General features: G+C 43.3%; 69 protein-coding genes, 1 tRNA gene, 1 pseudogene and 1 riboswitch (2 of these 72 only partly in view). Of the genes and pseudogenes, 59 read left to right on the top strand and 12 right to left on the bottom strand.

The window, feature by feature from the left end; translation table 11 throughout:
- The 11 genes and pseudogenes from Q5C82_RS10305 to Q5C82_RS10355 all read left to right on the top strand — a co-directional run.
- Positions 1–356 carry the end of a glycosyltransferase family 4 protein gene (locus Q5C82_RS10305; RefSeq protein ID WP_003226275.1) on the top strand. The gene continues 724 nt to the left of window position 1, outside the view, so 356 of the gene's 1,080 nt are visible here — the last part of the coding sequence; the start codon falls outside the window, past its left edge; its stop codon occupies positions 354–356.
- 83 nt (positions 357–439) lie between these two features.
- Positions 440–589: a 50S ribosomal protein L33 gene (rpmG, locus tag Q5C82_RS10310; protein WP_003153056.1), complete on the top strand. Its 150-nt coding sequence runs from the start codon at positions 440–442 to the stop codon at positions 587–589.
- A gap of 85 nt (positions 590–674) precedes the next feature.
- A complete protein-coding gene (locus Q5C82_RS10315) occupies positions 675–1,238 on the top strand; it encodes a 5-formyltetrahydrofolate cyclo-ligase (RefSeq protein WP_003226277.1) in 564 nt (187 codons plus the stop codon).
- 66 nt (positions 1,239–1,304) lie between these two features.
- On the top strand, positions 1,305–1,478 hold the full coding sequence (locus tag Q5C82_RS10320; RefSeq protein WP_003226278.1) for a hypothetical protein: 174 nt from the start codon (positions 1,305–1,307) through the stop codon (positions 1,476–1,478).
- Positions 1,479–1,566: 88 nt separating this feature from the next.
- Complete coding sequence (yqgP, locus tag Q5C82_RS10325; protein ID WP_003226279.1) at positions 1,567–3,087, top strand: rhomboid protease YqgP; 1,521 nt, start codon at positions 1,567–1,569, stop codon at positions 3,085–3,087.
- A 115-nt stretch (positions 3,088–3,202) separates the two neighbouring features.
- Positions 3,203–3,419, top strand: a pseudogene (locus Q5C82_RS10330) (YqgQ family protein).
- Between the two features lie 10 nt (positions 3,420–3,429).
- Entirely contained in the window at positions 3,430–4,395 is a 966-nt protein-coding gene (gene glcK / locus Q5C82_RS10335) for a glucose kinase GlcK (RefSeq protein ID WP_003226285.1), read from the top strand.
- Between the two features lie 115 nt (positions 4,396–4,510).
- Entirely contained in the window at positions 4,511–6,424 is a 1,914-nt protein-coding gene (locus Q5C82_RS10340; RefSeq protein WP_003226288.1) for an LTA synthase family protein, read from the top strand.
- Positions 6,425–6,506: 82 nt separating this feature from the next.
- Positions 6,507–7,634, top strand: a complete 1,128-nt coding sequence (locus tag Q5C82_RS10345; RefSeq protein WP_079996624.1) for a M14 family metallocarboxypeptidase — start codon at positions 6,507–6,509, stop codon at positions 7,632–7,634.
- Positions 7,635–7,705: 71 nt separating this feature from the next.
- Positions 7,706–8,761: a hypothetical protein gene (locus Q5C82_RS10350; protein ID WP_003226292.1), complete on the top strand. Its 1,056-nt coding sequence runs from the start codon at positions 7,706–7,708 to the stop codon at positions 8,759–8,761.
- Between the two features lie 2 nt (positions 8,762–8,763).
- Entirely contained in the window at positions 8,764–9,078 is a 315-nt protein-coding gene (locus tag Q5C82_RS10355) for an MTH1187 family thiamine-binding protein (protein WP_003226294.1), read from the top strand.
- A gap of 31 nt (positions 9,079–9,109) precedes the next feature.
- On the opposite strand, the gene Q5C82_RS10360 is transcribed toward Q5C82_RS10355, so the two are convergent.
- Complete coding sequence (locus Q5C82_RS10360; RefSeq protein ID WP_003226295.1) at positions 9,110–9,283, bottom strand: DUF2759 domain-containing protein; 174 nt, start codon at positions 9,281–9,283, stop codon at positions 9,110–9,112.
- A gap of 157 nt (positions 9,284–9,440) precedes the next feature.
- Here Q5C82_RS10360 and Q5C82_RS10365 point away from each other — a divergent pair, with 157 nt between their 5' ends.
- Complete coding sequence (locus tag Q5C82_RS10365) at positions 9,441–10,076, top strand: MBL fold metallo-hydrolase (RefSeq protein ID WP_003226297.1); 636 nt, start codon at positions 9,441–9,443, stop codon at positions 10,074–10,076.
- 39 nt (positions 10,077–10,115) lie between these two features.
- Here the strand turns inward: Q5C82_RS10365 and Q5C82_RS10370 are convergent, their stop codons facing one another.
- Positions 10,116–10,361 (bottom strand): DUF2626 domain-containing protein, encoded by a 246-nt coding sequence (locus Q5C82_RS10370; protein ID WP_003226300.1) that lies wholly within the window; start codon positions 10,359–10,361, stop codon positions 10,116–10,118.
- Between the two features lie 232 nt (positions 10,362–10,593).
- On the opposite strand from Q5C82_RS10370, the gene mgsR reads away from it, so the two are divergent.
- Positions 10,594–10,971 carry a transcriptional regulator MgsR gene (gene mgsR / locus Q5C82_RS10375; protein ID WP_003226302.1) on the top strand — a complete coding sequence of 126 codons (378 nt, stop codon included), beginning with the start codon at positions 10,594–10,596 and terminating at the stop codon, positions 10,969–10,971.
- 66 nt (positions 10,972–11,037) lie between these two features.
- Here the strand turns inward: mgsR and Q5C82_RS10380 are convergent.
- A tRNA-Gln gene (locus tag Q5C82_RS10380) sits at positions 11,038–11,108 on the bottom strand.
- An 88-nt stretch (positions 11,109–11,196) separates the two neighbouring features.
- Between Q5C82_RS10380 and Q5C82_RS10385 the strand changes: the two genes are divergently transcribed.
- Complete coding sequence (locus tag Q5C82_RS10385; protein ID WP_003226304.1) at positions 11,197–12,036, top strand: STAS domain-containing protein; 840 nt, start codon at positions 11,197–11,199, stop codon at positions 12,034–12,036.
- A gap of 51 nt (positions 12,037–12,087) precedes the next feature.
- Here the strand turns inward: Q5C82_RS10385 and Q5C82_RS10390 are convergent, their stop codons facing one another.
- Complete coding sequence (locus Q5C82_RS10390; RefSeq protein WP_044428668.1) at positions 12,088–13,416, bottom strand: hemolysin family protein; 1,329 nt, start codon at positions 13,414–13,416, stop codon at positions 12,088–12,090.
- A gap of 143 nt (positions 13,417–13,559) precedes the next feature.
- Between Q5C82_RS10390 and Q5C82_RS10395 the strand changes: the two genes are divergently transcribed.
- The 10 genes from Q5C82_RS10395 to Q5C82_RS10440 all read left to right on the top strand — a co-directional run bounded on the left by Q5C82_RS10395 (position 13,560) and on the right by Q5C82_RS10440 (position 19,390).
- On the top strand, positions 13,560–14,513 hold the full coding sequence (locus Q5C82_RS10395) for a magnesium transporter CorA family protein (protein WP_003226308.1): 954 nt from the start codon (positions 13,560–13,562) through the stop codon (positions 14,511–14,513).
- Positions 14,514–14,575: 62 nt separating this feature from the next.
- Complete coding sequence (locus tag Q5C82_RS10400; RefSeq protein ID WP_032727412.1) at positions 14,576–14,986, top strand: CBS domain-containing protein; 411 nt, start codon at positions 14,576–14,578, stop codon at positions 14,984–14,986.
- A 212-nt stretch (positions 14,987–15,198) separates the two neighbouring features.
- A complete protein-coding gene (gene comGA, locus Q5C82_RS10405) occupies positions 15,199–16,269 on the top strand; it encodes a competence protein ComGA (protein WP_003226312.1) in 1,071 nt (356 codons plus the stop codon).
- Positions 16,256–17,293, top strand: a complete 1,038-nt coding sequence (comGB, locus tag Q5C82_RS10410) for a competence type IV pilus assembly protein ComGB (RefSeq protein WP_003226315.1) — start codon at positions 16,256–16,258, stop codon at positions 17,291–17,293. The genes comGA and comGB overlap by 14 nt, the downstream gene beginning before the upstream one ends.
- Positions 17,294–17,306: 13 nt before the next feature.
- Entirely contained in the window at positions 17,307–17,603 is a 297-nt protein-coding gene (comGC, locus tag Q5C82_RS10415; RefSeq protein ID WP_003226319.1) for a comG operon protein ComGC, read from the top strand.
- The gene (gene comGD / locus Q5C82_RS10420; RefSeq protein WP_003226321.1) at positions 17,593–18,024 is read left to right on the top strand and encodes a competence type IV pilus minor pilin ComGD; all 432 of its coding nucleotides are present in this window, start codon (positions 17,593–17,595) and stop codon (positions 18,022–18,024) included. The genes comGC and comGD overlap by 11 nt, the downstream gene beginning before the upstream one ends.
- Complete coding sequence (gene comGE / locus Q5C82_RS10425; protein ID WP_003226323.1) at positions 18,008–18,355, top strand: competence type IV pilus minor pilin ComGE; 348 nt, start codon at positions 18,008–18,010, stop codon at positions 18,353–18,355. The genes comGD and comGE overlap by 17 nt, the downstream gene beginning before the upstream one ends.
- Before the next feature lie 25 nt (positions 18,356–18,380).
- Positions 18,381–18,764: a competence type IV pilus minor pilin ComGF gene (comGF, locus tag Q5C82_RS10430; RefSeq protein WP_032727308.1), complete on the top strand. Its 384-nt coding sequence runs from the start codon at positions 18,381–18,383 to the stop codon at positions 18,762–18,764.
- Positions 18,765–19,139, top strand: a complete 375-nt coding sequence (comGG, locus tag Q5C82_RS10435; protein ID WP_003226328.1) for a competence type IV pilus minor pilin ComGG — start codon at positions 18,765–18,767, stop codon at positions 19,137–19,139.
- Between the two features lie 71 nt (positions 19,140–19,210).
- Positions 19,211–19,390 carry a YqzE family protein gene (locus Q5C82_RS10440; RefSeq protein WP_003226330.1) on the top strand — a complete coding sequence of 60 codons (180 nt, stop codon included), beginning with the start codon at positions 19,211–19,213 and terminating at the stop codon, positions 19,388–19,390.
- Positions 19,391–19,431: 41 nt separating this feature from the next.
- Here Q5C82_RS10440 and Q5C82_RS10445 read toward each other — a convergent pair whose 3' ends face one another.
- On the bottom strand, positions 19,432–19,758 hold the full coding sequence (locus tag Q5C82_RS10445) for a YqzG/YhdC family protein (RefSeq protein ID WP_079996407.1): 327 nt from the start codon (positions 19,756–19,758) through the stop codon (positions 19,432–19,434).
- Between the two features lie 268 nt (positions 19,759–20,026).
- Between Q5C82_RS10445 and tapA the strand changes: the two genes are divergently transcribed.
- From tapA to tasA, 3 genes are all read left to right on the top strand, one after another.
- The gene (tapA, locus tag Q5C82_RS10450) at positions 20,027–20,788 is read left to right on the top strand and encodes an amyloid fiber anchoring/assembly protein TapA (protein WP_003226335.1); all 762 of its coding nucleotides are present in this window, start codon (positions 20,027–20,029) and stop codon (positions 20,786–20,788) included.
- On the top strand, positions 20,772–21,344 hold the full coding sequence (gene sipW / locus Q5C82_RS10455) for a signal peptidase I SipW (RefSeq protein WP_003226338.1): 573 nt from the start codon (positions 20,772–20,774) through the stop codon (positions 21,342–21,344). Before tapA ends, sipW begins: the two co-directional genes overlap by 17 nt.
- 63 nt (positions 21,345–21,407) lie before the next feature.
- Entirely contained in the window at positions 21,408–22,193 is a 786-nt protein-coding gene (tasA, locus tag Q5C82_RS10460; protein WP_003226340.1) for a biofilm matrix protein TasA, read from the top strand.
- Positions 22,194–22,286: 93 nt separating this feature from the next.
- Here tasA and sinR read toward each other — a convergent pair whose 3' ends face one another.
- From sinR to Q5C82_RS10480, 4 genes are all read right to left on the bottom strand, one after another.
- Positions 22,287–22,622: a transcriptional regulator SinR gene (gene sinR, locus Q5C82_RS10465; RefSeq protein ID WP_003226345.1), complete on the bottom strand. Its 336-nt coding sequence runs from the start codon at positions 22,620–22,622 to the stop codon at positions 22,287–22,289.
- A 33-nt stretch (positions 22,623–22,655) separates the two neighbouring features.
- The gene (sinI, locus tag Q5C82_RS10470; RefSeq protein ID WP_003226347.1) at positions 22,656–22,829 is read right to left on the bottom strand and encodes an anti-repressor SinI; all 174 of its coding nucleotides are present in this window, start codon (positions 22,827–22,829) and stop codon (positions 22,656–22,658) included.
- 185 nt (positions 22,830–23,014) lie between these two features.
- Positions 23,015–23,809: a YqhG family protein gene (locus Q5C82_RS10475; protein WP_003226349.1), complete on the bottom strand. Its 795-nt coding sequence runs from the start codon at positions 23,807–23,809 to the stop codon at positions 23,015–23,017.
- 20 nt (positions 23,810–23,829) lie between these two features.
- Complete coding sequence (locus Q5C82_RS10480) at positions 23,830–25,503, bottom strand: DEAD/DEAH box helicase (RefSeq protein ID WP_003226350.1); 1,674 nt, start codon at positions 25,501–25,503, stop codon at positions 23,830–23,832.
- A 168-nt stretch (positions 25,504–25,671) separates the two neighbouring features.
- A riboswitch (glycine riboswitch) is annotated at positions 25,672–25,773 on the top strand.
- Positions 25,774–25,945: 172 nt separating this feature from the next.
- Between Q5C82_RS10480 and gcvT the strand changes: the two genes are divergently transcribed.
- From gcvT to gcvPB, 3 genes are read left to right on the top strand one after another with little or no spacing between them, the layout of a single operon-like run.
- Positions 25,946–27,034, top strand: a complete 1,089-nt coding sequence (gene gcvT / locus Q5C82_RS10485) for a glycine cleavage system aminomethyltransferase GcvT (RefSeq protein ID WP_003226353.1) — start codon at positions 25,946–25,948, stop codon at positions 27,032–27,034.
- 29 nt (positions 27,035–27,063) lie between these two features.
- The gene (gene gcvPA, locus Q5C82_RS10490) at positions 27,064–28,410 is read left to right on the top strand and encodes an aminomethyl-transferring glycine dehydrogenase subunit GcvPA (protein ID WP_003226355.1); all 1,347 of its coding nucleotides are present in this window, start codon (positions 27,064–27,066) and stop codon (positions 28,408–28,410) included.
- Complete coding sequence (gene gcvPB / locus Q5C82_RS10495) at positions 28,403–29,869, top strand: aminomethyl-transferring glycine dehydrogenase subunit GcvPB (RefSeq protein ID WP_003226357.1); 1,467 nt, start codon at positions 28,403–28,405, stop codon at positions 29,867–29,869. Before gcvPA ends, gcvPB begins: the two co-directional genes overlap by 8 nt.
- A gap of 37 nt (positions 29,870–29,906) precedes the next feature.
- Here gcvPB and Q5C82_RS10500 read toward each other — a convergent pair whose 3' ends face one another.
- Positions 29,907–30,287, bottom strand: a complete 381-nt coding sequence (locus Q5C82_RS10500; RefSeq protein WP_003226359.1) for a rhodanese-like domain-containing protein — start codon at positions 30,285–30,287, stop codon at positions 29,907–29,909.
- 190 nt (positions 30,288–30,477) lie between these two features.
- Between Q5C82_RS10500 and lipM the strand changes: the two genes are divergently transcribed.
- The 3 genes from lipM (at position 30,478) to Q5C82_RS10515 (ending at position 32,842) form a co-directional block, all read left to right on the top strand.
- Entirely contained in the window at positions 30,478–31,314 is an 837-nt protein-coding gene (gene lipM / locus Q5C82_RS10505) for an octanoyltransferase LipM (protein WP_003226361.1), read from the top strand.
- Positions 31,315–31,413: 99 nt separating this feature from the next.
- On the top strand, positions 31,414–31,842 hold the full coding sequence (gene mntR / locus Q5C82_RS10510; RefSeq protein WP_003226362.1) for a transcriptional regulator MntR: 429 nt from the start codon (positions 31,414–31,416) through the stop codon (positions 31,840–31,842).
- 124 nt (positions 31,843–31,966) lie between these two features.
- Positions 31,967–32,842, top strand: a complete 876-nt coding sequence (locus Q5C82_RS10515) for a patatin-like phospholipase family protein (RefSeq protein WP_003226364.1) — start codon at positions 31,967–31,969, stop codon at positions 32,840–32,842.
- On the opposite strand, the gene Q5C82_RS10520 is transcribed toward Q5C82_RS10515, so the two are convergent.
- Positions 32,839–33,234, bottom strand: coding sequence for an SA1362 family protein (locus tag Q5C82_RS10520; protein ID WP_003226367.1), 396 nt, complete (start codon positions 33,232–33,234; stop codon positions 32,839–32,841). The two genes, Q5C82_RS10515 and Q5C82_RS10520, sit on opposite strands and share 4 nt — an antisense overlap.
- Before the next feature lie 39 nt (positions 33,235–33,273).
- On the bottom strand, positions 33,274–34,230 hold the full coding sequence (locus Q5C82_RS10525; protein ID WP_003226369.1) for a DUF1385 domain-containing protein: 957 nt from the start codon (positions 34,228–34,230) through the stop codon (positions 33,274–33,276).
- Positions 34,231–34,455: 225 nt separating this feature from the next.
- Between Q5C82_RS10525 and Q5C82_RS10530 the strand changes: the two genes are divergently transcribed.
- The 26 genes from Q5C82_RS10530 to spoIVB form a co-directional block, all read left to right on the top strand.
- Entirely contained in the window at positions 34,456–34,992 is a 537-nt protein-coding gene (locus tag Q5C82_RS10530; RefSeq protein WP_079996405.1) for a YqhR family membrane protein, read from the top strand.
- Positions 34,993–35,079: 87 nt separating this feature from the next.
- Positions 35,080–35,520, top strand: coding sequence for a type II 3-dehydroquinate dehydratase (gene aroQ / locus Q5C82_RS10535; protein WP_003226373.1), 441 nt, complete (start codon positions 35,080–35,082; stop codon positions 35,518–35,520).
- Positions 35,521–35,522: 2 nt separating this feature from the next.
- Positions 35,523–36,584, top strand: coding sequence for an aminopeptidase PapA (papA, locus tag Q5C82_RS10540; protein WP_003226375.1), 1,062 nt, complete (start codon positions 35,523–35,525; stop codon positions 36,582–36,584).
- Positions 36,585–36,608: 24 nt separating this feature from the next.
- A complete protein-coding gene (gene efp / locus Q5C82_RS10545) occupies positions 36,609–37,166 on the top strand; it encodes an elongation factor P (RefSeq protein ID WP_003226377.1) in 558 nt (185 codons plus the stop codon).
- Positions 37,167–37,315: 149 nt separating this feature from the next.
- Complete coding sequence (locus Q5C82_RS10550; protein ID WP_003226379.1) at positions 37,316–37,597, top strand: YqhV family protein; 282 nt, start codon at positions 37,316–37,318, stop codon at positions 37,595–37,597.
- Between the two features lie 75 nt (positions 37,598–37,672).
- Positions 37,673–38,596 carry a stage III sporulation protein AA gene (spoIIIAA, locus tag Q5C82_RS10555; protein ID WP_003226381.1) on the top strand — a complete coding sequence of 308 codons (924 nt, stop codon included), beginning with the start codon at positions 37,673–37,675 and terminating at the stop codon, positions 38,594–38,596.
- Positions 38,590–39,105 carry a stage III sporulation protein SpoIIIAB gene (gene spoIIIAB / locus Q5C82_RS10560; protein WP_003226383.1) on the top strand — a complete coding sequence of 172 codons (516 nt, stop codon included), beginning with the start codon at positions 38,590–38,592 and terminating at the stop codon, positions 39,103–39,105. Before spoIIIAA ends, spoIIIAB begins: the two co-directional genes overlap by 7 nt.
- 22 nt (positions 39,106–39,127) lie before the next feature.
- Entirely contained in the window at positions 39,128–39,334 is a 207-nt protein-coding gene (gene spoIIIAC, locus Q5C82_RS10565; RefSeq protein WP_003153142.1) for a stage III sporulation protein AC, read from the top strand.
- A gap of 6 nt (positions 39,335–39,340) precedes the next feature.
- Positions 39,341–39,742, top strand: coding sequence for a stage III sporulation protein AD (gene spoIIIAD, locus Q5C82_RS10570; RefSeq protein WP_003230228.1), 402 nt, complete (start codon positions 39,341–39,343; stop codon positions 39,740–39,742).
- A gap of 18 nt (positions 39,743–39,760) precedes the next feature.
- On the top strand, positions 39,761–40,960 hold the full coding sequence (gene spoIIIAE / locus Q5C82_RS10575; protein WP_003226386.1) for a stage III sporulation protein AE: 1,200 nt from the start codon (positions 39,761–39,763) through the stop codon (positions 40,958–40,960).
- A 13-nt stretch (positions 40,961–40,973) separates the two neighbouring features.
- Positions 40,974–41,594: a stage III sporulation protein AF gene (gene spoIIIAF / locus Q5C82_RS10580; protein WP_003226389.1), complete on the top strand. Its 621-nt coding sequence runs from the start codon at positions 40,974–40,976 to the stop codon at positions 41,592–41,594.
- A complete protein-coding gene (gene spoIIIAG / locus Q5C82_RS10585) occupies positions 41,587–42,276 on the top strand; it encodes a stage III sporulation protein AG (RefSeq protein ID WP_003226391.1) in 690 nt (229 codons plus the stop codon). Before spoIIIAF ends, spoIIIAG begins: the two co-directional genes overlap by 8 nt.
- Positions 42,277–42,933 carry a stage III sporulation ratchet engulfment protein SpoIIIAH gene (gene spoIIIAH, locus Q5C82_RS10590; RefSeq protein ID WP_003226393.1) on the top strand — a complete coding sequence of 219 codons (657 nt, stop codon included), beginning with the start codon at positions 42,277–42,279 and terminating at the stop codon, positions 42,931–42,933.
- Positions 42,934–43,089: 156 nt separating this feature from the next.
- Positions 43,090–43,572, top strand: a complete 483-nt coding sequence (gene accB, locus Q5C82_RS10595) for an acetyl-CoA carboxylase biotin carboxyl carrier protein (protein WP_003226394.1) — start codon at positions 43,090–43,092, stop codon at positions 43,570–43,572.
- Between the two features lie 11 nt (positions 43,573–43,583).
- A complete protein-coding gene (gene accC / locus Q5C82_RS10600; RefSeq protein ID WP_003226396.1) occupies positions 43,584–44,936 on the top strand; it encodes an acetyl-CoA carboxylase biotin carboxylase subunit in 1,353 nt (450 codons plus the stop codon).
- Between the two features lie 20 nt (positions 44,937–44,956).
- Complete coding sequence (gene yqhY / locus Q5C82_RS10605) at positions 44,957–45,364, top strand: fatty acid biosynthesis protein YqhY (RefSeq protein ID WP_003226398.1); 408 nt, start codon at positions 44,957–44,959, stop codon at positions 45,362–45,364.
- Between the two features lie 264 nt (positions 45,365–45,628).
- A complete protein-coding gene (gene nusB / locus Q5C82_RS10610; protein ID WP_003226401.1) occupies positions 45,629–46,024 on the top strand; it encodes a transcription antitermination factor NusB in 396 nt (131 codons plus the stop codon).
- Positions 46,025–46,035: 11 nt separating this feature from the next.
- Entirely contained in the window at positions 46,036–46,887 is an 852-nt protein-coding gene (gene folD / locus Q5C82_RS10615; RefSeq protein ID WP_003226403.1) for a bifunctional methylenetetrahydrofolate dehydrogenase/methenyltetrahydrofolate cyclohydrolase FolD, read from the top strand.
- Positions 46,888–47,025: 138 nt separating this feature from the next.
- Entirely contained in the window at positions 47,026–48,372 is a 1,347-nt protein-coding gene (gene xseA, locus Q5C82_RS10620) for an exodeoxyribonuclease VII large subunit (RefSeq protein WP_003226406.1), read from the top strand.
- A complete protein-coding gene (locus Q5C82_RS10625; protein WP_003226409.1) occupies positions 48,369–48,623 on the top strand; it encodes an exodeoxyribonuclease VII small subunit in 255 nt (84 codons plus the stop codon). The genes xseA and Q5C82_RS10625 overlap by 4 nt, the downstream gene beginning before the upstream one ends.
- Positions 48,613–49,503 carry a polyprenyl synthetase family protein gene (locus Q5C82_RS10630; RefSeq protein ID WP_003226410.1) on the top strand — a complete coding sequence of 297 codons (891 nt, stop codon included), beginning with the start codon at positions 48,613–48,615 and terminating at the stop codon, positions 49,501–49,503. The genes Q5C82_RS10625 and Q5C82_RS10630 overlap by 11 nt, the downstream gene beginning before the upstream one ends.
- Before the next feature lie 180 nt (positions 49,504–49,683).
- On the top strand, positions 49,684–51,585 hold the full coding sequence (gene dxs, locus Q5C82_RS10635; RefSeq protein ID WP_003226415.1) for a 1-deoxy-D-xylulose-5-phosphate synthase: 1,902 nt from the start codon (positions 49,684–49,686) through the stop codon (positions 51,583–51,585).
- The gene (locus Q5C82_RS10640; protein ID WP_003226418.1) at positions 51,582–52,427 is read left to right on the top strand and encodes a TlyA family RNA methyltransferase; all 846 of its coding nucleotides are present in this window, start codon (positions 51,582–51,584) and stop codon (positions 52,425–52,427) included. The genes dxs and Q5C82_RS10640 overlap by 4 nt, the downstream gene beginning before the upstream one ends.
- Positions 52,428–52,523: 96 nt before the next feature.
- Complete coding sequence (gene argR, locus Q5C82_RS10645) at positions 52,524–52,973, top strand: arginine repressor ArgR (RefSeq protein ID WP_003226420.1); 450 nt, start codon at positions 52,524–52,526, stop codon at positions 52,971–52,973.
- Between the two features lie 35 nt (positions 52,974–53,008).
- A complete protein-coding gene (gene recN / locus Q5C82_RS10650; RefSeq protein WP_003226422.1) occupies positions 53,009–54,739 on the top strand; it encodes a DNA repair protein RecN in 1,731 nt (576 codons plus the stop codon).
- Between the two features lie 173 nt (positions 54,740–54,912).
- Positions 54,913–55,988 carry the 5' portion of a SpoIVB peptidase gene (gene spoIVB, locus Q5C82_RS10655; RefSeq protein ID WP_003226424.1) on the top strand. The gene runs 205 nt beyond the window's last position, so 1,076 of the gene's 1,281 nt are visible here — the first part of the coding sequence; the start codon lies at positions 54,913–54,915; its stop codon lies beyond the right edge, outside the window.

Consider the following 55,988-nt stretch of genomic DNA (forward strand, 5'->3'; position numbering starts at 1 on the left):
GAAGGGATCTCAGAGCATTTCTGTCTCGCTGTGAAATGGCTGTTTTCCCTAGTTTTTATGAACCGTTTGGGCTTGCCGCGCAGGAAAGCATGGAACAAGGTGTGCTGACTGCAGTTTCTCAGTCGGGCGGCTTTTGTGACTATGCCTTTCATGACAAAACAGCAATCGCCGTTGATTTTACGCACGCACAGGAAGCGGCTGATCTGCTGGACAGGTTTTTAAAAGACCGGGAAAAAGCCCGCCGGATAAAAGAAGCCGGCAAACAACAGGTGATCAAACTCCACGATCCCAGGCTCATTACGGCATCATATTTACAGCTTTATGAGCGTATCATCAATAATTCAGCAATTCATTGAAAAACAGCCTAGCATTCCGTCCATTATAGTGGTATTATATATAAGTCTGAATAAGTAAATGATTTTAGTTTGGAGGGAAAATAATGCGCGTTAATATTACTTTGGCTTGCACTGAATGTGGTGAGCGTAACTATATTTCTAAAAAGAACAAACGCAACAATCCAGACCGCGTTGAATTTAAAAAATATTGCCCACGTGATAAAAAATCTACGTTACACCGTGAAACAAAATAACAGCCTAGCTGTTTGAGGTGTGAGAAAAAAGCCAGAGCTTTGAAAAAGGTTCTGGCTTTTTTTCTATTCCGAGGGGGGATGAGAGATGAAATCACAATTAAGAAAAAAGACGATAGAGGCACTATATGCTGTATCAAGTGAAGAACTTATTCAAAAAACAGCACGTATGTACAAGCATTTGTTTTCACTGCCGGAGTGGCAAAATGCCAGCACCATTGCCATCACCATCTCCAGAGGGCAGGAAATACCGACGCGTCCAGTCATTGAGCAGGCTTGGAAAGAAGGAAAACAAGTTTGTATTCCAAAATGCGACCCTGGTACGAAGAAAATGCAATTCCGCACATACCAGACCGATGATCAGCTCGAAACCGTTTACGCCGGACTTCTTGAGCCGATGATTGAAAAAACAAAAGCAGTGAAACCATCACAAATTGACTTGATAATCGTTCCAGGTGTTTGTTTCGATACTGACGGGTTTAGGATCGGCTTTGGCGGCGGCTATTATGACCGTTTTTTAAGCGATTATAAAGGGAAGACAATCTCTTTGCTTTTGGAGTGCCAGTTGTTTGCGCACGTTCCCCGTCAGCCGCATGACATCCCGGTACATAAGCTGATAACAGAGGATCAGATCATTTCTTGTTTTTCATAACTTTCCTGCTCCTTATTCAAGAATAAATAAAAAAGAATGACAAACCCTATTGGCAGGAGGGATATAATGAAAAAAATTATGATTTATGCCATTTTCGCTGTTTCTGCCGTCATGTTTTATCAAAATCGCTATCGTCTTATGAATACCGTACTCAGCCAGCCGGGCATTAGGCGGTCTTTTATCCATTTCTTTTTAAGAATTCCGTTTATCCGTAATAAGTTTATACAGCAAGCTTTCTAAAATCCCGTGATAAACGGGATTTTTTGCTTTCAGTAGGCGTTCAGAGCGCCAGCTGTTATAATGAGAAAAAACCATTGGAGCGGTAAACATGTATTTGCTGGAGTATACATATTGGAAAATCGCGGCGCACCTAGTGAAAAGTGGGTATGGCGTCATACAAGCCGGTGAGTCAGATGAAATATGGCTGGAAGCACCGGACAAGTCCTCTCATGATCTGGTTCGCCTTTATAAGCATGACCTTGATTTCCGTCAAGAAATAGAAAGAGATATCGAAGAGCAGGCTGAGCGGGTAGAACGAGTCAGAAAGCAACTTGGCAGACGCAAGATGAAGCTGCTGAATGTATTTTTTTCAGCGGAAGCCCCTGTTGATGACTGGGAAGAAATTGCCGAAAAGCCTTTTGAGAACGGAACTGTGTCAGTTGAGCCGGCGATCGTGAGGGGAACGATGCTTTGTGATGATCTTCAAGCTGTTTTTCCATCATTTCCTGCAGAAGAATGCACAGAAGCCCGTAATTCGTTTGAAGACGTGCAAATGGCGAGAGAACGCTTCCTTTCGCTCGTACTGAAACAAGAAGAACAGAGAAAAAATGCAGCGGCGGTGTTTCAAAACGGAAAACCAATCTTTACATATTTATTCATCGCGTTTCAGGTCTTAATGTTTTTCTTGCTTGAAATAAACGGGGGCAGCACAAATACGGAGACGCTGGTCGCTTTTGGAGCAAAGGAAAACAGTCTGATTGCAGCCGGAGAATGGTGGCGGCTTCTGACTCCGATTGTGCTTCATATCGGCATAGCGCATTTAGCGTTTAATACGCTTGCTTTATGGTCGGTTGGTACAGCGGTTGAACGGATGTACGGATCGGGCAGATTTCTGCTGATTTATTTGGCGGCTGGCATTACAGGTTCAATCGCGAGCTTTGTGTTCAGTCCGTACCCTTCAGCGGGCGCTTCAGGAGCCATATTCGGATGCTTAGGCGCATTGCTGTATATAGCTTTGTCAAATCGGAAAATGTTTTTAAGAACTATTGGAACCAATATTATTGTCATCATTATCATCAACCTTGGCTTTGGTTTTGCGGTTTCGAATATAGACAATTCGGGACATATTGGCGGCTTGATTGGCGGCTTTTTCGCTGCTGCCGCACTCGGATTGCCTAAAGCCGGAGCCTGGGGAAAAAGAGTGTTGTCAGTGGTTTTGCTGATTGTTTTGGCGGCCGGGTTTCTATACTATGGATTGCATTCGCCTTCCCGCCAGGAGTCAGCGCTGATTCAGCAGGCAAGCGAGCTGTATCGGGAAGGAAAATATGAAGAAGTAACGGAATTGCTCAACGGAGAAGCGGAGCGAAAAGATGCCTCAGTCGATCTATTGAAAATTCTGGCTGTTTCAGATATTCATATCGGCGAATATGATCAGGCGGCTTCCCTTTTGGAAAGGGCAGTGAAAAAAGACCCTAAAGACCATGCATCGTATTATTATTTGGCCTTGTTGTATGCGGAAAAAAATGAGCTTGGTCAAGCAGAAACGGCTATCAAGTCGGCTGTAAAATTGAAGCCGAAGGAGCAGCGCTACAAAGAGCTGCAGCAGCGAATTGAAAACAATAAAGAATGATAAGGAAGGGAAATGCCAAGGAAGGAGGCTGGCTTTTTTGTCAGCGTTTTCTTCTTGACTGGCCGCTTCCATATGAATACGCTTATGATAGTTAAGATCAAGAATGGTGAGGAAAATGAATACATTTTATGATGTGCAGCAGCTTTTAAAAACGTTTGGCCACATTATTTACTTTGGTGACAGAGAACTTGAAATTGAGTTTATGCTAGATGAATTAAAAGAATTATACATGAATCACATGATCGAGAAGGAGCAGTGGGCCAAAGCGGCAGCGGTTCTTCGAAAAGAATTGGAACAAACAAAAAAACGGAAGAGATTTATGTAAAGGCTAAGGTGATAAAAATGGATGAAATATGGTTTGCGGGCATTGATCTGGGAGGAACGACAATTAAACTCGCTTTTATTAATCAATATGGTGAAATTCAGCATAAGTGGGAAGTTCCAACTGATAAAAGCGGCGACACTATTACCGTTACAATTGCAAAAACAATCGACAGTAAGCTGGATGAGCTGCAAAAACCAAAGCATATCATCAAATACATCGGAATGGGCGCACCAGGCCCTGTAGATATGGCGGCAGGAGTCGTTTATGAAACGGTAAATCTGGGGTGGAAAAACTATGCTTTAAAGAACCATCTCGAGACAGAAACCGGAATCCCGGCTGTTATAGAAAACGACGCGAATATTGCTGCGCTCGGGGAAATGTGGAAGGGAGCGGGTGATGGCGCGAAAGACGTCATTCTCGTAACGCTTGGCACAGGAGTTGGCGGCGGCATCATTGTAAATGGTGAAATTGTACATGGCATAAATGGCGCCGGCGGGGAAATCGGCCATATTTGCAGCATTCCTGAAGGCGGGGCGCCTTGCAACTGCGGCAAAACGGGCTGTATCGAAACGATTGCGTCGGCAACCGGAATTGTAAGAATTGCAAAAGAGAAAATTGCAAATGCTAAGCAGACGACACGTTTAAAAGCAACTGAACAATTGTCAGCGCGGGATGTATTTGAAGCGGCGGGTAAAAATGACGAAATTGCCCTTGAAGTGGTTGATTATGTGGCCAAGCATCTTGGTTTGGTGCTGGGAAATTTGGCAAGCTCGCTTAATCCGTCAAAAATCGTTCTTGGCGGCGGCGTATCGAGAGCCGGAGAACTGCTGAGATCCAAAGTCGAGAAAACATTCCGCAAATGTGCGTTTCCGAGGGCAGCCGAAGCGGCTGATATTTCAATTGCAGCACTTGGAAATGATGCTGGCGTTATCGGCGGCGCTTGGATCGCTAAAAATGAATGGCTGAAACATCAAAATTGTTAAAATTGTGTAAATGAAATTGATTTTTTGTTATGTTCAGGTTAAGATTTAATTTGATGTGTTAATGAGAATGTTAGGAATAGACTGATTTTTTGAGCGTGCTGCATAGGAGGTTGAAATGCGAAAAACGTTTTTTTCGAAGATTTCGTTTATGCTGATTGCCATTTTATTGATGTGGCTGAAAACGTATGCTGTTTACAAAACCAGTTTTCATATTAAAATCGACAATCTAACGCAGGAATTTATTTTGTTTATCAACCCATTGAGCTTTTTGCTGCTCATCTTTGGCTTCAGCCTGTTTTTAAAAGGCAAAAACAGAAATCGCTACATTATCGCGATGAGCTGTCTTGTCACGTTTGTATTGCTGGCTAATATGGTTTTTTACCGTTTTTACAATGATTTCTTAACGATCCCTGTCCTTTTTCAAACGAGCAATATGGGTGATCTCGGAAGCAGCATCGGAACACTTCTTGAGCCGACAGACCTTCTATTGGCTGTAGATATTGCGGTTTTATTATGGCTTCACATCCGGCAAAAAGCTTTTCAATCGGACATTCCTTCCACGAAAAATGAACGGGCGGCATATTTTCTGTTTGTTGCTTCTGTTTATTTCTTCAATTTAGGCCTGTCTGAAGCGGAAAGACCTCAGCTATTGACACGCTCATTTGACAGGGAAATGCTGGTGAAAAACATCAGCCTGTTTAATTTTCATATTTACGACGGTGTTCTTCAGTCAAAACAGTCCGCACAGAGGGCCTTGGCTGACAGCAACAGCCTGACGGAAATTGAAAACTACGTAACCGCTAATGCGAAAGATGCCAACAAAAGCTTATTCGGCGCTGCAAAAGGAAGAAATGTCATTCTCGTCTCCTTAGAGTCGACGCAAAGCTTTGTGATTAATGAAAAACTGAATGGTGAAGAAATTACGCCTTTTCTGAATGATTTTATAAAACAGAGCTACAACTTCAATAATGTTTACCACCAAACTGGCCAGGGGAAAACATCGGATTCAGAATTCATCGTTGATAATTCACTGTATCCGCTTGGACGAGGTGCCGTGTTTTTTACAAATGCGGGCAATCAATACATGGCCGCACCTGAGATTTTGAAAAACAGCGGTTATTATTCAGCGGTGCTTCACGCTAATAATAAAAGCTTTTGGAATCGTGATTTAATGTACGACTCATTTGGATATGATTCGTTTTTTGATATTAACTCATATGACGTAACTGACAAAAATTCTGTCGGCTGGGGACTGAAGGATAAAGAATTTTTTGAGCAGTCTTCAGAGCTGATGAAAAATCTGCCTCAGCCGTTTTACTCGAGGCTGATCACACTGACGAACCACTTCCCGTTTGATCTTGATGAAGAGGATCAATTGATTGATGAATATGATTCAAGCAGCCAGACGCTAAATAAATATTTCCCGACAGTGCGCTATCAGGATGAGGCGCTGAAACGGTTTATCGAAAAGCTGAAAGAAGACGGGTTATACGACAACTCTATTATCGTATTATACGGTGACCATTATGGGATATCAGAAAACCATAATGAAGCAATGGGGCAATTTTTAGGGAAAGAGATTACACCGTTTGAAGAAGTACAGCTCCAAAAAGTCCCGCTTGTCATTCATATTCCCGGTATTACCGATAAAAAGCCGCAAACCATTGAAACAGTAGGCGGGCAGATTGATATCAGGCCGACGCTGATGAATCTTTTAGGAATTGATACGAAAGATCACATTCAATTCGGAAACGATCTGCTTTCAGATGAAAAACTGGACTTTACGGTACTGCGGGACGGGAGCTTTATTACGGATCAGGTTGTTTATACAGATGGTGCTTGTTATGACAAAGAGACCGGAAAGCAGCTAAAAGAGGCAAAACAATGTGAAGCATTTGCTGATAAAGCGAAACAGGAGCTATCACTATCTGATGAAATCATTTATGGGGATTTGTTACGATTTTATGATCAGAAAAGGCTAAATTCGCCAAAACGAAAAGAAGAACAAATGCTTGATCAGGCATCGTAATCACAATGTCTCCCGCATCAAAGTGGCGGGAGGCTTTCTTTTTTTTTATACGCTGTCATATAGTAAAGAAAAAAGGAGGATGATGATGGCGTTTATTACGGTGAAACCTGAGATCAAGCACATTTTGGCCAGAGTGGCGAGAGAGCTGAAGATAGACGAGGAATTGCTTAGAAGTTCAAATCGATCCGCACAGAAACATCAATTGTATTGTCCTGGTTATGTTATAGAAGAGTATAACGATAAAGAGCTTCAAACCATTCAGGACATAAAGAGCTTTTTACAGCCTCGGCAGCTGGGCCTTTCTGATAACTGGGTGGAGCAAGAAAAAATCTATGATGCGTCAGCTGTTGAAAAGGAAATAAAGAAGATCATTGATGTGTTTCCGTTTGTCTCATGCCGTGAAATCGGACGTTCTGTACTCGGCAGGCCAATCTGGGAGCTGAAAACTGGCGGGGAGCATGCCGCAAAAAAGGTCCATATGAACGCCTCTTTTCATGCGAATGAGTGGATCACAACGTCTGTCCTGCTGAAATGGTTTAAGGAATACTGTATATCATTATGCTGCAACTCGCCTTTTTTCGGCTTTTCTCCCATGAAGCTGTTCAGCAGTACATCCTTGTCTCTCGTACCTCTTGTTAATCCGGATGGCGTTGATCTTGTCTTGAACGGATCAGGAGGCATGGGAGCCAGGAAAGATAAGCTTGAAAGACTAAATGATCATCGTCCGAATTTTAATGAATGGAAGGCAAACATAAACGGGGTTGATTTAAATAAACAATTTCCGTCGCTATGGGAAATTGAAAAATACCGCAAACCGACAGCACCCAGCTACCGCGATTTTCCGGGAACCTCTCCGCTTACGGAGCCGGAATCCATCGCGATGTACCGGCTGATAACGGAGAATCCGCCTGACAGACTGCTGGCTCTCCATACTCAGGGTGAAGAAATTTATTGGGGCTATAAAGGCCTTGAGCCTGAAGAATCTGCTGCTGTCATAAAGGATTTTGAGAAATTAAGCGGGAACATTTATAAAGGAATACGGGATATAGACAGCTATGCGGGATTTCGTGATTGGTTTATTCACCATTATTTTAAAGAAGGGTATACGGTGGAACTTGGAAAAGGCCAAAATCCTTTGCCGTTTCAGCAGTTTTCACATATTTATAACGCCACAAACGGCATTTTGTGGAGGGCGTTATTTTTTGCATGAGTAACTGAAATTTTTTCTTTTTTCTGCCGAAGTAAATATGAGACAATAAAGATGATCGGAGGGGAAGGCTGATGAGATCAGTTTGTTTCATTCTGCTGTCGGCATTGCTGTTTAGTTTATCGGCATGCGAACCATCTCATCAGCAGCAAAAACAGGCATCAGCGGCAAAAGATGAGGAAAAAGACATCATACCGCTTTCCGCGGAAAAAACGGACGGAGCGGAAGGATGGCTTAATAACAGCACAATTTTATATACCGCGTCTGATCCGACGAAAACAGAGCTTTTTGCGTACCGCATCTTTACCGGCAAAGCGAAAAAGCTCTATCAAACGGATGGTCAAATCGTTGATGTTCAAATCAATCCGAGGGAGCAGATGATTCTGCTGCAAATCACTCACAGCCAAAAGACAGCAGTGGTTTTGCTTAATGCAAAAGGAGAGACGCTTTACCAAAAAGATTACGAAACGTATGAGCTCGAGGCTGCTTGGAATCAATATGATCCTTATCAAATGATGGTCACGGTATTCACTGAAAACTGGGATTTCCGTACATATCAGGTGGATGCTAAAAAAGACGAGTCTTCCTTAAGTCCGGTTCAGGTTCCGTTTATTCATTGGACATCCAAAAACACATTTGATTATGTAAAAGAAGGAAGAGACGATAAGTCAGGGACTTTGTATACGTTCGATACAGCCTCCAAAGCGGAACAGAAGCTCGAGGATGACGTTCTCTTCTGTGATTCTTTCCATCAAATGAGTTTTACTGTCAAACCAGCTTCCGGGGAAAAAGGGACGTATCAGTTTAAAACGCTGCAAACAAAATCGCCAGTTACTGCGGAATGGCCGCTCCAAATGAAATATACAAGTTTGGCCCCGATGGAGTATGACTATGATGAAGCAAAAGGCCTGTTTTATACGTTTAAAGAAAGCGGCGATGCATATAAGCTCGCAGCTGTCAATGTGACATCGGGAAAGGCAAAAGATCTTTTCTCGCTGCCGGAAATGGAGCCGATTCAAATATCTCCGAACGGGAAATATGCATTATACGGATTTCATTTTGAACAGATTATTTTATTGAAATCACATGAAATGAAGCAACTCATCATTGATCAAAAGGAGATGGAATAACGATGGCTATCGCAGATGTAACCATTATCCCAATTGGTACGGAAACACCTAGTGTAAGTGCTTACGTGGCCGATGTGCAAAAGATTTTAGAAGAGTATAAAGCTGAAGGGAAAATCAAATATCAGCTGACACCGATGAATACGCTGATCGAGGGAGAACTCAGTGACCTTTTCACAGTCATTCAGGCCATCCACGAATCGCCGTTTCAAAAAGGGCTGCACAGAGTGGCAACGAATATCCGCATCGATGACAGGCGTGACAAAAAAACGACGCTTGAAAGCAAAATAGAAAGTGTCAATAAACATTTACAGCAATAAAAATAAACCTGTATCCGATCGGATACAGGTTTTAATGTGCAGTTGGATAGCCGCTGTTTATCACGGTCATCACGGTAAACCAGCCAAAGACAAATAAGGTGGCTCCGGCTAATAAAAATCCAAGTATATTTCTATTTTTAACAGAACGCAAGACTCCCCATAAAGCGAAAAGAGTGACAAGGCCGAAAATCACGACAAGTAACATTACGCAGCCCCCTTTTACATTGAAAAACCTGCAATTCTTTCCATTTTTATTCTACCTGTTTTTTATAAGTTTGTCGATAGCGTTTTCATTGCGATTGATTGAATCTTTTTTCAAAAACCCTCATAATAGGAACATAAAAAAGAAAGAGGTGATATAAGTGAAATGGAGACGAATGCCAGTAGGGCCGATTCAAGCGAACGCATATTTTCTCATCAATGATGATCAATGCCTGATTTTTGATCCGGGCGGCGAAGGAAATAAAATCAATCAATACATAAAAGAAAAAGGGCTGACGCCTTTAGCCATTTTGCTGACACATGCCCATTTTGACCATATAGGGGCACTTGATGAAGTGAGAGAAAAATGGGATATTCCTGTTTACCTGCATCAGAATGAAAAGAATTGGCTTACGGATGCCTCTTTAAATGGCTCCGGCATGCTGCGAGGGATAGAAGTCACAGCTAAGCCTGCAGATCATCTGATTGAAGGAGACGGTGAGTTGAATATCGGACCGTTTCATTTAGAAACATTATTTACGCCGGGACATTCGCCAGGCAGTGTTTCTTACTACGTGAAGGATGCAGACTTGGTGATCTCCGGTGATGTCCTGTTTCAAGGCGGCATAGGGCGTACTGATTTAATAGGCGGCGATCAAGAGACGCTGCTGACGTCCATTCATGAAAAACTGCTAACGCTGCCGGAGCACACGCTGGTGTTAAGCGGCCATGGCCCTGAAACAGACGTGCAGACAGAGCAGGATCAAAATCCGTTTTTAAATGGGTTTTCATTGTAAAAAAAGAGACAAACCGATAAGGTTTGTCTCTTTTTGCATTTAATGGCCTCCGCCGCCGGGCACCATAATAAAAATCGAGTAATATGTAAAGCCGGCGAAGAAAATGGTTAAATAAGCGCCAAAAATATAAATATACATGCGTTCAGTTAAGTTCAAATACGATAGAAATACAAATAAGATCGTCTGTCCAAAAAATAAAAGGGAAGCATCTTTCATATCACCTAAATAAAACATGACTGCAAAAATTCCCGTCCAAAATCCTAACACCCGGAACATGCGATTCATTTTTATCCCCTCCCGAGAGTCCCTCTGACTGTTATTATAATAGATCACACCTATAAATGTAAACATTTTCATTATTGATATACAAAAGGAATTTGTTCCTTTGATTGTGTTTTCTATTATATGAATGATTTTTTAAAAATAATCCGAAAAAAAGTTCTGTAAATGGTTTAAATGAAAAATGATCCGGGTAGTTATTCTACAAAGAGATGGTTAACTGAGGAGGAAAATACGAATGGAACAATTAATTTTTTACTCATATCCAAGCTGCACGTCATGCCGAAAAACAAAACATTGGCTTAAAGCGCATCAAATTGAATTTAACGAACGGCACTTATTCAGAGAAACCCCGACAGTGGAAGAATTAAGGTACATTTTATCATTAACGACAGAAGGAATTGATGAAATTTTAGCGACAAGAAGCCAGACCTTCAAAAATTTAAATCTAAACATCGAAGAGATGACGGTAAATGAGGTGCTGGAACTTTTAATCGAGAAGCCGAAGCTTTTGCGACGTCCGATTCTTGTGGACAACAAAAAGCTGGTGATTGGTTATAATCCGGGAGAACTGTTGAAGTTATCGAAGAAGAAAACAGTTCATCAATCTGCATGATGAAAAACCGAAGATCCGCTGATTTATACGAATCAGCTTATCTTCGGTTTTTCACCTGTTCAGAAACTGGGCTAGCTGGATTCGAACCAACGATCACGGAGTCAAAGTCCATTGCCTTACCGCTTGGCTATAGCCCATTGAATGTAAACATAGTATGTGTAGAGGCAGACGGGTTATACATACGAAGCATATTTTTTTCAAAAAAACAGGAGGTAGCACATTAAAATGATAGCTCTTGATCAGCATGTAACAGAGCACAAAGAAGATATCATGAAACAATGGCTGGAAACTTGCACGTCAAAAGGAAGCTGGCTGCATACCGCTAGAGATCAGCAAAAATTAGAACAAAAGTTAAAAGACCAGAACGAATCATTAGTGACCATCGTGGCGAAATCCCTTAGAAAAGTAGAAGACGTAAAGGATGAGCTCAATCGATGGTCTCTTCAATGCGCGAGAGACCGTGCCGTTCATGAAGTGACTGTAACAGAAAGTGTTGGGCAGTTTAACGCCTTCAGGCACATCATGTTTGAATGGATTCAGAAATTCAGCGAAGCCTCTTCTCAAGAAATCAGCATCCAGGACATTTGTGAGTGGAGCCAGATTTTGAATCAAACCATTGATGAGATCATCGAAGTGTTTACTGAAGAATATTACCAAGTCACTATGATACAATTAAACGCGCAAAAAGAGATGATTAATGAATTGAGTGCGCCGATTATGCCGATATCTGAGGGGATAGGGATTCTTCCGCTTGTCGGTGAAATTGATACGTACAGAGCGAGGACAATTTTGGAGTCGGTGCTACAGCAGTGCTCAGCGTTAAAGCTCTCGTATTTATTTTTAGATATTTCGGGCGTTCCCATCGTCGATACAATGGTGGCCTATCAAATTTTTAAAGTGATTGACAGCACCAAGCTGCTCGGCATTGAGACGATTATTTCAGGAATTCGACCTGAAATTGCCCAAACTGTGGTGAAGCTGGGGCTAGATTTTTCGAATGTGAAAACCGAGCAAAGTCTTGCTAAAGCCCTGGCCAATAAAGGATTTAAGATAAAAGAGTGTTGATGCCATTGCCATGTTCCTTTGGGGAAAAGCAGCTGAACAGCCTCCCTGGGGCTATTCAGCTTTTTTTACTTCTATAAATAAAATATGATGACTGTCGATGTCTTTTACCTTAAAAGAGTAGCCATCATATTCAATGACACTTTCAGGCTTGGCGTCTATGTTTTGTGTGAGAAACCAGCCGCCCAAGGTGTCCACTTCTGCGTCTGACAGATCTGTTCCAAGAAGGTTGTTTACATCGCTGATTAATAATTTTGCATTTAATAAGTAGTGTTCCTTTCCGAGTTCGCGGATATGAGGCACTTCATCGGCATCAAATTCATCACGAATTTCTCCTACAATTTCTTCAATAATATCTTCGGCAGTGACCAAACCGGAAGTCCCGCCATATTCATCAATGAGGATTGCCATATGAGTGCGTTCCTTTTGCATTTTCAGCAGTAATTTATAAACAGGAATTGTCTCAATAACATGGATAACAGGCTGAATGAAAGGTTCAATTTGCTGTTTTTTAAGTGAAAAATCTTTCGACAGCATTGAAAACAGCACTTCTTTCATATTGATTACGCCAATGACATTATCTTTATCCTCTCTGACAACTGGATACCGTGTATATTTTGTTTGCTTCACTGTTTCCTGCAGATTTGGAATGGAGTCCTCATCAAGTGACAAACTGACCATTTCATTTCGCGGCACCATGATTTCCTTTGCCATTCGTTTATCAAAGGTGAAGATATTATTCATGTATTTTAATTCGCTTTTTCTGATTTCACCGCTTTTATAGCTTTCAGCCAAAAGAACCCGCAGCTCTTCCTCCGTATACGCCAGTTCATGTTCTGATGCCGGCTTCAGTCCAAACGCCCCTGTAATCAACCGGGCAGAGTGGTTCAGCAGCCAAATGAATGGAAACATGATCTTATAAAACCAAATAAGCGGTTTGGCGAGCATCAATGTAATGCTTTCTGCTTTTTGAATGGCGAAACTCTTTGGCGCCAGCTCCCCGATGACGACGTTTAAATATGTTACCGTCAAAAAGGCGATGACAAGTGAAAGTAGGTGGGTCAGCGATTCATTTAAGCCTGCTTTATGAAAAAGCGGCCGAAGCAGAGTTTGCACAGTCGGTTCCCCAAGCCAGCCCAGTCCTAAAGCTGCGACTGTGATACCCAGCTGACAGGCTGATAAATATTCATCAAGGTGAGTGATGACATGCTTTGCCGCTTTAGCACCTTTCTTTCCTTTTGCGACAAGCTGATCAATTCTGGATCGCCGCACTTTTACGATTGAAAATTCTACGGCAACAAAAAATCCTGTTAACAAAATAAGAATAGCGACTGCTAGTAAATTGATAAATTCCAAAACAACTGCCTTCTCCAAGGAAGGCATGCACCTCCCTTTTTCGATGTCTTTCTACATTCCATACCACAGGAAATTGCTCACAAAACATGCGTTGGAGCGGCTGACTGGTTTAGTAATGCCTTTCTTGGGCAATTAAAGAATAAAAGAACAAAAGTTTGGAGGAGCTTGACATGAAGGCACATACGGGAAAGGATTGGTTTTGGTACCAAATGGGGCCTCAGGAGAGAGATAAGGCAAGAGATCTGATCCATTTTTCTCACTGGCCTCAATGTGAAAAGTGGTTTGAAAATAACCATCATATTAATTTTTTGCGCGTAGACACGACTGAAATGGAAAATGAAGCGGTATTTGGCTCGATTGTATATGATCAGGGGCTGGATAAGGAAAAAGACCATACCGTTTTTCACTTTTATATAACCAGGCAATATTTTTTCACAATTAACTTTGATTTTTCGATTTTGAAGGGGATTAAGGGAAAACAAGTTATCCGGCAAATGGAAAGAGCGGATAGTACCATGGAGGGATTTTTGATCCTTCTCGGCGAGTTAATGAATGCGTATCTAATCGGTTTAGATGAATTTGAAGTAAAGCTGAGAAAGCTCAGATGGCAAATCAAAGACGATAATAGCAAAAGCATTTTAAACCGTGTCCATCTTCTGCACCATGAGCTGATGGTCTGGAAAAACTTAATCCTAAGCACTAAAAAAATTGAAATGGCATTAAAAGAAACCTTTTTGCCCCAAAATGAAGGTAAAAAGGTTTATCAGCGGATACAACTCAAAATTGACAGGGGGTTTACATACATCAGTGAATTTGAAGGGGAGCTTAATAGTCTGTTGCATTCAGAGGAAGTCATTACCTCTCACAGGGGAAATGAAATATTCAAAGCGCTGACCATTTTCACGACGCTTTTTACGCCGGTTACAGCACTCGGTGCCCTCTGGGGGATGAACTTTTCAGTGATGCCTGAGCTGAATTGGAAATACGGATATCTCTTTTCTCTCTTATTGATTCTCACTTCGACGGTTCTGATCTACCTATATTTGAAGAAGAAAGGCTGGACGGGAGATATGCTGCAGGAGCGGAAGAAGAAAAAGAAAACCCGAAAAAGGCGGACACTGTAGGATGTTTCATTTTTTGTGCAGCGGATAAAGAGTAAATAGAACACGGTAAAGGAGGAATGGAAATAAAAATAAGAGACATCATGACACATAATGTAGAATGCTGTGAACCAACCGCTTCAATCACGGAACTAGCCAAAAAGATGAGAGACTCTAATGTCGGTTCTATTCCAATCTGTGAAAATGGCACACTTCAGGGAATTGTTTCTGATCGGGATATTGTGACGAGATGCTTAGCTGAAAATCAGATGGATGCAAAAGCAAGTGACATCATGAGCGCCGACATCGTATCCGGCCATCCTGATATGTCTGCTGAAGAAGCGGGGCAACTAATGGCAGAACACCAAATCCGCCGTTTACCGATTCTTGAAAACGAACGAATTGCCGGTATTGTGGCATTAGGCGATCTTTCCATTGAGAAGGATACTGATGAAAAAGCCGGAGAAGCATTAAGTGAAATTTCTAAATCAGCATAATGAAAGATGGGGTGAAACAGGCATGATGATCATCATGCCTGCTTTTTTATTGAGAAAATAGCGAAATCAAGAGGTACATTCAGTTAAAACAATCTTTTCTGTCAGCAGGAATTGATTTTTCTACATATAAGATCTCCGGAAATCACTTTTCCACGGTTTGATTACAGGTCCTTCTTTTTCTACAATACGCATTGAAAGGAGAGGGAAACAAATTGGATTCAATAGAAAAGATAAGCAAAACCTTGATTGAAGAGGCATATATAACAAAGGCTTCTGACATTCACATTGTACCGAGGGAGCGGGACGCCATCATTCATTTTCGGGTTGATCATGCCTTGCTGAAAAAAAGGCACATGAAAAAAGAAGAGTGCGTAAGGCTGATTTCACATTTTAAATTTCTCTCAGCGATGGACATAGGGGAAAGGAGGAAGCCGCAAAATGGTTCGCTTACATTAAAGCTAGAGGAGGGAAATGTTCATTTAAGAATGTCAACGCTCCCCACAATTAATGAAGAAAGCCTTGTGATCAGAGTGATGCCTCAATATAATATCCCTTCGATTGATAAGCTGTCATTATTTCCGAAGACAGGAGCCACTTTACTCTCATTTTTAAAACATTCCCACGGCATGCTCATTTTTACCGGGCCGACTGGTTCAGGGAAGACCACCACATTATACTCTCTTGTTCAATATGCAAAAAAACACTTTAATCGAAATATTGTCACACTGGAGGACCCTGTTGAAACAAGGGACGAGGATGTTCTTCAGGTGCAGGTGAATGAAAAAGCCGGTGTGACATATTCCGCAGGGCTGAAGGCTATTTTGCGCCATGACCCGGATATGATTATCTTAGGTGAGATCAGAGACGCCGAAACAGCTAAAATCGCGGTACGGGCAGCGATGACGGGGCATCTGGTGCTGACGAGCCTTCATACGAGAGATGCGAAGGGCGCGATTTACAGGCTGCTTGAATTCGGCATCAATATGAATGAAATCGAACAGACTGTCATTGCAATAGCGGCTCAGCGCTTGGTTGATTTGGCTTGCCCGTTTTGTGAAAACGGATGTTCATCAGTGTATTGCCGCCAGTTACGAAACACCAGGAGAGCAAGCGTTTATGAGCTCCTTTACGGAAAAAATCTTCAGCAATGTATTCAGGAGGCAAAAGGAAATCATGCAAATTACCAATATCAAACGCTACGTCACATTATCCGAAAAGGAATTGCACTCGGCTATTTGACGACAAACAACTATGACCGGTGGGTTTATCATGAAACAGATTAGAAAAACCTGGAAGTTAAAGGATCAAGCCCAGTTATTGAAGCGGCTCGGTGAAATGACGGAGGGCGGATATACGCTTCTGGATGGAATACGGCTGATGGAGCTTCAGATGAATAAGAGGCAGGTGGCTGACTTGGCTGACGCGATCACCCGTTTGAGGGAAGGGGCTCCGTTTTATCAAGTATTAAAGAGTTTGTCATTTCATAAGGAAGCCGTAGGTATTTGTTATTTTGCCGAGATACATGGTGAACTGCCTGCCTCCATGATCCAAAGCGGAGAGCTGCTGGAACGAAAAATTGCACAGGCAGACCAGCTGAAAAGGGTGCTGCGATATCCGCTTTTCCTCATCTTCACAGTCGCTGTCATGTTTTATATGTTACAGGCCGTCATCATTCCTCAGTTTTCCGGTATTTATCAATCGATGAATATGGAAACCACACGTTCAACTGATATGCTTTTTGCTTTTTTTCAGCATATTGACCTTGTAATCATATTATTGGCTCTTTTTGCAGCAGGTATCGGGCTTTATTATTGGCTTGTGTTTAAGAAAAAATCACCTGCCCGGCAAATGCTTATTTGGGTCAGAATTCCTTTGGTTGGAAATCTTGTCAGGCTGTTTAACAGCTACTTTTTTTCTTTGCAGCTAAGCAGCCTTTTACAATCAGGTCTCTCAATATATGACAGCCTTAACGCATTTAAACATCAAACGTTTCTCCCTTTTTACCGCTGTGAGGCTGAACAAGTGATTGAACGGCTAAAAGCTGGTGAATCAATTGAAACTGCTATTTGTGAAAGCCCTTATTATGAAACTGATTTTTCAAAAGTCATATCTCACGGACAGTTGAGCGGCCGCCTTGATCGGGAGCTTTTCACATACAGTCAGTTCATATTGCAGCGGCTGGAACACAAGGCGCAAAAATGGACAGGCATCCTTCAACCTATGATTTATGGATTTGTTGCAGCGATGATCTTAATTGTGTATTTATCTATGCTTTTGCCTATGTATCAGATGATGAATCAAATGTGAAAGGAAGAGGCTGATGAATGAGAAAGGATTTACACTTGTTGAAATGTTAATTGTGCTCTTTATTATTTCGATCTTGCTTTTAATTACGATACCGAACGTCACGAAACATAATCAAACCATTCAAAGAAAGGGCTGTGAAGGCCTGCAAAACATGATTAAGGCACAAATGACTGCATTTGAGCTTGACCATGAAGGACAGACACCGAGCTTGGCAGATTTACAATCAGAGGGCTATGTGAAAAAGGATGCAGTTTGTCCAAATGGGAAGCACATTATCATTACTGGCGGAGAAGTTAAGGTTGAACATTAAATTAAACGAGGAGGAGGGATTTGCCCTTTTAGAAAGCTTGCTCGTGTTAAGCCTCGCCTCTACCCTCCTGATTGCCGTGTTTACCACACTTCCTCCTGCTTATGACAACACAGCTGTCCGTCAGGTGGCATGGCAGCTGAAAAACGATATTTTGCTTGCACAGCAGACTGCAATTTCCAGTCATCAAAGAACAAAAATTCTCTTTCAGAGAAAAGAATATCAATTAGTTATGGGTGATACGGTAATTGAACGGCCGTATGCCAAAGGACTTTCTATAGAACCGCAGACATTAAAAGACCGTTTGGAATTTAATGAGAAAGGGCACCCGAATGCAGGCGGAACAATACGAGTAAAAGGACATGCCGCTTATGACATAACCATTTATTTAGGGAGCGGGAGAGTCAATGTGGAGAGAAAATAAAGGTTTTTCTACAATAGAAACAATGTCTGCGCTAAGCCTGTGGCTGTTTTTGCTGCTGACAGTCGTTCCTTTGTGGGACAAACTGATAGCTGATGAAAATATGGCGGAATCTCGAGAAATCGGGTACCAAATGATGAATGAAAACATTAGCAAATATATGATGACTGGTGAAGAAACTGAGGTGAAAATGATTACAAAGAACAATAATAACTATGCGCTAAAGTGGGAGGAGGAGGGGGAATATCAAAACGTATGCATATCAGCAGCAGCTTATAAAGAAAAACCATTTTGCCTCAGCATTCTGCGGACAGACTGGCTATACGCTTCTTAACGTATTATTTTCGCTTTCCGTCTTTTTGCTCATATCAGGATCGTTAGCTATGATCTTCCATTTGTTTTTGTCACGGCAGCAGGAATATGAGGGTTTCACACAGCAAGAATGGTTGATTTCGATGGAACAGATGATGAACGAATGCAAGCAGTCACACGCAGTCAAGACAGCCGAACATGGGAGCGTGTTGATCTGTACCAATCCTTCTGGGCAAGATATACGTTTTGAAATCTATCATTCCATGATAAGAAAAAGGGTAGATGGCAAAGGGCATGTTCCGATTCTAGATAATATTACAGCCATGAGAGCCGATATTGAAAATGGTGTTGTTTTACTGAAAATTAAGAGTGAGAACCAAAAAGTGTATCAAACTGCTTTTTCGGTTTATTCGTATTTAGGAGGAGGGTAAATGGACAGCACGAAAGGGTTTATTTATCCCGCTGTTCTTTTTGTGTCTGCGCTTGTGCTGCTGATCGTGAACTTTACTGCTGCTCAATATATTTCACGCTGCATGTTTGAAAAGGAAACAAAAGAGTTTTACACAGGAGAGAATTTGCTTCAGAATGGCGCGCTTCTGTCAATTCGGCATGTTCTTGAGCAGCGGAAAGGCCAAAAGGATTCACAGCAGTTTCCATATGGGCAGGTTTCTTATTACATTCACGATACATCGATAAAAGAGAAAAAAGAAATCAACCTAAAAGCGTTGACGGAATCGGGAACAGAAAGAACTGCACAGATCGTGTTTGATCAAAAACAGAAAAAACTGCTGAGCTGGACAGAATAAAGCAAAGAAAAGGGTATAAAAAAAGTCATGTGAGCCAACACTTCATAATAATTGAATGATGAGGTGATCACGTGAAAACGAATGATTATGTCAAATATATGACTCAGCAATTTGTCAAATATATAGATACTCCGAGAGATGAGCGAAAAGAACGAAAAGAGGTGCGGAAAGAAACAAAAACGCCCGCTTCACAACACTGGTTCGGTATTTTACCCTATGGTTTCAGGCTATGGCTGAAGCGGAAAAAATAACCGCAAATATAACGAATAAGGTCCTTCAAAAATGGAGGACCTTATTGATATTCTTCTAATATGGCAATTTTATTAACTTTTTGGCTATAGGGATCAAATGAAATCGTGACAAATACGCCGAATTCCTTTGATCCTTCCCTCAGAGTTAAATGGTATTGCTTCACTGCTTCATCTTTTCTTTTGCGGTCCCATACTTTTTGTTTGAACAGTACCTGTGCGAGCGGGTACCTTTTTTTTGCTTCTTTTACTGCAAGCTCTTCCCATTTGGACATCTGGCGGGCGGTCACAAGCGGTGCTTCTTCTGCGTGAGCGGCAGCGGTGCCGAAAACGAGAAGAGAAAGACAAATCACACATTGTTTGATCATCATGCTGTCACCCTTTCGTTGTTTATTATTACCAAACCATAATTGTCTATGCATTTAATTTTTCACATAAGAATCCCAAAAATTTCAAAAAACAAAAAGGTGAGCAATACTGAGCAAGACCTTGTAATATGATGAAAACATTCTCTTAAACGAACAAAATGGACGATTTTGGTGTTTTTCAATCGATTAAACGTTGATTATACTCTATTTGTGGGTTCTTTAAAAAGAACGATTGTCATATCAAGTGACAGTGTTTTACAGGAGGTAAGTTATGTTTCGATTGTTTCGCAATCGGCAAAAGACGAAGACAAAACTGAAAGTTCTGCTTATTTTTCAGCTTTCAGTCATTTTCAGTCTGACTGCCGCGATATGCTTACAATTTTCTGGGGATACAAGCGCTGCTTTTCATGATATTGAAACTTTTAATGTCTCGCTTCAAACGTGTACAGACTTTCAGCATACAGATAAAAACTGCGATTATGATAAACGCTGGGATCAAAGTGATTTGCACCTGTCAGATCAAACAGATACGAAAGGCAGTGTATGCCCACCTATTTCTCTGTTTGCTGAGCTTGAAAATACAGGCAAGGAACTTAGGAAATCAAAGTGGAAGTGGGAGCTTCATAAGCTGGAAAATGCCCGTAAACCGTTAAAGGATGGGAACGTGATCGAAAAAGGGTTCGTTTCCAAACAAATCGGCGATTCACTTTATAAAATTGAGACGAAGAAAAAAATGAAACCCGGCATTTATGCATTTAAAGTATATAAACCGGCCGGGTACCCTGCAGACGGCAGTACTTTTGAATGGTCGGAGCCTATGACGCTTGCAAAGTGCGATGAAAAACCAACAGTCCCGATAAAAGAAACGAAGCCGGCCGTCAAAAAGGAGAAGGAAACATCACAAAAGGATATACAAGAAAAATCAAATAAAGAAGATCCATCTCAAGAAACGGTAACAGAAGAAAAAGAAACTCAATCAGTTCAAAAGGAAAGCGGGGAAGAGGATGAAAAAAGCAATGAAGCTGATCAGTAATATTCTCTACGTGATCATCTTTACTCTCATTATTGTGCTGACACTTGTCGTGATTTCAACACGTTCATCCGGGGGAGAGCCGGCAGTGTTTGGATACACGCTGAAATCAGTTCTGTCAGGTTCGATGGAGCCGGAGTTCAATACAGGTTCTTTGATATTGGTCAAAGAAATCACTGATGTGAAGGAGCTCCAAAAGGGTGATGTCATTACATTTATGCAGGATGCAAATACGGCGGTCACTCACAGGATTGTTGACAAAACGAAGCAAGGAGACCATTTGTTATTTAAAACAAAAGGAGACAATAACGCAGCAGCTGATTCAGCGCTAGTATCGGACGAAAATGTCCGCGCGCAATATACAGGATTTCAGCTTCCATATGCCGGCTATATGCTTCATTTTGCCAGTCAGCCGATCGGAACTGCTGTTTTACTGATTGTTCCCGGCGTGATGCTGCTGGTGTACGCTTTTGTGACGATCAGCAGTGCCATTAGAGAAATTGAAAGAAAGACGAAAGCCTTGGAAACAGATACAAAGGACAGCACCATGTCCACTTAACATCAGTTGTAAACCTGGCAACAGGTTTCGATATAATATTATCCAATAAAAGGGGAGTTTGCCATGGGTATGAAAAAGAAATTAAGTTTAGGAGTTGCTTCTGCGGCACTAGGATTAGCTTTAGTTGGCGGAGGAACATGGGCAGCATTTAACGACATTAAATCAACGGATGCTACTTTTGCGTCAGGTACGCTTGATTTATCTGCTAAAGAAAATTCAGCGAGTGTGAACCTGTCAAATCTAAAGCCGGGAGACAAATTGACGAAAGATTTCCAATTTGAAAATAACGGCTCACTTGCAATCAAAGAAGTATTAATGGCACTAAATTACGGTGAATTTAAAGCAAACGGCGGCAGCAATACATCTGCAGAAGATTTTCTCAGCCAGTTTGAAGTGACCTTATTGACAGTTGGAAAAGAGGGCGGCAATGGATATCCGAAAAATATTATTTTAGATGATGCCAATCTCAAGGACTTGTATTTGATGTCCGCTAAGAATGATGTAGCGGCCGCTGAAAAAATCAAAAAACAAATTGACCCTAAATTCTTAAATGCAAGCGGTAAAGTCAATGTAGCAACAATTGACGGTAAAACCGCTCCTGAATATGATGGTATTCCAAAAACACCGACTGATTTCGACCAAGTTCAAATGGAAATCCAATTCAAAGACGACAAAACAAAAGATGAAAAAGGGCTAATGGTCCAAAATAAATACCAAGGCAACTCCATTCAGCTTCAGTTCTCGTTTGAAGCGACACAATGGAATGGTTTGACAATCAAAAAGGAACATACTGATAAAGACGGTTACGTGAAAGAAAATGAAAAAGCGCATAGTGAGGATAAGAATTAATAGCAGCAATAAAAAGAGACGGCCCAGTATTCCATATACTGGGCTGTCTCTATGTTTATTGACAAAAGAGGAGTTAGTGCCTCTGCTCAGGCACTACTCCTCTTTTTGGGATTTTCTCCATTTTTGATAATCTAAAAATTCACGAAATTGTTTTTTCGATACCCCGGATGTCATTGCATCGCGAACCAATTTCTCCCATTCACTATCTAATTGACCATCGTATTCGGTTTCATGTTTCTCATCGAGCAAAGTATGAACCGAGACGTCCAGAACAGCGGAGACTTTTTCGAGAAATTGAATGGAGGGGTTCGTTTGTAGATTTCGTTCTATTGAGCTTAAATAAGACTTCGCTACCCCAGCTTTTTCAGCTAGTTCTGATAGTGAGTAGCCTTTTTCTTTACGGTATTGTTTAATACGCTGGCCAATCAATGTCATCACCTTCCTTGTGATATTATAGCACATTCAGAAAGGATTTACGGTATGACTTCTGGCTGCCGGACCAGGATGAGCAGACTTTTTGTTTAAAAGTAAATATTTTCGTATTTCTTCCGGGCTGATATTTGCCTCTTTGGCTTTCATCATTAATTCAACCCATTCTTGATCTAATTCGAAGTGCTCTTGTTTTGCATTTTTCATGCAGTTTCTCCTCCTAAAATACTTGTTTATGTATTTCAGCCAGTCCGGCCATGACTCATTGTATGCCTTCATTGGTCTCTGGAAGTCATTTGCCATAGAAATTGCCAGAATTTTTTTCCAATATACCTTTATTATAATCGCATTTTTTCAAAAAAAACGAGAACGATGTCGAATGGTAAAAAAAGTTAGACTGAAATATTGTTTTGCAGATAAAATAATCCGCCATTTTCAATTTCAACTGATATCTTAGGTTGATACAAGGCTTTCAGCGCCTGTTTTTCTAGATGATACTCTTCTGGTTTTTCTTCTATATGCTCATAAAACTTGTCAAGCAATGTCATATCATTTTTCCACCTGCTTACCGCCTGTTCTGCCCAGTCTGACGGTTCCTGCATGGCGGATTTTGCAATATAGTTTTCCATCCGCTTCAGGCCGCTTACTGGTTTGATCATAGGCGATATGGTGAAACAATAGTCACATATTTGAGACGTCAGTGGCAACTGTGTCAGCTTGCTGTGAAAATCTTCAATTATGGTTCCAGAGACTAGGTGAAGACCTAGTGACAATAGCTTATCCTTTTTCATGTCGGACTGGTATGAAATCGTGACATTTATACCAAGCCAAGGCTGAAGTGGGACTTTAGCTCCGGCTGATTCAATTTTCTCATACATTCTGGTAAATCTCCCATTTTGTTTAACAGCTTTAAACATTTGAAAAAGGCGCGGCGCCCCAAAATAAATAAATTCGCCGTCTAGGTCTTTTGGAGCAGATTCTTTATCTGTAATAAAAGTGATTTTCATCGGATTTGGATCGCCGCCTGTCTTCTCGCGCCAGTGCCAGTAGAAAGGGCGGTTCATGATCTGTTTGTCCATTTCAACTGTAAGCTGCACTGTCATATAGCCTGAACCTTGATCGACGATTTGGCAGCTGTTTGCCTGAAAAAAACGAAGCAGAAAATCGTGAACCTCTTGCTGTCTCACTTATAAAACCTCCTTACAGGCTAAGATCCTCTTTTTTCAGCAGGCTGCTGTTTTTTATAAGACAAAAATGAGGTTAAGTTATCCATTTTTATTTTCATTTCTTCTTCTGTTGCTGAATGGTACAAAATTTCGTGCAGGTGCTCTTCAAAATTGTTCACTTGAATTTTCGTTAAAATATCATCAAGTTCGCCGACCACTTTTTCAAACAAATGAATTTTTTCATATAGCAGCTTTAAAATATGCTCTTCCACCGTATGTTTTGTCGCCATGTTGTAAATGTGCACGTCACGCTCCTGTCCGAGCCTGTGAATTCTTCCGATTCTCTGTTCAAGACGCATCGGATTCCATGGCAGGTCATAGTTGATCATGTGATTGCAAAATTGCAGGTTGATCCCTTCGCCGCCTGCTTCAGTTGCAATCAGGACTTGGACCTTTCCGCGGAAAAGATCCTTCATCCAGTCTTTTTTCCCGCGTTTAAATCCGCCTCTGAACGGCACAGAGCTGATGCCGTTTTGCTGAAGAAACCATTGCAGGTAAATCTGGGTGGCCCGGTATTCTGTGAAAATAATGACCTTATCGTCTATCTTTTTGATCAGGTCAATCACTTGAAGCGCTTTAGAGTTTTGTGTCACTTGATTGATGCGGTCTATTAAAACCGAAATAGTATGTTCATCAATGGCCGGTGCTTGCTTCTCTTTTTGATCAAGCATTTTTTTCAGCGTCATATACACAGCTTCCCTGCTCGAACAGCATTCTCTTTGCAGGGTCATAATTGAGAACATGCTGGCCGGCTTATTGATGCCTTCCTTCAGGCTGGAAATTTCATCGTAAAGCGCCTGCTCTGATGGAGAAAATTCAATTGGCACTGTTTCAACATGGCGCTGTTTCCAATTCAGCCCGGTATCATGCCGCCTGTTGCGGATCATGACTTTATTCACAAGATCTTTTAAATGCTCATGAGCTTCTAAACTGGATTTCTTCTTGGCGAACTCTTCCTGAAAGTGATTCTGACTGCCTAAATGGCCAGGCTTTAATAAGGACACCAAATTGAAAATTTCTTCGATACGGTTTTGAATTGGTGTCGCGGTAAGAAGCAGGCAATATTTTTTTACGAGATTCCGGACAAATTCATAGTTCTTCGTTTTGCTATTTTTCAATTTGTGTGCCTCATCAATAATGACGAGATCATATGGGATTGACAGCACAATTTCACGGTGGGGCGAGCGCTTTGCAGTGTCGATTGATGAGACGACAATATCGCATTGCTCCCACACGTAGCTTTTCTTTTGTTCAACAGCCGGGATCAAAAATTTTTCCTGAAGCTCTTTGACCCACTGAGACACAAGGGAAGCGGGCACAAGGATCAAAATCTTTTTGGCTAAACCGCGAATCATATATTCTTTTAGAATCAGTCCGGCCTCAACCGTTTTCCCGAGACCCACCTCATCTGCTAAAATCGCTTTCCCGTTCATTTTTTCGACCACTTTTTGCGCTACCTCAAGCTGGTGGGGGAGCGGTGTAAAGGAAGGCAGGTATAAAGGGGCCCGTAAGCCTTCAAATTCAGGAATGGCTAATGTTTTCTGGATTTCTGCAGAGAGCTTGTACAGTTCCCAGTTCGCCCACGGTCCATCGTTTTTCAGTCTATCAGCGAATTTTTCAGGCCATTTTTCATCGTAGATCATTTCTGGATTCATTGCTTTGAAACCGCCTTTCTTATTCTTCGATTCTTAAAATGAACAATATAAGAAAAATCTGCCCAAATTGCTGTTGCCCAGCATATAGTGATGATGGTAGGATATGAGTATGTATTTGATGTTAGATATTGCTATAGTATGTCCATAACAGCATGAAAATATGAGCGAATGACAGCAAGGGGAGAGACCTGACCGAGAATCTCGGGATACAGGCGCCGAAGGAGCAAACTGCGGAGTGAATCTCTCAGGCAAAAGAACTCTTGCTCGACGCAACTCTGGAGAGTGTTTGCGCGGATGCGCAAGCCACCAAAGGGGACGTCTTTGCGAACGCAAAGTAAACTTTCAGGTGCCAGGACAGAGAACCTTCATTTTATATGAGGTGTTTCTCTGTCCTTTTTTGTATGTTTTTTTAGCCGCGCCGTTGAAAAAGGGGAGGAATTCGATGCTGAAAAGAACGCCGTTATTTGAACTGTATAAGGAATATGGAGGAAAAACGATTGATTTCGGGGGCTGGGAGCTTCCTGTTCAATTTTCTTCTATAAAAAAGGAACACGAGGCTGTCCGAACTGCGGCCGGGCTGTTTGATGTATCTCATATGGGAGAAATCGAAGTGTCCGGAAACGATAGTCTGCCTTTTTTGCAAAGGCTGATGACAAATGATGTTTCCTCATTATCGGCAGGCCGTGCGCAATATACGGCGATGTGCTATCCGGATGGCGGAACCGTCGATGATTTACTTGTCTATCAAAAAGGAGAGAACCGCTACCTGCTGGTCATTAATGCTTCTAATATAGATAAAGACCTGGCTTGGATGAAAGAACATGCAGCAGGTGATGTGCAGATTGACAATCTGTCAGATCAAATCGCGCTCTTGGCTGTACAGGGGCCGAAAGCAGAAACCATCTTAAAAAATCTGACAGCTTCAGATATGTCTGCATTAAAGCCGTTTGGGTTTATTGACGACGCTGATATCAGCGGCTGCAAAGCACTTATTTCGCGCACCGGCTATACGGGTGAGGACGGGTTTGAAATTTACTGCCGCACTGATGATGCTGTGCATATTTGGAAACAAATCATTGATGCAGGGGAAGTATACGGACTGATTCCATGCGGTCTTGGTGCACGTGATACGCTCCGGTTTGAAGCGAAGCTCCCGCTCTACGGCCAGGAGCTGACCCGGGATATTACACCGATTGAAGCAGGTATTGGCTTTGCCGTAAAGCACAAAAAAGAATCTGATTTTTTTGGTAAGTCAGTATTGAGTGAACAGAAAGAAAACGGAGCGAAGCGAAAGCTTGTCGGACTCGAAATGACCGAAAAAGGGATACCGCGGCACGGATATGAAGTGTTCCATAATGGCAAGTCTGTCGGAAAGGTGACAACAGGCACGCAGTCACCGACATTAGGGAAAAATGTCGGTCTTGCCCTAATTGCTGCGGAGGCGAGTGAAATCGGGACAGTTGTAGAGGTGGAGATTCGCAAAAAATTAGTGAAAGCAAAGGTTGTCAAAACACCATTTTATAAACGCTAATATTTTTTCTTGGGGAGAGGAGTCAACACATGAAGCACCGTTATTTGCCTGCAACAGAAGAGGATAAACAGGAAATGCTTGCCGCTATCGGCGTAAGAGGCATCGATGAATTATTTGCTGATATACCGGAAAATGTCAGATATAAAAAAGAGTATCAAATCAAAAAAGCGAAATCAGAAACGGAATTAACAAGAGAACTGACAAAGCTGGCCTCTAAAAATCGTGATACGGTACAACACGCGTCTTTCTTAGGAGCAGGTGTATATGATCACTTTCAGCCTGTCATTGTGGATCATGTCATTTCACGCTCTGAGTTTTATACGGCGTATACACCTTATCAGCCGGAAATTTCACAGGGGGAGCTTCAGGCTATTTTTGAATTCCAAACGATGATTTGTGAACTGACAGGAATGGATATTGCCAACTCCTCTATGTATGATGGCGGAACAGCCTTGGCGGAAGCGGCAATGCTTGCTTCAGGCCACACGAAAAAGAAAAAAATCGTTGTGTCAAAAACCGTGCATCCTGAATCGAGAGAAGTGTTGAAAACGTACGCAAAAGGTCAGTATATTGAAGTCGTTGAAGTTCCCGCTGCAGATGGCGTTACCGATCTGGATGCTTTGCGCCAAACCGTTTGCGAGGACACCGCCGCCGTAATCGTTCAGTACCCGAATTTTTTTGGCCGGGTCGAGCCGTTACAGGATATTGAGCCTATCGCTCATCAAGGGAAATCCATGTTTATTGTGTCAGCCAACCCGCTTGCGTTAGGTCTCCTCACTCCACCGGGCAAGTTTCAGTCTGATATCGTCGTCGGTGATGCGCAGCCTTTTGGCATTCCTTCAGCATACGGAGGCCCGCATTGCGGCTTTTTTGCCGCCACCAAAAAATTAATGAGAAAGGTGCCGGGCCGCCTCGTCGGACAAACGGAAGACGAAAACGGAAAAAGGGGCTTTGTGCTTACTTTACAAGCCAGAGAGCAGCATATCCGACGGGAAAAAGCGACATCAAATATATGCTCAAACCAAGCTTTAAATGCGCTGGCAGCTTCTGTCGCCATGACTGCTCTCGGAAAAAACGGCGTAAAAGAAATCGCCCGCCAAAATCTCTTAAAAGCCAACTATGCAAAGCAAGAAGCAAAAAAAGCAGGCCTTACCGTTATGTTTGACGGACCGATGTTTAATGAATTTGTCATCAAACTGGATGAACCGGTGAAAGCTGTGAACCAGCGTTTGCTGGCAAAAGGCATCATCGGCGGATATGATCTTGGGCTGGCGTATCCGGAGATGGACTGTCATATGCTGATTGCTGTAACGGAGCTGAGAACAAAAGAAGAAATCGACGCACTCATTCAGGAATTGGGGGATCGCCATGAATAATCAGGATCAGGCACTTATTTTTGAGCTTTCCAGAGAAGGCCGTATCGGCTACAGTCTTCCGGAACTCGATGTACCGGAAATCGAATTGGAGGAGCTATTGTCAGACACCTATATTCGTGATGAGGACGCAGAGCTGCCGGAGGTGTCCGAGCTGGATATTATGCGCCATTATACAGCGCTGTCCAAACGTAATCACGGGGTGGATTCCGGCTTTTACCCGCTCGGTTCTTGCACAATGAAATACAATCCGAAAATAAATGAAAAAATCGCGCGAATTCCCGGTTTTGCTGCGATTCATCCTCTTCAGGATGAAGACACGGTGCAAGGCGCTTTAGAGCTTTTATATGATTTAAGCAAACACCTTGAGGAAATAACGGGAATGGATGAGGTCACGCTTCAGCCCGCTGCCGGGGCGCATGGCGAATGGACGGGGCTGATGATGATCCGCGCCTATCATGAAGCGCGTGGGGATTTCAAGCGGACGAAGGTCATTGTTCCTGATTCCGCGCACGGGACGAATCCTGCTTCAGCGACAGTAGCAGGTTTTGAAACGGTTACGGTGAAATCAAATGAGAATGGGCTTGTCGATCTGGAGGATTTAAAAAGAGCGGTGAATGAAGAAACTGCTGCTCTTATGCTGACGAATCCGAACACGCTCGGCTTGTTTGAGGAACAGATCACCGAGATGGCGGAAATTGTTCACCAAGCGGGGGGAAAACTATACTATGACGGCGCTAATCTAAATGCGGTTTTAAGCAAAGCGAGACCGGGAGACATGGGATTTGACGTGGTGCACCTCAACCTGCATAAAACATTCACTGGCCCTCATGGCGGCGGCGGCCCCGGCTCAGGCCCTGTCGGCGTAAAAAAAGATTTGATTCCTTATTTGCCAAAACCAGTTTTAATTAAAAAGGAAGGGCACTTTACATTTGATTATGACCGCCCTCACTCGATCGGCCGCGTGAAGCCGTATTACGGCAACTTCGGCATCAATGTCAGAGCTTATACGTATATCCGCTCCATGGGGCCTGACGGATTAAAGGCTGTTACTGAGAACGCAGTGTTAAACGCGAACTATATGATGAGAAAGCTCGCGCCTTATTACGATCTTCCGTTTGACCGTCATTGCAAGCATGAATTTGTATTGTCAGGGAAACGGCAGAAAAAGCTGGGAGTGCGTACGCTAGATATTGCAAAACGGCTGCTCGATTTTGGCTATCATCCGCCTACGATTTATTTCCCGCTTAATGTTGAAGAATGCATCATGATTGAGCCGACAGAGACGGAATCAAAAGAAACTCTGGATGCGTTTATCGACGCCATGATTCAAATTGCAAGGGAAGCGGAGGAGAACCCGGAACTCGTCCAGGAGGCGCCGCATACGACGATTGTAAAAAGGATGGATGAAACAAAAGCGGCGAGACACCCGGTGCTCAGGTATGAGAAGGAAGAGCGATAAATAAAAACAGCTGTCTATTACAGACAGCTGTTTTGCTTTATTTCTTCGCTTTAATCTTTCCGCCCCATTTTTTAAAGCCGCCTTTTAGGTTGTAAATCTCAGTGCAGCCGTTTTTGCGCAAGGTTTGTGCCGCGCGTCCGCTGCGGACACTGTTTTGGCAGTACAAATAGACAGGCTTGTCCGGACGGATTTCATTTTTTCTCTGTTTCAGCTGGGAAAGCGGAATGTTGCGGGCCCCTAAAATATGTCCGCCCTCAAACTCATTCGGTTCACGAACGTCAATGAGCTGCGCTTTTCGGTAACCCGCGCGAAATTCTTCTTCCGTAAGTGTTTTCATAATTCGCTGCTGATAAACATATGAAGCAATCATATAGATGATAAACGCAGCAAAAATAATCAAAACGATCATATTAGACAATGTGATTCTACTCCTTTAGCATATAAAATCAAAACCCTGCTTCATAAAAACAAGGCCATAGAGCCGTTTTCGACAAATACTATTATAGTAAAGCACAGCGTGATTGTCATCCATAATGGAACTAAAATATTTTCATTTTCCCGTCAGTTTGATAAACTGATTCTATTATAACGGTAAGGAAGGTCTCAAAATGGAAAAAGAAATTTGGCGGTTTATAGACTCAGGCAATGCAAGTCCTGCATTCAATATGGCGCTTGATGAAGCGCTTTTATATTGGCACAGCGAAAAGAAAATTCCTCCGGTAATCCGTTTTTACGGCTGGAATCCGGCGACTCTTTCTGTAGGGTATTTTCAAAATATTAAAAAGGAAATCAATTTTGAAGCAGTACATAAGTATAATCTCGGATTCGTCAGACGTCCGACCGGCGGGAGAGGTGTGCTGCACGATCAGGAATTGACATACAGCGTGATTGTATCGGAAGAGCATCCTGAAATGCCGGCGACTGTTACTGAGGCATACCGGGTCATTTCAGAAGGCATACTCCAAGGCTTTAGAAATCTTGGTCTGGACGCTTACTTTGCCATCCCGAGAACCGAAAAAGAAAAAGAAAGCTTAAAAAATCCGCGGTCATCCGTTTGTTTTGACGCGCCTTCGTGGTATGAGCTGGTGGTCGAGGGACGCAAGGTGGCGGGAAGCGCGCAAACGAGACAAAAAGGCGTGATTCTTCAGCACGGCTCCATTCTGCTTGATTTGGATGAGGACAAGCTGTTCGATCTGTTCTTGTATCCGAGTGAAAGAGTCAGAGAGCGGATGCAGCGCAATTTCAAAAATAAAGCGGTTGCCATTAATGAACTTACAGATATGCGGGTGACGATGGATGAGGCCCGTAAAGCCTTTAAAGAAGGGTTTGAAACAGGCCTTAACATTCATTTGGAGCCGTACGAACTGTCTCAGGAAGAGCTTGATTTTGTTCATCATTTGGCAGAAACAAAATATGCCTCAGATGAATGGAATTATAAGCGGTAAAAAGGGCTTTTGTCCCGCGGAGCATCCTTGTTTTTTCAAGTTCATTAGTGTAAACTTGTAATGGTTTATAAAGTTAAGGTGCTTTTTGGGAGGGTTTCGATGACAACACCAAGTATGGAAGATTATATTGAACAGATTTATATGCTGATTGAAGAAAAAGGATATGCACGGGTTTCCGATATCGCGGAAGCATTGGCAGTCCATCCCTCCTCTGTAACAAAAATGGTTCAAAAACTAGATAAAGACGAATATTTAATTTATGAAAAATATCGCGGTCTCGTGTTAACGTCTAAAGGGAAAAAAATAGGCAAACGGCTAGTATACAGACATGAATTGCTTGAGCAGTTTTTAAGAATCATTGGTGTTGATGAAGAGAAAATATATAACGATGTTGAAGGAATCGAACATCATTTAAGCTGGAACAGTATTGATCGCATCGGGGATCTTGTTCAATATTTTGAAGAAGATGGTGCCCGTAAAAAAGATCTGAAATCAATCCAAAAGAAAACAGAACATCACAATCAATAAAAAGGCGGTCTCAAAGGAGGCCGTCTTTTTTGATGCGCTGCGCCTCGCGTCATTCGTTGGTCTATTTCTTCGCGTGTTTTCTTAAAATGATAGTAAACGATCGGATGAAGGGGGAGAGAATGAGATGTATATTGACGGTGTGTTTTCCGGAGGAGGAGTAAAAGGCATTGCGCTGGCAGGCGCTTATGAAGCGCTTGAGGAAAAAGGCTTCCGCTTTAAAAGGGTTGCGGGTACAAGCGCTGGCTCAATTATTGCCGCTTTCATTGCGTCAGGTTACACCAGTAAGGAAATCCACGCTTTGATTGAAGAAGTGGACGGAGAGAAATTGCTGGACCAGCGATACTCATTTCTCCCCTTAAAGATGCTCCAGTGGGTGTCCATCTACTGGCGTCTCGGCTTATACAAAGGCGACACGATAGAAAAATGGATTGCTGATCTGTTAAGAGCGAAAGGCATAAGGGTTTTCGGTGATTTGCAGAAAGGGTCTCTGCGACTTATCGCTTCTGATCTGACAAACGGCACCATGATTGTTTTGCCGGACGATTTGGTCCGTTACGGGTTAAATCCCGATATGTTTCCTGTTGCCAGAGCAGTAAGAATGAGCTGCAGCATTCCGTATTTCTTTGAACCGATAAAATTAAAAACGGACACTGGCACCGCCACGGTTGTTGACGGAGGGGTGTTAAGCAATTTTCCAATCTGGCTGTTTTCAAAGGAAAGAAAACGCCCAGTGATTGGTGTAACGCTTGCGCCGCGTGAAAGAGAGCGTCCGAAAAAAAATATCCGCAACGCTTTCGAACTGTTTGGCGCCCTGTTTGAAACGATGAAGGATGCACATGACGCAAGGCATATTGCGTCACGGTATGAACAAAACATCATTTTTCTGCCGGTTGACGACGTAATGGCGACCGATTTTCATTTAACACAACAAAAAAAACTAGCCCTGATTGAGCTAGGTAAAAGACGGACAGAGCAGTTTTTAAAACAGTGGACCTATTAAAAAAGCGCTCTGTTTTTCTTTTTATTTTTTTTCCCTTCTATAACAGTCAGTTGAGTCTGGCTTTTTTTCTTGAGAATCATCGGCTTAGGCTTGCTGGCGCTCGGAACGCTTCGCAGGTGGCTGACACGTCCCTTATGTCCGGCGCGGTGTTTTGCTTTTTGTTCTTTCATCCGGCGCCGTGATTGTTTCGCCGCTTTTTTGAAGGCTGCTCCTTCGCTGCCCGCATTTCGATTCATTACATATTTCACAATAAAATAAATAATGATACCTGCCACGATGACGGTTACCGCCATTTTTGCCATTTCTCCGGGATTGGTTACCAACACATATAGAAAACCGAACGCTCCCAGCGCAATTAATACAGCAATAATAGGTTGTACACGATGATTCATAACTGTCCACCTCCGAAAGTAATAGCAGGGCAACGGATACTAGATGACGTTGTGAGAAGGCTTCTGATTCTGTCCAGACATTTCTTCAAGTCTGAGAAGCTCGTTAAAGCTTTCGATGGCAACTTCAACCTGGTCATCCTTGGGTTCTTTTGTTGTTAACAGCTGAAGCCAGAGGCCCGGATAGCCAAGGAATTTGAGTCCGGGAATATCACGAACTTTGTTTGTCAGCTGCAGAACTTCAAAGGATATGCCGAGCACGACCGGTATCAGTGCAACACGATCTATAACACGCAGCCAAAGCGGATCTGTCGGAACAAGCAAATAGACAAACACGCCGACAATAATCGTAAATAAAATAAAGCTTGATCCGCAGCGGTAATGAAGCCGGGACTGGTTTTGAACATTCCCCACTGTAATTGGCAAATTCTGTTCATAACAGTTTATGACTTTATGTTCGGCTCCATGATATTGAAACACTCTTTTAATGAGCGGTGTCATGGACAAAAAATAAATGTAACCGAGCAGCAAAATCAATTTAAACAGGCTTTCAGCCGCAATCTGAGCGATGTCCGATGAAAAAATCGGCCTTGTCAGTTCAGCTAAGAAAACAGGAACCAATGTAAATACGAATTTACTGAACAAAAATGATAAGACGCCGATTACCGCGAGGCTGAGATACATAGACAGCCCGGAGGCTTTTTTTTCTTCCTGCTCAAGTGTCTCGTCTTCAGCTGGATCGAGCCCGTAACGTTCGCTTGAAAAATTCAAATGCTTTGTGCCATTTGCGCTCGCTTCAATAATGGCTGCGATCCCCCGTAAAAACGGTATCTTTTTCACGATGTTCAGTTTCGGATTGTGTTTGCGGGGAAGCTTAAAGTAGTCAATGCTTCCATCCGTTCTTCTGATAGCCGTAACGTAATGATGCTTTCCGCCAAACATAACGCCTTCCACAACTGCCTGCCCGCCGTAAGCGGGCGGAATTTTATGTTTTGACATATTATCAACCTGCCTATTTCTTTAGGATTGCTAACCATTTCCTTTCACTCTATTGTACAGGAAACAGCGCTAAACCTCTAGATTGACAGGCTGAAAAATTGCCATAGCCTTGCTTTTTCTACATGCATTATACCCGTTATTTTCAAATTTTACTCGCTGCTGTCAAAAAGTGTGAGCTTTTTTATTGACATTTTATTTTTTGGGCACACTTTAACTGGAGGTGCCATGATGACAAGCGAAAAAGATACAGAACAAGATCAACAATTGAATGAGAAGCAAGGACCGCCTGTTCCGATGGCCGGAAGGGTGGCGGCAACAGGTTTTTGCGGAGGCGTATTATGGAGTTTCATTGCTTATATAGCGTATTTATTTCATTTTTCTGAAATTAGTCCGAACATGATTTTGCAGCCGTTTGTGCTCGGAGAGTGGAAAAAACATGGACTGGGAACTGTAATCAGTATCATTTTGATCGGACTTCTTTCAATTGGCGCAGCGTTTCTTTATTTTCTTCTATTGAAACGTTTAAAAACAATGTGGCCGGGTGTTTTATACGGCTTGCTGCTTTGGCTGCTCGTGTTTTTTGTTTTTAATCCGATTTTTCCTGATGTGCGTGCAGTGACCGAACTGAAAGCAGATACAGTTATTACAACCATTTGCATCTATTTGCTTTACGGGCTGTTTGTCGGTTACTCTATTTCATTTGAATACAATGAGCTGAATTCGGAAAAGCTGGCACGTGCGCTGGGAACGCATAGAGAATAGTGTATTATCCTTTTGCAGTATGATAAAATGTTCACGAGAAGTGAACATTTTTTACATGGGAAACCCTCGCGAAAAGGAGAGATTCATGTGCCTCATTTTTTAATTTTGAACGGGCCGAATGTCAATCGGCTGGGGAAGCGTGAGCCGGAGGTATTCGGCCGCCAGACACTGACCGAAATTGAAACAGATCTTTTTCAATTTGCAGAAGCCCTACATATCCAGCTCACTTTCTTCCAGTCTAATCACGAAGGTGATTTGATAGATGCGATACATGAGGCTGAGGAGCAATACAGCGGGATTGTTCTGAACCCTGGTGCCCTGAGTCATTACAGCTATGCGATCAGGGATGCTGTTTCAAGCATCAGTCTTCCTGTGGTTGAGGTGCATTTATCAAACTTATACGCCAGGGAGGAGTTCAGGCATCAGTCGGTTATCGCTCCGGTTGCGAAAGGGCAGATTGTCGGTCTTGGAGCTGAAGGCTACAAGCTTGCTGTTCGCTACTTATTAAGCCAGCAAGGGGGAGAATAAAGATGAAGCTAGAGAAAATAAGAAACCTGTTTGGACAGCTGGGGATTGACGGAATACTGATTACAAGCAGCACGAATGTACGCTATATGACCGGATTTACAGGTTCTGCGGGCTTGGCTGTTATATCAGGTGACAGGGCAGCGTTTATTACGGATTTTCGTTATACAGAGCAGGCGAAAGCTCAGGTAAAGGGCTTTGAGATCATTGAACATGGAGGCAGCTTGATTCAGACCACGGCCGACACGGTTGAAGCGTTCGGCATCAAGCGCCTCGGCTTTGAGCAGAACAGCATGACATACGGCACATACGCCTCGTACAGCGCGGTTGTCAGTGAGGCTGAATTAGTGCCTGTGGCTGAATCCGTAGAAAAGTTGCGCTTGATTAAGTCTAGTGAAGAGATTAAGATATTAGAGGAAGCTGCGAAGATTGCAGATGATGCCTTTAGACATATCTTGACGTTTATGAAACCCGGCATTTCTGAAATCGCTGTTGCCAATGAGCTGGAGTTTTATATGAGGAGCCAGGGAGCTGACAGCTCTTCTTTTGATATGATTGTCGCCTCGGGCCTTCGGTCAAGCCTTCCGCACGGTGTGGCCAGTGACAAACTGATTGAAAGTGGAGACCTAGTTACGCTTGATTTCGGCGCTTATTATAAAGGATATTGTTCTGATATTACCCGTACGGTCGCTGTAGGTCATCCCAGTGATCGATTGAAGGAGATTTATCAGGTCGTATTTGATGCTCAGGCGCTTGGCGTCGCACATATTAAGCCGGGGATGACAGGAAAAGAGGCTGACGCCCTTACAAGGGATCACATTGCTGCAAAAGGCTACGGTGAATATTTTGGCCATTCAACCGGGCATGGGCTCGGCATGGAAGTTCATGAATCGCCGGGATTGTCCGTCAGATCTTCAGCTATCCTTGAACCGGGCATGGTGGTCACAGTGGAGCCGGGCATTTACATACCAGAAACAGGCGGTGTCCGCATAGAAGATGACATCGTGATTACAGAAAACGGCAACCGGACAATCACCCATTCCCCAAAAGAACTTATTATTTTGTGATTGGAATATAGGAGGACATTAAACATGATTTCAGTTAACGATTTCCGTACAGGATTAACAATCGAAGTAGATGGCGGCATTTGGCGCGTCGTTGACTTCCAGCACGTAAAACCTGGTAAAGGTGCGGCGTTTGTCCGTTCTAAACTCCGCAACCTTCGCACTGGCGCGATTCAGGAAAAAACATTCCGCGCTGGTGAAAAAGTAGCGAAAGCACAAATCGAAACAAAAACAATGCAATATCTATATGCAAACGGAGATCAGCACGTATTTATGGATACTTCTTCTTATGAGCAGCTTGAGCTAAGCGCAACTCAAATCGAAGAGGAATTAAAATACCTGCTTGAAAACATGTCTGTGCATATCATGATGTACCAAGATGAAACGCTCGGTATTGAACTTCCAAACACAGTTGAGCTCAAAGTAGTTGAAACTGAACCTGGCATTAAAGGTGATACAGCATCAGGCGGTACAAAACCAGCGAAAACTGAAACAGGCCTTGTTGTAAACGTGCCTTTCTTTGTAAATGAAGGCGACACACTTGTTGTCAATACATCAGACGGTTCTTACGTTTCAAGAGCATAGAAAGAAAAAAGAAGTGAAGTCTGTTCCCAAAATGGGAGCAGGCTTTTTTTGTGCCCAAAAACAGAATCTTTCTTTTATACGAAAATGACAAGACTACTTCCGCAAGCTAGAGCATATCATATAAAAAAATGGGAGGTTGGGAGAGTGCTATGAAATTTTTACTTGGAAATATCAATTCTACTGTTTTAACAATGGCCGGATTGCGAGTTTTATCCTCTATGATTGAGCTGACGGCAGCGATTATTATGCTTGTAACAAATGATGTCCGGAAGGCGGTTGTGGTTAACAGCATTCTCGCTATTGTCGGTCCACTGATTTTTATCATCACCATGACTGTCGGAATCTATCAAATTGCCGGGCAGCTGTCGTATGCAAAGCTGATTCTGATTTTTACGGGTGTTGTTTTAATTTTGGCGGGTGTTCATAAATAAAGAGAGGCTTGTCATAAAGTCTGCCTTACATCATACATTTTAAAGAAGCCAATCGGTAGAAAGGAGGAGGCTCTGTTGAATGAAATCGCTGAGGTTCTCCCTGAATCCATGAAAAATGCCCTTTCTGAAATACCGGAACAACAATGGCTGGAAATCGAAGAAGTCAGAATTCGGGTCAACCGCCCTGTTGAATTGATTCGAAAAGGACAACCTGTTTTTTTGTCTTATGCCGGCACGGTCGAGGATGCCCATCTGATCCTCAGCCGGCTCAGCAACTATAGTATGTATACGCTCGAAGAAGAGCTGAAGAAAGGGTATGTCACGATCAGAGGCGGCCACAGAGTCGGACTGGCAGGCAGAGTCATCACGGAAAACGGAGGGGTGAAAGGCCTCCGTGACATCACATCTTTTAATATACGAATTGCCCGGCAAAAGCTGGGGATTGCGGAGCCGCTGCTTCCATTCTTATATCGAGACAGCTGGCTGAATACGCTGATTATCGGTCCGCCGCAAACCGGTAAAACAACACTTCTTCGGGATCTTGCGAGACTCTCGAGCACCGGCAAAAACCACATATTGCCCGTAAAGACAGGAATCGTCGACGAACGGTCAGAAATTGCCGGATGCCTGCGCGGCATTCCGCAGCATCAATTTGGACAGAGGATTGACGTATTAGACGCCTGTCCAAAGGCTGAGGGGCTGATGATGATGATTCGATCCATGAGCCCTGAGGTGATCATTGTCGATGAAATCGGGCGTGTGGAAGATACAGATGCACTTCTTGAGGCGCTGCATGCAGGTGTTTCAGTTATCGTCTCGGCGCATGGCTGGAGCATATCCGACCTGATGAAGCGTCCTTCATTGAAGCGTTTGTGGGAAGAAAGAGCCTTCGACCGCTATTTGGAATTATCGAGAGCAAAGGGACCGGGCACAGTAAGCCGCATTTATGACAAAGACGGAAATGTGCTGTCTGGGACGATGGGCGTGAAGACATGCTGAAGCTGCTGGGCGCTGTATTCATTGTGGTGGCGACAACATGGACAGGTTTTGAGATGGCGAAGATTTATACAGAACGGCCGCGGCAAATCCGCCAGCTGCGTGCGGCGCTCCAATCCCTCGAGGCTGAAATCATGTACGGCCATACACCGCTTCATATCGCTTCACAGCAGATTGCCAAGCAGCTGGCACAGCCTGTTTCAGCTCTTTTTATCACGTTCAGTGATCAGCTGGACAAGGGAAGTGATTCTGCGAAAACGGCGTGGGAGCAAAGCTTAAAGAAGGTGTGGGACACCATGTCTTTGAAAAAAAGCGAATATGAAGTGCTGAAGCAATTTGGTGAGACGCTCGGGATTCATGATCGAATCTCGCAGCAAAAGCACATCAAGCTGGCGCTGACACATTTGGAAGCCTCGGAAGCGGATGCTGAGCAGGCACAAGCGAAAAATGAAAAAATGATAAAAAGTTTGGGCTTTTTAGCGGGCTTGTTACTCATTCTTCTATTGATGTAAACGTGAGGGGAGCAAAAATAAAATGGGAGTAGACGTGAATGTCATATTTCAAATCGCCGGAGTGGGAATCGTGGTTGCATTTTTACACACGATTTTGGATCAGATGGGCAAAAAAGAATACGCCCAGTGGGTGACGCTGTTAGGTTTTATCTATATTTTATTTATGGTCGCAACGATTGTAGATGACCTTTTTAAAAAGATAAAAGCTGTGTTTTTATTCCAAGGATAGGGGGGCTTGCAGATTGACATTGTTCAAATTGTAGGTTTAGGGCTCATCGCCACCTTCCTTTCTTTGATAGTAAAAGAACAAAAGCCGACTTTTGCGTTTTTAATCGTCGTGTTTGCCGGATGTGCCATTTTTCTTTATTTGGTAGACCAAATCTACGACATTATTCGAATGATAGAAAAAATCGCGATTAATGCAAACGTCAACATGGTCTATGTTGAAACCATTTTAAAGATTATCGGAATCGCCTATATTGCTGAATTCGGGGCGCAGCTCACAAAAGATGCCGGTCAAGGGGCCATTGCCTCGAAAATAGAATTGGCTGGGAAAATTTTAATTCTCGTTATGGCTGTGCCTATTTTAACCGTCATTATCGAAACGATTCTCGGGCTTATACCTTCTATGTCATAACCGAAAGGAGGCGGTAGATTGAAGCGTTTTCAATGGGCTTTGCTTCTGGCCGTGCTGATCATAGCAGGCCGCGCAGACATAGTACAAGCAGCCAGTGATGCCGAACAAACGGAAGACCATGCTGAAACGGCTGAGCAATTAGCGGAAAGGACAGCGGCTTCGCTTGAAACAGACAAGATTGGTGAGTTTTGGAATGATATTATGACAGAGTACGGCGGACTGCTGCCGGAAAGTCAAAAAGGCAGCTTAATTGAGTTTATCAATGGTGATAAATCATTTTCACCGCAAGAATGGCTGAAAGCTCTCTTTTCTTATTTGTTTCATGAAGTGCTTGCCAACGGAAAGCTGCTGGGCACATTGATTTTGCTCACGATATTTTGCGTTATCCTGCAGCTTCTGCAAAATGCATTTCAACAAAGCACCGTCAGTAAGGTCGCTTACTCAATTGTGTACATGGTGCTGATTATCCTTGCGCTAAACAGTTTTCATGTGGCAATCAATTATGCGACAGAGGCCATTCAGACGATGACCAGCTTTATACTGGCGCTCATTCCGCTCCTCTTAGCGCTTTTGGCTTCCTCAGGCGGAGCTGTATCTGCAGCCTTCTTTCATCCTGTTATCCTCTTTCTGATGAACACGAGCGGTCTTTTGATTCAGAATATTGTCATGCCGCTCATTTTTTTATCAGCGATTCTGAGCATTGTCAGCACAATGACCGAACAATACAAAGTAACGCAGCTGGCCAACCTGCTCAGAAATATCGCCATCGGGGCGCTCGCCGTCTTTCTCACCATCTTTCTCGGCGTTATCTCTGTTCAGGGAGCCTCAGCTGCAGTGACAGACGGCATTACGCTCAGGACGGCTAAATTTATAACCGGAAACTTTATTCCTGTACTTGGCCGAATGTTTACAGACGCGACAGATACTGTGATCAGCGCTTCCTTACTGCTGAAAAATACAGTAGGGATTCTCGGAGTCGCTATTTTGATCTGTATTGCGGCTTTTCCGGCAATCAAAGTGCTTTCCCTCGCTTTTATTTATAAGCTGGCAGCCGCGATTCTTCAGCCGCTTGGAGGCGGGCCCGTCATTACCTGCCTCGACGTCATCAGCAAAAGCGTCATTTATATTTTTGCAGCTCTCGCCATTGTGTCTCTCATGTTTTTTTTAAGCCTTACCGTCATAATCACAGCCGGAAACCTCACGATGATGATGAAATAAAGGAGGCTGGCGGATGAGTTTTTTAACTGAATGGCTTACCACCATCGTGTTGTTTATCCTATTTGCAATTGTGATTGATATGCTGCTGCCAAGCTCCAGCATGCAAAAGTACGCCAAAATGGTAGTCAGCCTGCTCTTGATTGTCGTCATGCTCACGCCTATTTTTAAGCTTTTCAACACAGACCCTGCTGTCATCTTTGAATACCTCACAAAAAACGGGCAGTCAGAGTCTGCTGACATAAAAAATCAAATCAATTCAAAAAAAATAGAAATACAAGCCTCCCAGCGCGCATATATTTTAGAAGAAATGGCTGTCCAACTAAAAAAGAAAGCGGAGGAGAGATTCAGTCATGATGAATACAAAGTAGGCCACATCAAACTCACGGCAGGAGAAAAGGTAGATTCAGAAGAGGATATTAAAACAATCAGCGTGTATATGGCCCCGTCTTCTGAAAAAACGGTCCAAACGGTCGCGCCGGTCCACATTGATACAGATCATGCATACGTAACGAAAGAAGCAGCCGAACAAAAAGAAGCCAAACAGATCCAGTTACAGCTTGCGGACATTTGGGAAATCGGAAGTGAGAAAATTACGGTTCATATGGAAGGCGGGGAGAGTGTCGGCAATGAATAAAAACGGATTATGGAATGTATTGAAAAAGCAGTTTCTTCCGGGGCAAACGAAGGACGGTGAAAAGCCGAAGCTGACCAAATATCATTACTTTCTGTTCGTTTTTGTTCTCGGAGTTTCCTTTATGCTTGTCAGTCAGCTGTTTTCTTCACCTGAGAAAACAGAAAACGCCAAAACAATAACGGCAGTGTCATCACAAGATACCAAAGACAGCAAAGAGAAAACAGCCGAAGTGTTTAAAGCCTCAAAATCTGATGAACCGAAGGACTCGATCGATGATTATGAAAAAGAATACGAAAATCAGCTGAAAGAAATTCTTGAAACGATCATAGGTGTGGACGATGTCTCTGTAGTCGTGAATGTTGATGCAACGTCGCTGAAAGTATACGAAAAAAACAAATCAAACAAAAATACAACCACTGAAGAAACAGACAAAGAAGGCGGAACAAGAAGCGTTACAGACCAGACATCAGAGGAAGAAATCGTCATGATCAAAAACGGCGATAAGGAAACACCCGTCGTCGTCCAAACGAAAAAGCCTGATATACGCGGTGTACTCGTTGTTGCTCAAGGAGTGGACAACGTTCAAATAAAACAAACCATTATTGAAGCGGTGACACGGGTCCTGGATGTTCCAAGCCACCGGGTTGCGGTTGCCCCTAAAAAAATAAAGGAGGATTCATAAATGCTCAAAAAACAAACCGTTTGGCTATTAACAATGCTCAGTCTTGTCGTGGTGTTAAGCGTCTACTATATCATGTCGCCGGAAAGCAAAAATGCCGTGCAAATACAAAGTGAAAAAAGCGCGTCTGACAGTGGAGAGGTCGCAACTGAAAAAGCGCCTCCTAAGCAAGACACAAAGGAAAAAAACGGTACAGAAACTGAAACAGAAAAAGAAGATGGAACAAAGGGCACAAAAGATTCATCAGCAGACAAGGAGACATCCGCTGAAGCTAGTGAAAAAGGAACTGTTGTAACAGAAACAGCCGATGATGACCTGTTCACGACGTACCGTCTTGATTTAGAAGATGCCAGAAGCAAAGAAAGAGAAGAGCTCAATGCCATTGTGTCAAGCGATGATGCAACAGCAAAGGAAAAGAGCGAAGCATATGATAAAATGACGGCTCTCAGTGAAGTGGAAGGAACAGAAAAACAGCTGGAAACGCTTATTAAAACACAAGGCTACGAAGACGCGCTCGTCAATGCTGAAGGAGATAAAATCAACATTACAGTCAAATCAGACAAACATTCCAAATCGAAGGCGACAGCCATTATAGACCTTGTGGCAAAAGAAATCAAAACGATGAAAGACGTCGCTGTCACATTCGAACCATCCAAGTAAAAAAGAGGAAAAATACGCCCGCTTACATAGCGGGCTTTTTGGCGTGCCAATCATATTAGAGTTGAATTCAAAAGTCCGCTCCTGTAAGATGAACATAGTATGTACTTTTAGTAGTAACCTATAAAAAAGAAATTTCATACATAGGAGTGCGATTGAATGTTAAATATTAAAGAAATCCACGAGCTGATTAAAGCAATTGACGAGTCTACAATTGACGAATTCGTATATGAAAATGAAGGTGTATCCTTAAAACTGAAAAAACATGAAGCAGGCACTGTTCAAGTCATGCAGCAGGCGCCAGTAGCACCTGTACAGGCACAGGCTCCGCAGGCAGCTCAGCCGCAAGCGCAGCAAGCAGCGCCGGCACCTGCCCAAGAAGAACCTAAGCAAGATGAGAATCTGCATAAAATCACTTCACCAATGGTAGGAACATTTTATGCATCTTCATCTCCGGAGGCTGGCCCGTATGTAACGGCTGGTTCAAAAGTAAATGAAAACACAGTTGTCTGCATTGTAGAAGCGATGAAGCTTTTCAACGAAATCGAAGCGGAAGTAAAAGGCGAAATCGTTGAAGTATTAGTAGAAAACGGCCAGCTGGTCGAATACGGACAACCTCTATTTCTTGTAAAAGCAGAGTAAGGAGACATAACATGATTAAAAAGCTATTGATCGCCAACCGAGGAGAAATTGCTGTCAGAATCATCAGAGCCTGCAAAGAGCTCGGAATTGAGACTGTCGCTGTTTATTCAGAAGCTGATAAAGATGCCCTTCATGTTCAAATGGCCGATGAAGCTTTTTGTATCGGACCGAAAGCATCAAAAGACAGCTATTTAAACGTTACAAATATTGTGAGTGTTGCGAAGCTGACAGGCACGGATGCTATTCATCCGGGATATGGTTTTTTAGCTGAAAATGCTGATTTCGCGGAATTATGTGAAGAAGTTAACGTCACATTTGTCGGCCCGAGCGCTGACGCCATTTCAAAAATGGGAACAAAAGACGTGGCGCGGGAAACGATGAAACAGGCGGGCGTACCGATCGTACCGGGTTCACAAGGAATTATAGAAAATGTGGAAGAAGCGGTTTCGCTAGCTAATGAAATTGGGTATCCTGTTATTATAAAAGCCACCGCAGGCGGAGGCGGAAAAGGAATCAGGGTTGCCCGCACCGAAGAGGAACTGATTAATGGCATTAAGATTACCCAGCAGGAAGCTGCAACTGCATTTGGAAATCCAGGTGTTTACATCGAAAAATACATAGAGGATTTTCGTCATGTTGAGATCCAAGTGCTTGCCGATAACTACGGAAATACCATCCATTTAGGGGAACGCGACTGCTCGATCCAAAGACGCCTGCAAAAGCTTTTGGAAGAATCACCATCTCCTGCGCTTGATTCAGAAATTAGGGAGCAGATGGGCGATGCAGCGGTAAAGGCTGCAAAAGCGGTTGGCTATACAGGTGCTGGAACAGTTGAATTTATATATGACTACAAGGAACAGCGCTATTACTTCATGGAAATGAACACGAGAATTCAGGTAGAGCACCCAGTCACAGAAATGGTGACGGGAACTGACCTGATTAAGGAACAAATCAAAGTGGCATCAGGAATGGAACTGAGCCTCAAGCAAGAAGATGTTGAATTTGAAGGCTGGGCCATCGAATGCCGAATCAACGCAGAAAACCCAAGTAAAAATTTCATGCCGTCACCTGGTGAAATTAAAATGTACCTGCCTCCTGGCGGTCTTGGTGTCCGTGTCGATTCAGCTGCGTACCCGGGCTACTCCATCCCTCCGTACTATGACAGCATGATTGCAAAAGTGATCACATATGGAAAAACGAGAGATGAAGCAATTGCCCGCATGAAGCGCGCATTGAGCGAATTTGTCATCGAAGGAATTGAGACAACAATCCCGTTCCACTTAAAACTGCTTGAACACGAAACATTTGTTGGCGGAGAGTTTAATACGAAATTTTTAGAAACATATGATGTAATGGGCTCATAATTTTTACGGAGGTGAATTGAATGAAAGACAACAGCTTGCTTAAAATGGATCAAGAAGATACGCATTTGGGTAAGGTTGAGATTGCCCCGGAAGTCATTGAGGTCATTGCCGGCATTGCAGCTTCAGAAGTTGACGGTGTTGCCGAAATGCGCGGAAACTTTGCGACAGGCGTCGTTGAACGCTTCGGTAAAGTGAATCATGGCAAAGGTGTCAAAGTCGACCTGGCGGATGACGGAATTACGATCGATGTATACTGTGTCGTTACATTTGGTATTTCGATTCCGAAAGTTGCAGCGTCCGTTCAGGAAAACATTCGTCAAACCTTATTAAATATGACGTCTCTTTCGATTAACGAGATCAATATTCACATCGTCGGCATTCAATTTGACACAAAAGCCCAAGAAGTCCAAATCGACGAAGAAATGTAAATGGCTTAACACGAAACCAAGGGGAGGGCGGCCCTTTGGTTTTTTTACACGTTACCCTTTATTTCAAAGCATGAAGAAAGCCGGCTCAAGACAGCCGAGTTTCTTCATGATCGTGAAATCCGAATGATCATATTAAGGTTCATGAAAATATTCGGTAATAGGGTGAAAAAACCTTGATTTCAATATGCGGATACGAAAAAAATATGTTATGATCTCTTTGTGGCTTAACGACAAGCGGATAAAGAGGATCAAAGGAGAAAGAAAATGAAAAGAAGAACAGCAAGAGAAAAAGCTTTGCAGGCACTATTTCAAATTGATGTCAGCGATATTGCAGTAAATGAAGCCATAGAACACGCACTGGATGAAGAAAAAACAGATCCTTTCTTTGAACAGCTTGTACACGGGGTATTGGAACATCAAGTCCAGCTAGATGAAATGATCTCCAAGCATCTGGTGAATTGGAAGCTTGATCGGATTGCCAATGTTGACCGCGCGATTTTGCGTCTGGCAGCTTACGAAATGGCATATGCAGAAGACATTCCGGTGAATGTCTCCATGAACGAAGCGATTGAGCTGGCAAAACGGTTTGGTGATGACAAAGCAACAAAATTTGTAAACGGGGTTCTTTCTAACATTAAATCTGATATTGAACAATCATAGGAGGAAAGAAAATGACTGCAACAATCATCGACGGAAAAGAAACGGCTAGAGAAAAACGCGAACAATTGGCAAAAGAGGTAGAAGAGCTTAAAAAGCAAGGCGTCACCCCCGGACTGGCGGTTATTTTGATTGGAGATGATCCTGCTTCTCACTCTTACGTGCGAGGAAAGAAAAAAGCGGCTGAAACAATGGGAATGAATTTCAAGCTTGATCAATTTGACAGCAGCCTCACAGAAGCTGAACTGCTTTCCATTATCGATCAATACAATCAAGACCCTGAGTTTCACGGCATTCTTGTTCAGCTTCCGCTTCCAGACCATATTTCTGAAAAAGCGGTGATCGAACGTATCTCTCCTGATAAAGATGTAGACGGTTTTCATCCGTTAAACGTAGGGAAAATGCTGCTTGGTGAAGATACGTTTCTTCCTTGCACGCCTCACGGAATTGTTGAGCTTTTGAAGAAAACCAATATCGACCTTTCCGGTAAAGAGGTTGTTGTAGTCGGCCGAAGCAATATTGTCGGCAAACCTGTCGGCCAGCTTTTATTAAATGAAAACGCGACAGTTACTTACTGTCATTCAAGAACAGAAAATATTACCGAACATACGAAAAAAGCGGACATCCTGGTGGTGGCAGTCGGCAGAGCTAACTTCATCAGTGCAGACCAGATCAAAGAAGGCGCTGTTGTCATTGACGTAGGCGTTAACCGTCTGGAAAGCGGAAAGCTTTGCGGAGACGTTGAATTTGAAGGGGCAAAGGAAAAAGCATCCTTCATTACTCCGGTTCCGGGCGGAGTAGGACCGATGACCATCACGATGCTTGCGCATAATACTGTTAAATCTGCGAAACGTACGTTATCATAGATAATTGGAGATATTCACAGGAGGGGCGTTTTGCCCGCTGTGAATATGAGCACGATACCCGCTTCTTCAGGCTCCTAAAGCCAGGGCGGGTTTTTCTTTAGTTATGGTGCAGGAATGCTTATGAGAGGAGTTTGAGACATGGGTGAAACAGCGTTTGTTACCGTCTCAGCGCTGACAAAGTATATAAAACGAAAATTCGATGTAGATCCTCACCTTGAAAATATTTGGATTAAAGGCGAATTATCGAATGTAAAAATACACACAAGAGGCCACATTTATTTCACATTGAAAGACGAAAACGCCAGAATGCAGTCGGTGATGTTCGCGAGACAGAGCGAGCGTCTGCCTTTTAAACCTGAAAACGGCATGAAGGTGCTGGTCAGAGGCGGAATTTCCGTATATGAACCGAGCGGAAACTACCAATTATATGCCAAAGAAATGCAGCCTGACGGGGTCGGAGCACTTTATTTAGCGTACGAAGAGTTAAAAAAGAAGCTTGCCGGAGAAGGTTTATTTGACGATCGCTACAAAAAACAAATCCCCGCATTTCCAGCCACAATCGGGGTTGTGACATCTCCGACGGGTGCCGCTGTCAGAGACGTCATTACAACTCTCAAAAGAAGATATCCCCTTGTAAAAGTCATTGTTCTTCCAGCGCTCGTACAAGGCGAAAATGCGAGCAGATCCATCGTTAGCCGCATTGAAGAGGCAAATGAAAAAGAGGTGTGCGACGTATTGATTGTCGGGAGAGGCGGCGGTTCGATAGAGGAACTGTGGGCATTTAATGAAGAAATTGTAGCACGAGCAATCTTTGCTTCTCACATTCCGATTATATCGGCTGTCGGGCATGAGACGGACTTTACGATCAGTGATTTTGTCGCTGATATCAGAGCTGCGACACCGACAGGAGCAGCTGAGATTGCCGTACCGCATACCACTGATTTAATTGAACGGACAAAAACAGCGGAAGTCAGAATGACAAGAGCGATGCAGCAGCATCTCGGCCAGAAAAAAGAACGGATTCAAACGCTGCAATCCTCGTATGCCTTTCGTTTTCCAAAGCGTTTGTATGCGCAAAAAGAGCAGCAGTTTGACCTTGCCTATCAGCAGTTTCAAGCACAGCTTACCGCTCTTTTAGATCGAAAAAACAGACAGCTGGAGCGTGAAACATACAGATTAGAGGCGCTGCATCCTCATGAACAGCTGAAGCAAGCGAGAACACGATACGAGGAACAAACAAATCAGCTGAGAAAAAATATGAATATCCAAATGAAGCAGCTGCATTCCCAATTTCAAACTGTTCTTGGCAAGCTGAATGCGTTAAGTCCTCTTCAAGTAATGGAAAGAGGATATAGCTTGGCTTATAAAGAAGACGAACTCATTAAAAGTGTCAGTCAAATAGAAGAGAAGGACCAGTTTGAGGTCAAGTTGAAGGATGGCGTGCTGACCTGTGAAGTATTAGAAAAGAGAGGGGAAGAGAAATGACAGACGTGAAGAAAAATGAAAACATGACATTTGAAGAAGCAATGAAAGGGCTTGAGAGCATTGTGTCAAAGCTTGAAGAGGGCGATGTGCCTTTAGAGCAAGCAATTAACTATTTCCAAGAAGGCATGGCTCTTTCAAAAATGTGTCACGAAAAGCTGCAGAAAGTCGAAAAACAAATGGACTTCATTTTAAAAGAAGACGGCGAACTGGCACCTTTCAGTGTTCAGGAGGAAGACGAAGGTGACAAATAAAATAACGAGCTTTCTGGCGGGGCGAAAAAAAACGATTGAAAATCAGCTTTCTATCTATACAGAAAATCTCGATATGCCGGACTCATTAAAAAAATCTATGCTGTATTCCCTTGAGGCTGGCGGAAAGCGGCTGCGTCCTCTCATTGTACTAGCCGTTTTAAACGCATACGGGAAAAGTGAAAAGGACGGCATTCCGGTCGGGTGTGCTGTTGAAATGATTCATACGTATTCATTAATTCATGATGACCTTCCTTGTATGGATGATGACGATTTGCGCCGCGGGAAGCCGACAAACCATAAAGTGTTCGGTGAAGCGACAGCAGTATTAGCGGGTGACGGGCTCTTGACGGAAAGCTTTAAGCTGATCACCTCCCACGTGTCAGACGAGGTGTCAGCAGAAAAGCGCCTTCGGCTTGTGAATGAACTGATTTCAGCGGCAGGCACTGAAGGCATGGTCGGGGGACAAGTAGCTGATATGGAAGCGGAAAACCGTCAAGTCACGCTTGAAGAACTTGAATCCATTCATGAACGAAAAACCGCCAAGCTCCTCAGTTTTTGCGTCATCGCAGGCGCTATTTTGGCGGATGCGCCTGAGGAAGATATCGAAACGCTGCGTACCTTCAGCAGCCACATTGGAATCGGTTTTCAAATCAGAGACGATATTTTAGATTTAGAAGGCAGTGAAGAGAAAATCGGTAAACGTGTCGGCTCGGATACAACAAACGAAAAATCGACTTACCCGTCACTTCTTTCACTGGAAGGGGCCAAACATAAATTGGATGTTCATATAAAAGAGGCAAAGCGTTTGATCGGCGGACTCTCTCTTCAAAAAGATCTTTTATATGAGCTTTGTGATTTAATTGCGGCGAGAGATCACTAAACCGATCCTAATTTGAAGCGGCTGCACGAGATATGGTAAAATGTAAGCAGTTTATATGAAAAATGAAAAGGAAAAGCGCATTTGTCTTTTTTTTATGTCTGAGATCTGGCGCTGTCCAGATCGACATGCAGAAGACATGTATCATTGCAGAAATTCATGCTGAAAGTGAGTTGATCCGCTTTGGATCTTTTATCAATACAGGACCCGTCTTTTTTAAAAAACATGTCCATTGATGAATTAGAGAAATTAAGTGATGAAATCCGTCAATTTTTAATTACAACTTTATCCGCTTCCGGCGGCCACATCGGCCCAAACTTAGGTGTCGTAGAGCTTACTGTTGCGCTGCATAAGGAATTTAACAGCCCAAAAGACAAATTTTTGTGGGATGTAGGCCACCAGTCGTATGTCCATAAGCTGCTGACAGGACGCGGAAAAGAATTTGCGACGCTTCGCCAGTACAAAGGGCTTTGCGGATTTCCAAAGCGGAGTGAAAGCGAGCATGATGTTTGGGAAACCGGGCACAGCTCAACTTCTCTGTCAGGCGCGATGGGAATGGCAGCTGCGCGTGATATTAAAGGAACGGATGAATTTATTATACCGATTATTGGTGATGGCGCGCTGACCGGCGGAATGGCGCTTGAAGCCTTGAACCACATCGGCGACGAGAAAAAAGACATGATTGTCATCCTAAATGATAATGAAATGAGTATTGCGCCGAATGTAGGTGCCATTCATTCTATGCTCGGACGGCTGCGCACTGCCGGGAAATACCAGTGGGTCAAAGATGAGCTCGAATACTTGTTTAAAAAGATTCCGGCAGTTGGAGGCAAACTTGCCGCCACGGCGGAACGGGTCAAAGACAGCCTGAAATACATGCTCGTCTCCGGAATGTTTTTTGAGGAGCTTGGTTTTACGTATTTAGGCCCGGTGGACGGACATTCTTATCATGAGCTGATTGAGAATCTTCAATACGCCAAAAAAACGAAAGGCCCTGTTCTCCTGCATGTCATCACGAAAAAAGGGAAGGGGTACAAACCGGCTGAGACCGATACGATTGGAACATGGCACGGTACCGGACCATATAAAATCAATACCGGTGACTTTGTAAAACCGAAAGCAGCTGCTCCTTCATGGAGCGGCCTTGTCAGCGGCACTGTGCAGCGAATGGCTCGCGAGGACGAACGCGTTGTAGCCATTACGCCGGCTATGCCTGTCGGCTCAAAGCTAGAAGGCTTTGCAAAGGAATTCCCTGACCGCATGTTCGACGTAGGTATCGCAGAACAGCATGCCGCAACGATGGCTGCAGCAATGGCAATGCAGGGGATGAAGCCGTTTTTGGCGATTTATTCAACCTTCCTGCAAAGGGCATATGATCAAGTGGTTCATGACATCTGCCGCCAAAACGCCAATGTGTTTATTGGAATTGACCGCGCAGGACTTGTAGGTGCTGACGGTGAGACACATCAAGGGGTGTTTGATATTGCGTTTATGCGCCACATTCCAAACATCGTCTTAATGATGCCGAAAGATGAAAATGAAGGACAGCATATGGTTCATACAGCACTTAGCTATGACGAAGGCCCGATTGCGATGCGTTTTCCGCGCGGAAACGGACTTGGCGTAAAAATGGATGAACAGCTGAAAACGATTCCGATCGGTACGTGGGAGATTCTGCGTCCGGGGACTGATGCTGCCATCTTAACATTTGGAACAACAATCGAAATGGCGCTTGAAGCAGCCGAAGAGCTGCAAAAAGAAGGCCTTTCCGTGCGCGTTGTAAATGCGCGTTTTATTAAGCCGATTGATGAAAAGATGATGAAGGGTATCTTAAAAGAAGGCTTGCCAATTTTAACAATTGAAGAAGCAGTCTTAGAAGGCGGTTTCGGAAGCTCGATTTTAGAATTTGCTCATGATCAGGGGGAATATCTTACACCGATCGACAGAATGGGTATCCCGGATCGGTTTATCGAACACGGAAGCGTAACGGCGCTTCTTGAGGAGATTGGACTAACAAAACAGCAGGTGGCAAACCGTATTAGATTACTGATGCCGCCAAAGACACACAAAGGAATTGGATCATGACGTCAAAGAAAGAACGATTAGATGTATTACTAGTAGAAAGAGGGCTGGCGGAAACGCGGGAAAAAGCCAAGAGAGCCATTATGGCGGGGATCGTCTATTCAAATGAAAACCGCTTGGACAAACCCGGGGAAAAGATTGACCGTGACCTTCCGTTAACCGTCAAAGGAAATCCGCTGAAATATGTGAGCAGAGGCGGTTTAAAGCTTGAAAAAGCGCTGAAGGAGTTTCCTGTCTCTGTTAAGGATAAAATTATGATTGATATTGGCTCCTCCACCGGCGGTTTTACGGACTGCGCTCTGCAAAACGGAGCTAAACAGTCATACGCGGTGGATGTAGGCTACAATCAGCTTGCGTGGAAGCTTAGACAGGATGAACGTGTCATCGTGATGGAACGGACAAACTTCCGTTACGCGACACCAGCAGACTTTACAAAGGGCATGCCGGAGTTTGCCACAATTGATGTGTCCTTTATTTCCCTGCGGCTCATCCTGCCTGTCCTCAAAACATTGCTTGTACCGGGCAGTGACTGCATGGCTCTTGTTAAGCCGCAGTTTGAAGCGGGACGGGAATCCGTCGGCAAAAAAGGGATTGTCAGAGATTCTAAAGTGCATGCTGATGTTCTCAAGCGAATAATCAGTTTTTCTGCGGCTGAAGGCTATATTTGCAAAGGCCTGTCATTTTCACCAATCACAGGAGGAGACGGAAATATTGAATTTCTCCTTCATTTGCATTGGTCGGGAGAGGGACAGGAAGGACAAGAGCTGCCGGAAGAAGAGATCATCCGCGTTGTAGAAGAGGCACATAAGACGTTAAAAGAAAAAAAAGCAGATGTACCGGAATAATAGGGCGCTATTATTCCTTTTTTCTGCATTCATGTACAATTTGGAGAGAATCATATAACATAAAAGAACAGATAAGCTGGAAATAGAGGTGCTTACATGAACAAAGGCCAGAGGCATATTAAAATCAGAGAGATCATTACAAGCAATGAAATCGAAACGCAAGATGAATTGGTCGACATGCTGAAGCAGGATGGATACAAAGTAACACAAGCCACGGTTTCACGGGATATCAAAGAACTTCACCTTGTAAAAGTGCCTACGAATAACGGCTCTTACAAATATAGTCTTCCGGCAGACCAGCGTTTCAATCCGTTGTCCAAGCTGAAGCGGGCATTGATGGACGCATTTGTGAAGATAGACTCAGCAAGCCATATGATTGTGCTGAAAACGATGCCGGGAAACGCCCAGGCAATTGGCGCGCTGATGGACAATTTGGATTGGGATGAAATTATGGGGACCATTTGCGGAGATGACACGATTTTAATTATTTGCCGGACTCCTGAAGATACAGACGGCGTACAAAACAGGCTGCTTGAGCTGCTGTAACAGAAATCTAACAAAGATAAGAGGTGTAATGCTGTTTGTTAGCTGAACTATCGATTAAAAACTTTGCCATTATTGAGGAACTGACGGTTTCTTTTGAACGCGGGCTCACGGTTTTAACAGGAGAAACCGGAGCCGGCAAATCCATCATCATAGACGCCATTTCTCTTTTAGTCGGAGGCCGCGGATCATCTGAATTTGTCAGATATGGAGAGACAAAAGCCGAGCTTGAAGGGCTGTTTCTATTGGAGAGCGGCCATCCCGTTTTTGACGTATGCACTGAGCAGGGAATCGACGTTTCAGACGAAATGATCGTCATGAGAAGGGATATCAGCACGAGCGGAAAAAGCGTTTGCCGTGTTAATGGCAAGCTTGTCACGATTGCTTCGCTAAGAGAGATCGGCAGGCTTTTATTAGATATTCACGGGCAGCACGATAACCAGCTGTTAATGGAGGACGAAAATCATCTCCGGCTTTTGGATAAGTTTGCCGGAGCCGAAGTAGAAAGCGCGCTTCAAGCGTATCAGGAAGGGTACCAGCGGTATATGAAGCTGCTTAAAAAGCTAAAACAGCTTTCTGAAAGCGAACAGGAAATGGCCCACCGCCTAGACCTCATTCAATTTCAGCTCGAAGAAATCGAATCGGCAAAGCTCGAGCTTAATGAAGATGAACAGCTCCAAGAAGAACGCCAGCAAATTTCAAACTTTGAGAAGATCTATGGATCGCTGCAAAATGCATATAACGCGCTTCGCAGTGAGCAGGGCGGACTGGACTGGGTCGGAATGGCATCAGCGCAGCTTGAAGATATATCCGATATTAACGAACCGCTGAAAAAACTGTCTGAGAGTGTGTCGAACTCCTACTATCTTTTGGAGGACGCTACATTTCAGATGAGAAATATGCTGGATGAGCTTGAATATGACCCGGAACGCCTGAATTATATTGAGACGCGTCTTAATGAAATTAAACAGCTGAAACGAAAATACGGTGCAACTGTTGAGGACATTTTGGAATACGCTTCTAAAATTGAAGAAGAGATTGACCAAATTGAAAACAGGGACAGCCATCTTCAAAGCGTGAAGAAGGAGCTTGACTCAGTCGGCAAAGATGTGGCGGTGGAAGCGGCAAATGTTTCACAAATCAGGAAAGCATGGGCGAAAAAGCTGGCCGATGAGATTCATCGAGAATTAAAAAGCCTCTACATGGAAAAATCAACTTTTGATACGGAATTTAAGGTCAGAACAGCGTCTCGCAATGAGGAGGCGCCGATGGTAAACGGCCAGCCTGTTCAGCTGACTGACCAAGGAATTGATTCGGTCAAGTTTTTAATTTCAACTAACACAGGCGAGCCTCTGAAATCCCTTTCGAAAGTCGCTTCCGGAGGAGAGCTGTCCCGGGTAATGCTTGCCATAAAAAGCATTTTTTCCTCGCAGCAGGATGTGACGTCAATTATATTCGATGAGGTGGATACCGGTGTAAGCGGCAGAGTCGCACAGGCAATCGCTGAGAAGATCCATAAAGTCTCAATAGGATCACAAGTGCTGTGTATTACACACTTGCCTCAGGTGGCTGCCATGGCCGATACGCATCTTTATATTGCGAAGGAGTTGAAAGACGGCAGAACCACGACACGTGTCAAGCCGCTGTCTAAGCAGGAAAAGGTAGTGGAAATCGGGCGCATGATTGCCGGAGTCGAAGTAACAGACTTGACGAAACGCCATGCGAAAGAACTTCTAAAACAAGCGGATCAAGTCAAAACAACTGGGTAAGCTGCGCGAGAAGCGCAGCTTATTTTTTTCGCACACATCCATTCGTTCATCAGTATATCCAATGTTTTTCTTTATATGACAGTTATAAATAAGGTGTCAGAAGGCAAAATTAAAGATGTAGCAGCAAGACATAAAGAAGGTGTGGGATAGGAGCGAGGAGAGTGAAGTAGTGAATGCCCGATAATATCAGAAAAGCAGTAGGTTTAATTCTCCTTGTTTCGTTATTAAGTGTAGGTTTATGCAAACCGCTAAAAGAGTATTTACTGATTCCAACGCAAATGAGAGTATTTGAAACCCAAACACAAGCGATTGAAACAGGTTTATCGGTAAACGCTCATGCACAAGAATCATCTGAAGCGTTTACAGTAAAGAAAGACCCGCATGAAATCAAGGTGACAGGCAAAAAATCTGGTGAGTCAGAGTTAGTATACGATCTTGCCGGATTTCCAATCAAAAAAACAAAAGTGCAAGTTCTTCCTGATTTAAAGGTCATACCTGGCGGACAATCAATCGGTGTAAAGCTTCATTCCGTCGGTGTTCTTGTCGTCGGATTTCATCAAATCAATACAAGTGAAGGCAAAAAATCTCCAGGAGAAACGGCCGGTATTGAAGCGGGCGACATCATTATTGAGATGAATGGACAGAAAATTGACAAAATGAATGATGTAGCCCCATTTATTCAGAAAGCCGGTAATACCGGAGAATCTTTAGATTTGCTCATTAAACGTGACAAACAAAAAATCAAAACAAAGCTCATTCCGGAAAAGGATGAAGCAGAAGACAAGTACAGAATTGGTTTATACATCAGGGATTCTGCTGCTGGCATCGGCACGATGACCTTTTATGAACCGAAAACAAAAAAATACGGAGCACTTGGCCACGTGATTTCCGACATGGACACAAAGAAACCAATCGTAGTAGAGAATGGAGAAATCGTCAAATCAACTGTAACATCCATTGAAAAAGGGACAGGCGGAAATCCGGGAGAAAAACTGGCGCGATTTTCCTCAGAACGCAAAACGATCGGGGATATTAACAGAAACAGCCCATTTGGCATTTTCGGCACACTGCATCAGCCGATTCAAAACAATATTTCAGATCAAGCACTGCCGGTTGCGTTTTCTACTGAAGTCAAAAAAGGGCCTGCTGAAATTTTAACGGTCATTGATGATGACAAGGTAGAAAAGTTTGATATTGAAATCGTCAGCACGACGCCGCAAAAATTCCCGGCGACAAAAGGAATGGTCTT

This window comes from uncultured Bacillus sp., assembly GCF_958411575.1.
Taxonomy (GTDB): Bacteria; Bacillota; Bacilli; order Bacillales; family Bacillaceae; genus Bacillus; species Bacillus spizizenii.

Coding starts and splice junctions, on each gene's coding strand:
- spoIIIAC (WP_003153142.1), top strand. CDS start 39,128: ATGGGAGTAGACGTGAATGTCATATTTCAAATCGCCGGAGTGGGAATC.
- Q5C82_RS10550 (WP_003226379.1), top strand. CDS start 37,316: ATGAAATTTTTACTTGGAAATATCAATTCTACTGTTTTAACAATGGCC.
- Q5C82_RS10520 (WP_003226367.1), bottom strand. CDS start 33,234: ATGAATCATCGTGTACAACCTATTATTGCTGTATTAATTGCGCTGGGA.
- accC (WP_003226396.1), top strand. CDS start 43,584: ATGATTAAAAAGCTATTGATCGCCAACCGAGGAGAAATTGCTGTCAGA.
- Q5C82_RS10355 (WP_003226294.1), top strand. CDS start 8,764: ATGGCTATCGCAGATGTAACCATTATCCCAATTGGTACGGAAACACCT.
- Q5C82_RS10345 (WP_079996624.1), top strand. CDS start 6,507: ATGATGGCGTTTATTACGGTGAAACCTGAGATCAAGCACATTTTGGCC.
- comGC (WP_003226319.1), top strand. CDS start 17,307: ATGAATGAGAAAGGATTTACACTTGTTGAAATGTTAATTGTGCTCTTT.
- Q5C82_RS10385 (WP_003226304.1), top strand. CDS start 11,197: ATGATAGCTCTTGATCAGCATGTAACAGAGCACAAAGAAGATATCATG.
- comGE (WP_003226323.1), top strand. CDS start 18,008: ATGTGGAGAGAAAATAAAGGTTTTTCTACAATAGAAACAATGTCTGCG.
- Q5C82_RS10340 (WP_003226288.1), top strand. CDS start 4,511: ATGCGAAAAACGTTTTTTTCGAAGATTTCGTTTATGCTGATTGCCATT.
- Q5C82_RS10445 (WP_079996407.1), bottom strand. CDS start 19,758: ATGATGATCAAACAATGTGTGATTTGTCTTTCTCTTCTCGTTTTCGGC.
- sipW (WP_003226338.1), top strand. CDS start 20,772: ATGAAGCTGATCAGTAATATTCTCTACGTGATCATCTTTACTCTCATT.
- xseA (WP_003226406.1), top strand. CDS start 47,026: ATGGGTGAAACAGCGTTTGTTACCGTCTCAGCGCTGACAAAGTATATA.
- glcK (WP_003226285.1), top strand. CDS start 3,430: ATGGATGAAATATGGTTTGCGGGCATTGATCTGGGAGGAACGACAATT.
- accB (WP_003226394.1), top strand. CDS start 43,090: ATGTTAAATATTAAAGAAATCCACGAGCTGATTAAAGCAATTGACGAG.
- sinI (WP_003226347.1), bottom strand. CDS start 22,829: ATGAAAAATGCAAAACAAGAGCACTTCGAATTAGATCAAGAATGGGTT.
- Q5C82_RS10395 (WP_003226308.1), top strand. CDS start 13,560: ATGAAGGCACATACGGGAAAGGATTGGTTTTGGTACCAAATGGGGCCT.
- Q5C82_RS10315 (WP_003226277.1), top strand. CDS start 675: ATGAAATCACAATTAAGAAAAAAGACGATAGAGGCACTATATGCTGTA.
- yqgP (WP_003226279.1), top strand. CDS start 1,567: ATGTATTTGCTGGAGTATACATATTGGAAAATCGCGGCGCACCTAGTG.
- spoIIIAH (WP_003226393.1), top strand. CDS start 42,277: ATGCTCAAAAAACAAACCGTTTGGCTATTAACAATGCTCAGTCTTGTC.
- Q5C82_RS10640 (WP_003226418.1), top strand. CDS start 51,582: ATGACGTCAAAGAAAGAACGATTAGATGTATTACTAGTAGAAAGAGGG.
- mgsR (WP_003226302.1), top strand. CDS start 10,594: ATGGAACAATTAATTTTTTACTCATATCCAAGCTGCACGTCATGCCGA.
- spoIIIAF (WP_003226389.1), top strand. CDS start 40,974: ATGAGTTTTTTAACTGAATGGCTTACCACCATCGTGTTGTTTATCCTA.
- tasA (WP_003226340.1), top strand. CDS start 21,408: ATGGGTATGAAAAAGAAATTAAGTTTAGGAGTTGCTTCTGCGGCACTA.
- Q5C82_RS10320 (WP_003226278.1), top strand. CDS start 1,305: ATGAAAAAAATTATGATTTATGCCATTTTCGCTGTTTCTGCCGTCATG.
- argR (WP_003226420.1), top strand. CDS start 52,524: ATGAACAAAGGCCAGAGGCATATTAAAATCAGAGAGATCATTACAAGC.
- papA (WP_003226375.1), top strand. CDS start 35,523: ATGAAGCTAGAGAAAATAAGAAACCTGTTTGGACAGCTGGGGATTGAC.
- Q5C82_RS10350 (WP_003226292.1), top strand. CDS start 7,706: ATGAGATCAGTTTGTTTCATTCTGCTGTCGGCATTGCTGTTTAGTTTA.
- Q5C82_RS10515 (WP_003226364.1), top strand. CDS start 31,967: ATGTATATTGACGGTGTGTTTTCCGGAGGAGGAGTAAAAGGCATTGCG.
- gcvT (WP_003226353.1), top strand. CDS start 25,946: ATGCTGAAAAGAACGCCGTTATTTGAACTGTATAAGGAATATGGAGGA.
- lipM (WP_003226361.1), top strand. CDS start 30,478: ATGGAAAAAGAAATTTGGCGGTTTATAGACTCAGGCAATGCAAGTCCT.
- efp (WP_003226377.1), top strand. CDS start 36,609: ATGATTTCAGTTAACGATTTCCGTACAGGATTAACAATCGAAGTAGAT.
- folD (WP_003226403.1), top strand. CDS start 46,036: ATGACTGCAACAATCATCGACGGAAAAGAAACGGCTAGAGAAAAACGC.
- yqhY (WP_003226398.1), top strand. CDS start 44,957: ATGAAAGACAACAGCTTGCTTAAAATGGATCAAGAAGATACGCATTTG.
- Q5C82_RS10525 (WP_003226369.1), bottom strand. CDS start 34,230: ATGTCAAAACATAAAATTCCGCCCGCTTACGGCGGGCAGGCAGTTGTG.
- spoIIIAB (WP_003226383.1), top strand. CDS start 38,590: ATGCTGAAGCTGCTGGGCGCTGTATTCATTGTGGTGGCGACAACATGG.
- Q5C82_RS10530 (WP_079996405.1), top strand. CDS start 34,456: ATGATGACAAGCGAAAAAGATACAGAACAAGATCAACAATTGAATGAG.
- Q5C82_RS10370 (WP_003226300.1), bottom strand. CDS start 10,361: ATGAATCGCATGTTCCGGGTGTTAGGATTTTGGACGGGAATTTTTGCA.
- comGB (WP_003226315.1), top strand. CDS start 16,256: ATGAAACAGATTAGAAAAACCTGGAAGTTAAAGGATCAAGCCCAGTTA.
- Q5C82_RS10480 (WP_003226350.1), bottom strand. CDS start 25,503: ATGAATCCAGAAATGATCTACGATGAAAAATGGCCTGAAAAATTCGCT.
- gcvPB (WP_003226357.1), top strand. CDS start 28,403: ATGAATAATCAGGATCAGGCACTTATTTTTGAGCTTTCCAGAGAAGGC.
- Q5C82_RS10390 (WP_044428668.1), bottom strand. CDS start 13,416: ATGCCTTCCTTGGAGAAGGCAGTTGTTTTGGAATTTATCAATTTACTA.
- gcvPA (WP_003226355.1), top strand. CDS start 27,064: ATGAAGCACCGTTATTTGCCTGCAACAGAAGAGGATAAACAGGAAATG.
- spoIIIAG (WP_003226391.1), top strand. CDS start 41,587: ATGAATAAAAACGGATTATGGAATGTATTGAAAAAGCAGTTTCTTCCG.
- comGG (WP_003226328.1), top strand. CDS start 18,765: ATGGACAGCACGAAAGGGTTTATTTATCCCGCTGTTCTTTTTGTGTCT.
- Q5C82_RS10360 (WP_003226295.1), bottom strand. CDS start 9,283: ATGTTACTTGTCGTGATTTTCGGCCTTGTCACTCTTTTCGCTTTATGG.
- nusB (WP_003226401.1), top strand. CDS start 45,629: ATGAAAAGAAGAACAGCAAGAGAAAAAGCTTTGCAGGCACTATTTCAA.
- Q5C82_RS10625 (WP_003226409.1), top strand. CDS start 48,369: ATGACAGACGTGAAGAAAAATGAAAACATGACATTTGAAGAAGCAATG.
- tapA (WP_003226335.1), top strand. CDS start 20,027: ATGTTTCGATTGTTTCGCAATCGGCAAAAGACGAAGACAAAACTGAAA.
- rpmG (WP_003153056.1), top strand. CDS start 440: ATGCGCGTTAATATTACTTTGGCTTGCACTGAATGTGGTGAGCGTAAC.
- mntR (WP_003226362.1), top strand. CDS start 31,414: ATGACAACACCAAGTATGGAAGATTATATTGAACAGATTTATATGCTG.